Here is a 57,671-nt window from a genome sequence, read left to right as displayed (position 1 = left end):
TGATGGGAGCCATCTATAATAAAAGGTCAGTAATCCCTGATTTCTCTATAAATATCCGAACACATTTTCTGGTGCAATCTTCGGCCGAGTCATGCGGACTCAGATGACGTTATTTGCTATTTTTTAGCCTTTGGAGCAGAGTTTCGGACCCCAGCGCCGCTATTCAAGTAGAAAGTGGTCATATTGAGTGGTGTTGACGCTAACAACGGCAATGGGGTCCGATAGCACTCTAAAAGTGGGAAAAAGCCGCTTTTAAGGTCAGCTGTGTCCGTTATCGAATTGGCTAAGTACAAATTACCAAGATGCTTTATCCATCTTTGCTTGGGTAGCGAGTATCAGCAACAAGAAAATTGAAAGTTATCGTTCCTTTCGGTACAATCCATTCCAACATCGTATGATTCCATCAAAAAGGGTGATCACTTGCGTAAAGATACCAAAACCATCGGCGAGGTGGCTAAGCTGCTGGGCACAACTATTAAAACCGTTCGTTATTATGACGATATCGATCTATTGAAACCATCCAGCCACAGCGAAGGCGGACACCGTTTATATACTCCTGAAGATATTTCCCGCCTGCGGCTGATCACAACGTTACGTTATTTGGACTTCGGCATTGACGAGATTCGCCAAGTTATCGCTGGAGAAATCCAGCTCACTACAGCACTCAACTGGCAGATTGAAGCATTGGAGACCCAGGTCAGTACGCTGACCAATATGATTTCGATTCTGCGTCAAGCCCAAGAGCATGTCTCAACAGGTGATTCCATGGATTACATGAATGAGCTGGTGGACTCTTTGTCCATGAATGCTGATAAGCGAACCCAGTTCATCTCCAGTAAAATAGAAGAAATACAGCCGCTCGGTCAATTGCCGTCCGAATGGCGGGATACCTTTTTATATTTGTTCAATAAATATATTATGAATGAAGTCAAAGTGACAGCCGCGCAAACCGTAGCTTGGAACGAACTACAAGCACTTATGAACGATACACAGTACATGGAAGAGCTTGTCCGATTTGAGTTGCCTTTTTTCAATATGGTTAGACATCCCCGCGTTCCCGCTGCGGTTTGGATTCGAACGCTGGAGAATATCCGAATTCGGGTGGAAGCAGCCTTGCAACAAAAACTATCAGCAGACAGTGCTGTTGTACAGGCAATTGTTGAAGATTTTGTGATGATGTATGCAGGTCCAGAGCAGTTCCGCGATAAAGCTGCCTTTTTCCGCCAATATGCTCATTTGATGCAAACTGCTGTTACCGAACGGATAGAACGCTTTAATAAACTATGCTTGCTCCTCAATCCCAAATGGGATGTTATTGTTAGAGGCAACGCCTTGCTGATGGAAGGGCTAGAATGGAAGCTTGTGCAGGAGAATTCTCATTCCGCACCTTGTTGAAGTGTAGACTTCGGATGGTCTCCTAGGTTGTTATTCAAATATTGCAAGGGCTGTCCTTTTAAATAATGGTCAAAAAAATCCAGCGTATACTCATTAATCAGCTCATGTGTTCCGCGCACATCCACATGTTCCATCCATTCAAACAAGGGGGTAAGCAGATATAGATCTGAGAAGCTCATGTGCTTGCTTTGTTTGAAAGTCAGCCAATAGTTCCCGCCTGCAGTTACTGGCTCATACCGGGCGAATAGCTCATTATAGTAGGCTGTAATCTCTTTCCTATCCGTCCGTAGTGCGGCGATTTCAGCATCGCTGGTTTGGTCTACTCCTTTTAAGGTGTCATCGGCACTCATGAGCAGAAAAGGTTTCTTCAAGCCGTCTGCAGGAATCCGCTTTTCACCGTAAAGCACCCCATCCATATCAATGCCTGCTTGAATTCTTTGATCCTCTATCAGCATCTGCACCGTTGTGGCTCCCCCAAAGGAATGACCGAACATTCCCATATGTTCAAGATCAATCCGGCCTGTAAACAGACCACTAGGATCGTCCGCAGATAAGGCCTCCATTTGATCCAGCACAAACTTAGCATCTTCTACCCAGACTTCATTACGCCGATCCATAAAAGAATACTTCATTTGCTCATAGCCTGTTTTTCCTTCTGAATCAAACGTTACCACAGACTTGTCTGGAAATACCGAAGCTACGCTGCTATAAGCATGTTCAATCCCTACGACAATATAGCCGTGGCTTACCAATTGCTCGACTTGATAGGTGTTCTGATTTTTGTAGCCCATAAATCCATGCGAGAAAAGAAGCACCGGATATTTAGTTTCCGTATCTGCCAAACCGGCATTCGCAATAGCGTGGGTGTTGGCCAGTTTTAATCCTGAGAATAAAAACTCCGGCAATTGTAAAAATTCATGTAGTCCTTCTACATACGGAGTCGGATCAGATAAATATGGCGCTGGGCTCCCTGTAGCCTCCGAACTTGCTGGATACCAGATTTGCACCATTAATTCACGGGAGTCACCGGATGTTTCCGTAAACTTTTCTTCCCGTGCAGAATCGGTCCAATGGTAGGTGACGGTTCCTATCTTGTAAGGACCTGTGGGCTCCGCAAAAGAAAATACAGGGAACAGGAGGGGCAAAGCAATGGAAATGGCAGCATAAACCGCCCCAACTCCAGTCAGCACTAGTGTTTTCCAACGCCGTTGCGGTTTTCTTGCTGCCTTTGCTGCGGATCGGAAGAAAAGTCTTGTTCCGCCCACGATTGCCCACAGTGTGATCAGATACACTGGAATCATTGGCCACCGCAACCCTTCCACGAATGCATGGATAAGCAGTAAAGCAGCAGAAATCCCGCCGCCGATCAGCCACCCGCGCTGTGTTTGGGGCCGTCCTAAGGTTAGCCATCCCAACAACAATACATTAAATAAGACAAGTGTGATTTCAAGTAATCTCATAATCTATAATCCTCCTTGGTTTTCTTCTCTGGCTGCCGACCTGAATCCAAGTATAAAACCTCCTGTTAGGGGAGAATCAATGCTCGCTGGGACTTCACTATATTTAGAGGATTATTTAAGGCTTATAACAGCAAAAAAAGAGACCGGGTTCGGTCTCTTTTAGTTATTTCTCGATAGGAGGTGTGAATTAATTCGCAAAAAAGTTCGGCAGGAACTCTTTATTAGCTTCCAGCATTTCGTCCAGAATCCGAATCGCTACGTCCACGGACGGAACAAGCGGGTGATGTGCGAGCGCCTGAAGGGCAAGGGCGCGGTCTCCGGTTACAGCGGCGTCAATCGCCAGCTGTTCATAGGTTTTGACAGCATGAATGAGTCCTTTAGCCATGGTTGGAATTTTGGTCAGTGGCAGAGGTAGCGGGCCGTTTTTGGTGACCACGCAGTTCACTTCAATGCTGGCGTCATCTGGCAGGAAGTCCAATATGCCGCGGTTGGCGACATTTAGGGTCTGAATGTCGTTTGATCCGTTATGGAGCGATCTCATGAGGTTAACAGCTGCTTCTGAGTAAAAAGCACCGCCGCGCTGTTCCAACTGCTTCGGCTTCTCGCTTAGCTCTAGATTGCCATAAAGCTCGAAGAGCTCTTCTTCTACACGTTTGACGACTTCAGCACGGTTAATGCCTTGTTTATGGGATTCCATCTGCTCTTCGAGCATGGCATCGGTCATATAGAAATATTTTAAATAGTATGAGGGCAGTGCATGAAGGGATTGCAGGAATTCCGGGTTCCATTCTCTTGCCGGTACGTTCTTAGCGCTGTAGCTGGTTGTATCTGCAAGCATATCATCCAGCTTGTCTTCACCTTCAACATCGATACGAGTAATCCAGTGCAAGTGGTTAAGGCCCACAAATTCGGCATATACGCGGTCTGCTGCTACATTATATTTGGCAGAGACTTGCTTGATCAGGCCGATAGGTGCGTTGCACAGGCCAATACTTTTTACCTTAGAATATTTCAGAACGGCTTCGGTGACCATCCCAGCAGGATTAGTGAAATTGAGCAGCCATGCGGTGGGAGCCAATTCCTCGATATCACGGCATACATCCAGAATAACAGGGATGGTGCGCAGTGCTTTCATCATTCCCCCAGGACCTGTTGTTTCTTGGCCAATAACGCCATATTTGAGTGGAATCGACTCATCACGAGCACGGGCATCAAGCATGCCGACACGCATTTGGGTGCTGACGAAGTCGGCGCCTTCGATCGCTTTACGGCGGTCTGTTGTCAGATGAACCTCAATCGGAAGGCCGGATTTTTCCACCATACGTTTTGCCAAGTTACCTACAATATTCAGCTTGCGAAGACCAGGCTCAATATCTACAAGCCATAATTCGCGCACGGGAAGTTCTTTATAGTGAAGAATGAATCCCTCTACTAATTCTGGGGTATACGAAGAACCTCCACCGATAACTGCAATCTTTAATCCTTGGTTAGCTGCCAAGATTAATCACTCCTGTCTTGTAGTTTGTTTGATCGATTCATAATCCTGAAAATTCCGCATTTTCTCATATACTTCACTACTAAGGGTCAACCCATCTTGATCCATAGCTGACCATACTGCACCGACTACAGGCTCTGTGGCAAGGGTAACCACGGTTGCCTGAGGGGCTGCAGCGTGTACAGCTTTCTCGATAGGCTGGCGAATCCAACCGCGATCCCCTCGGGTTAGCAGACTTCCTGCCAGCACCACATCGAAGGTCTCCTGCTCCATGCCTAGCTTGTGAATGATAGCTGCCGCAGACTTACCTAGTTCAACCCCTTGCCGATGTAAAATCTCCAACGCTACGGCATCTCCTTCAGCTGCTGCTTCAAAGAGCAGGCGAGCAACATTAACGGGGACTTTTTTCCAATGATCGAGGAAATCGTGAAACATATGCCCAACTTCCTCATAACCTAGCATTTTTAGCAGTAAGCCTGTTAATAAGGTGGGCTGTTCCCGGCCGTCCCAAGCTCGGATAACGGAACGAAATACCTCTATATTGAGTGCGCCACCCCCGCCGAAATCACCATACATATAGTCGAAGCCGCCGCATTGATAATGCTCTCCCTGCAGGTTTCTGCCTGCTGAATTGGTGCCGGTGCCGCAGATGAGCGCGACACCATATGGGCGATTCGTTCCTGCGCGTAGACCGATCATAGTGTCACAGTTAATGGTGTATTTGGTGAATCCTATCTGGCGTATCATCGGATGGAGAATAGCATAGTCGGCTTCGCGATCAGCACCGGCAAGTCCGAGATAGGTATGCTGGATGTCTTCCAACCGGAGTCCGGCTTCAGCCAGCGCCCCGAATGTGGCCTCTTGAATACTGTTGGCGGCCTCAAGGGCGCCTGTCTGGTGGTTGCCGTTACCGCTCTTGCCTTTGCCAAGAACATTGCCATGTTCATCGCTTAGCAGAGCATAGGTTTTCGTGCCTCCCCCATCGATCCCCAAGTAGTAAGTCAATGGTCGTCACTCCTAGTGTATAAAATTTAATCTACTCAGCTCCGGTAGATTCACGTACGATAAGTTCAGGATCAATCCGCATCCCGGCTCCACGTTTCATCTTTCCGGAGATGCGTTTGAGCAGCATATCCGCGGCTGCCAGCCCGATTTTGTCCGCTGGCTGACGTATTGTTGTCAGATGTGGATGAAGCTGTGAAGCAATATAATGATCGTCATAGCCGACCACTGCCACTTCTTCGGGTACCTGAATGCCCGCTTCCATCAGGGCATTGATAACTCCAAGCGCGATATTGTCATCCCCGGCGAAGACGGCGGTGGGCAGCTTTCCTTCCTTCAGCCAACGTTTGCAGGTATCGTATCCCATCCCAATATCGAAATCACCAGGCACGATCTCAAAGGGGTCCAGCCCTTGTTCCTGAAGCGCCTGTAGGAATCCACTGCGCCGCTCCCGCGTACTCCGGAACATTTCCTGACCGCAGAGATGAGCGATTGAAGTATGTCCCAGCTCCAGCAGATGACGCGTAGCTGCGTATCCCCCTTTGAAGTTGTCGATCGTGATGGAGTAGGTATCATTTTCGGGCTTCTGATTATCTATCAGCACATAAGGGATACCCCGCCGTTTTAACTCCACAATATAATTGTCCTCTTCCATCGGAGAGAGCAGAATTAAGCCGTCTACACGATCCTCCTGAATTAAATAATGGCTGTCATCCGATTCGATGCCTGTTGAGATAGATATGGCTAAAAAATAACCATGCATCGCTAATATTTCATTCAGCTCTTTGACCACTGCGTCAAAAAAGGAATCTTGCAGGGTAGTGACAATAATGCCGATAATTCCCGTCTTACCGCTTGCCAGACTGCGTGCCGCAGCATTAGGGCGGTAATCCAGCTCTTTAATTGCCTCCAGCACCTTTTGGCGATTATTCTCGCGCACCGATTCGGCCCCATTTAACACACGGGATACGGTTACAACGGATAATCCGGATTTTTTGGCTACATCAAAAATACTCACTTTCATCTTTAATTCTCCTCACGGCAGATTTTCCGATCCTGTTTTCTACTTTCAGTATACAGGGTTGGCAGACTGTCCGCTAAACGTATGATTTCACGCAGGTATACCGTCCCTAAAGGGGGCGGTATACCTGCCAAACAGTTATCGCTGAATGATCTCTGTAACCTTCTTCTGAATCGTCGCCATCACCTCTTCAACCGTCTTATGTCCAGTTTCTACTGGCTGCAATTCATTAATGAACATGTCATTAATTTGCGAGTAGTTGGTGATTAAGTGGTTATAGGATTCGAAGCCGTAGTTAACAGCACCCTCGTAGACATTTTTGATATCCTGTGGATCGATACCGTCAAAATGTTTATAGTAAGCTTCTGCAGCTTCGGTGTTGACTGGTGGGTTACCACCACTAAGCTCAATGGATTTCTCTTGCACTTCGCTTGTAATCAGGTATTTGATCCATTCAAAAGCTTCCTTCGGATGTTTGGAGTCCTTCAAGATCAGCAGCGGATCGACATAAAGGGTGCTGCGTACCTTATCGTTGCCTCCCCATGGCACAGCGGCAACGCCGATTTTGAAGGGGAAGTCATTTGCGCCTGCAAGGTTCCATGAGCCTCCGATAGACATGCCGATTTTACCAGCAACAAAGGGATCGCCGTTCTGTCCAGCTACGCTTTTGCTCCATTCGGAAGAAGGAGAGACTTTATCCTTAAAGACAAGATCAAAAAGCTTGTTGTAGACAGCGATCACCTCGGGGGAGTCAAAATAAGTCTCGGAAGGCACGCCGCCATTAGTCCATGTATCTTCTGAGTAAGGCTCCGCTCCAAAATATAATGGCCGCATATCGCGTTCGGACCAAGTGAAGTCTACGCCATATTGAGTTTTGGCAATATCATCGGATACAAGCGTCATTTGTTTAGCTTCGTCGACCATTTTTTCAAACGTCCAGCTCTTATCTTCATAATCGCTTGTTGGATAAGTCAGTTTGGCGGCATCAAACATGTCTTTGTTATAGAGCATTAAGGTGACATACATATTGACCGGGATGCCGTAAGTGTGATCTTTAACCTTGTAGATGCCCATCAGATTCTCTGGGATGCTGTAATCCTCTGCCTTGAAACCATCCTCTTTCATAAGGTCGGTCATATCGAGCAACATACCCTTATTGTAGTATTCTGCGAAACCTCCATACCCCCAGTGACTTGTCACGTCGGGCGATTTGCCGCCGGCAATTAGCGTTTGCAGCTTGCTGTCGAACTGCTCATATGGCGCTTTTTCCACTTTCACTTTAATATTCGGATGCTGCTTCTCGAAATCAGGGATTAACTTTTCGACAAATGTGCGGTCTTCTGAATCTATTGTGTAATGGGTAATCGTTACCGTTTCTGCTTTGCCTCCAGAATTAGTAGAGCTACCGTCTCCTTCAGATAGGGCGTTACCCGCCGATTTGCCCCCGCTACAGCCTGATAAGGCTAGAACAACGAGCATGGTTGCTGCAAGTAAAAGTGCAATACTTTTCCTGTTCTTGTTCATTAGCTAAACCCTCCATGATTTCAAGTATATTTGGCCGCCTTATGGCGGATTATTACTTAATCCCTGTAAGTACAATCCCTTCGACGAACTGTTTCTGGGCTACAGCAAACAGCGTAACGATTGGGACCATAGCTAGAACCGAAGCAACCATTAGCAGATGCCAAGGTGGAATGCGGAACCTCGATGAGGTAAGAGAAGCCATCCCGACGGGTAGCGTGAACTTATCTGATGAGCTTAAGTAAAGCACTGGCGTAAGCAGATCATTCCAGTTGTAGATAAAAGCAAAGATAGCTACGGTTGCAAGTGCAGGTTTGGAGAGTGGGATTGCTATGGTAGCCCACATCCGTATTTCGCCACAGCCATCAATGCGTCCCGCATCAAACAGCTCTTCAGGCAATGTGGAGAAGAATTGGCGCAGCAGAAAAATATTATAGGCTGAGCCGAAGAAAGCAGGCACGATCAAGGGTAAAAAGGTATCGATCCAATTCATTTGCGAAAAGAGTACAAATTGCGGAATCATAATGGCTGGATAAGGTAACATCATGGTGCTAAGCAGCAGGATGAACCACACCTGATTACCTGTACCTCTGAATCTGGCGAATCCATAGGCGACTAGCGCCGAAGAAATCAAGGTTCCCACAACACTAAAGCCGGCGATAATCAGACTGTTTTTATAAAGTGTACCGAACTGCAGAGTATCAAATATTTCTGTGTAATTGCTCCACTGCCAGCTCTCCGGAAGAAAGGTGGGTGGGAACTTCAGCATCTCACGTTTGGACTTAAGTGAAGTGGAGACCATGAAGAACAAAGGAAGCAGCATCAGAAATGTTGTAACTACTAAAGTGATAAAGCTGAAAATCTTAACAGGCTCGGCTTTCCGGCGGCGTTTTGTTCCTTTAGTCCGGGGGCTTAGCGCTCTGACTGTACTCATTTGCGTCCGCCTCCTTCATAGTGAACATAACGGTTAGACAATTTCATAATTAGTGCGGTGCACAGCATAACTACGATAAGGAGCACCCATGCCAAGGCTGAGGAATAACCGGCACGATATTCTTTGAAAGCGCTGGTGTAGAGATTATAGACATAGAACCAGGTAGAGTAATTCGGCCCCCCTTGAGTCATGACAAAAGCTTGGGTAAAGACTTGAAAGGAATCGATCAGTCCCATAATTAGTTGAAAGAGCAACACGGGGGAGATCATCGGTAAGGTAATGTTCAGGAAGATTCTGAAGCGCCCTGCACCGTCAAGGTTAGCGGCTTCGATCAAGCTTGCCGGTACGCCTTGCAGACCTGCGAGGAATAAAATCATTCCTGAACCTGCTGTCCAGAAGGTCATGATGATCAAGGCATATAGCGCAGTGTCTGGGTTCATCAGCCAAGCCGGTCCATGAATACCGAACCAGGAAAGGATGTAATTGAAGAGCCCGATCTGCGGGTTGAAGATCCAGTACCACAGCAGGGACATGGCCACGCCGGATACCATGCTTGGAAAATACATTGCTGTTCTGAAAAAGCCGCGTAGAGGAATGGTCTGGTGGAGCAATAGCGCAAAGCCAAGACCGAGCGCAAGCTGGATAGGTACACCGATGAAGGTATATCTCAACGTGACAACCACCGATTTCCAGAACAGGTCATTGTGAAACATCTCTGTGTAGTTAGCGAGCCCGATAAATTTAGGTGGGTGTATGATGTCATAATCAGTAAAGCTGAAGTAAAGCGATGATAAGATAGGATACAGGGCGAATACTAGGAAGCCGATAATCCAAGGAGAAATGAACAGATACATGTAGAACGTCTGCCGCCTGTTCTCGCGATTGATCATGACACACCAACCTCTCGTTTTAAAAGTATAAGCGCTTTAACTTTTGATCATACTAACACTATTAATTAGCAATAATAGTAGGTGAAAAGTTATTAAAGTTTAACCGCTTTAACTTTTTGATTCGCTTTAATAAGCTTATCATAGAGGATGATCACTAAATAATCAACACTTATTTTAACTATAAAAGCGCTATCAGTCATTAAACGTAACATATATTCTGCGATTTTTGTGAAAAACGGACCTAAAACAAGATTGGAGGGATGAATGTGTTAACTATTATAACGTAATATTATTATTTTTTATTAATATTTCTCATGCTATGATTAGGTTTGGTCATATTTTGTTAGAAATGAGGAAACTGAATGACGACTAGACCTTACTTAAAAATGATCCAGCATTCTGTTACAGCCTCAGGGATTGGCTTTGAGGAAATTACACCGAATTTCGTATATAGAGCGACAGATGGAGTGAAATCATTTGTGATGGTAGACGCTGAAATCGGACTAAATAACAGTGCTTCTACGATCATTGCCATGAGTAAATCTCTAACTTATGATGTTTTGCATAAGGCGAATATCCCAGCCGTAGAACATATTTATTTGCCGCATCCAGGCTCCAAATTTAGCAATTTGAATCCATATCCATTGGCTGAGCGTTATTTCCAAGCGTGCAATGGGGAGGTAGTTATGAAGCAGGATAACGGGGCGCAGGGAAATCATGTGTACAAAATCAATGAGATAGCCGATCTGCATGAAAAGCTGGATTTATTATTTTCTTTACAGCTTAATGGGGCAATAGGTCCTTATTATGAAGCGGAGATTGAGTATAGAATTGTAACTTTTAATTATCAGGCTCGTGTATTCCTTGGCAAAAAAAGAGTTCGTTCGTGGAAGCATAATTTGATTAACGGGGCTGTTACGATTGAGGTGAAAGATCAGGCCAAACAAGAGGCACTAGCGAAGCTGGCCTCCCGGACCTCTAAAGCGCTGGGCCTTGATTTCTGCTCAGTAGATATCTTAGAGACAAATCAAGGCTTGATGGTGATCGAAGTCAACCATAAGGTAATGTTAGATGAATATTGCAAGCAAAATCCAAGTGAAGTACCTGGCCTCTCAGACCTTTACAGGGAAGTTATTCTTCAGCGTATGAATCAGTTATAAGCCGATATTCAGCAGCGATTGTCCGAATAATCTTTTGGTATTTCCGATTAGAGTTTGCGTACCCACGATTACAATAATCTCCGAAGGTGATTGTTCTTTAACATACGTAAGAGCATCCTCTAAACAAGGGAATTCAGAACTTTTTTCGAGAAAACTTTTAGCGGCAAGCAGAGCATCTGTAGGGAAAATTAGGTGGCTTATATCGGGTTTGGTTACGATTAGTTGATCCGAGACTGTGCTCATGACTTCGATGACCCCTGTGTAATCTTTATCCTTAGGGACACCGATGATGGATGTGACGGTACGGCTGCGCTCAAGATTCACTAATTGAATAAGTTCAGCCAGGTAGCTTGCAGAATCTCTATGAATAGCTCCGTCAATAATCGTCAGCGGGTCATGACAGATAACTTCACAACGGCCCGGCCATTGTAATTGTTTAAAACAGTGGTGTACGATCTCCTGATCCAAGGGTCCCCCTGTAATCTCTTCACAAAGTGACACTGCACTGGCAGCATTGACCGCTTGAAACTGTCCCAATAGCGGGAGGGTCAAGGCTGGATAAAAGGCTTGCTTCGTCCGGACATCAAAAGTAGTTCCGATAGAAGTGGTTGTGATAGATTCAGCTAGAAACTGTTCTTCATAATATTGTACAGGGTTGGAGGAAAGGTTGTCCTTCATGATCGCAAGAACGTCGGATTTCTGTTTGCTAACATAGACGTTTGTTGTGTTGTTTTTGATAATCCCCAGCTTGTGTAATGTAATGCTGTTCAGATCAGGTCCCAAATGGGCTACATGCTCTTCCATAATCGGGGTAATGACAGCCCAGTCATTGCTCAGGACATTGGTGTCATCAAACCTTCCTCCTCTACCGCATTCAATCACATTGATATCTGTACCCTTCTCTTTAAAGTACAAAGCTGCAATAGCCAAAGCAACCCCAACCGGACCTTGATATTCGTCAGCAGCAAGCTGCTCCTCAAGCTGGTGGAAGCCCCTGTGAATTACATTACCTAATCGTACAAAATCTTCAGTGGCTATTGCCTGCCCATTGATCCGGATTCTTTCGTTGAAATCTACCAGGTGAGGGGAGGTGAATAATCCCACTTTATATCCCAAGTGACTTAGCAGAGAGGAAATAAATCTAGAGGTGGAGCCTTTACCTTTACTGCCGGTGACCAGTATGTATTTTTGATTACGATCCGGACTTCCAACTGCATCCAGTAATGCTCTGGTGAACTCCGGTTTTCTAACTTCTTCATCCAAAGTCTCTGTAATGTTGTTAATGGCCCTTAGGTAAGAGCTGTAGATCATATCTTCTACTTGGGATTGTGAAGTGAATTCCACGGAAATCCCTCCATTTAATTAATTTTGGCGCGTTCCTCAGATAGTGTTGTGTAGATGATAATCGGAAGTAACACAAGAGAAATGATGACGGTCAGAGCGATGCTCCAGTTCAAATCTTTATATAGCTGTACTATGGTGAACAACAAAGCGATAACAGGTAAGACCAGTTTGTTTAAGTGCTTTAGGAATAAGGAGTACATACTTCTTTTTACGGTAACTGATGTGCCGATGCTTGGGATTTCTAACTCGTTACGCGATAAGGCGGTGATCCCGATAAATAAGTGGCTGTCGATAAATTTAAGTTGCTCATTATCCGCATGTAGCTTGACCGACTGGGCAATATGCTCCGTATCGATGTCTAAGATGGGGATGGTGATTTGTTTTGAATTATAGGTGATCACGATCTGATCTGTTTCTTCCATGCCTAGCAGTTTTCTAACATTCGGATGAATTCTGCATAAATTCTGGTGCTCATCAAAAGGGTAAGGATGGCCCACTCTGAGGGTGAGCTCTCTTTTGCCAATAAAAAAGTTCCCTAATGCACTTAAGGACCGTTGGATCAGTTGATTTATAAGTTTATGTATGCCTGGCTTGGGTTGAGAACGCGTCCTAGCGCGAGTAATGATTAATGGGTCATGCCCCTCGGAATGGGTTTCCAGCAATAACATGATGTATCTGTTGAAGTAAAGGGTATTCGGTTTGGCTGTGCTATCTTCTCGTAAAGTTAGGTTTACCCGGAAGCCATTTTTGGGATTGATAAGTTCTACTTGATTCGTATATTTACGGACGAGTGCTGGACAGGCTTTTACATAGGGTTTAGCAATCTCGTCCACTTTAGGAATTCCCCGAAGAACTGTGTCGTATTCTGGCTTCGTTATAGTTAATCCTGCAGTGAGGCAGTCCCCAAGCTTGTCCTTTGCCCGCTTGGATAATTGGATTGAACCTCTTGGCACCTCATCTGCCGATAAAATTAAACAGCTGACTTTCACACCATTCTCTGCTGTAAGATCAACGAAGATATGCTGGACTAAACCTAATTCCTTTAACTCTTCAGAGTTCATTGTGATTTCTTCACGAGGCTGAAGGCTTTGTTTGTCTAGAATAGTAAAGGTTTGCTCGATAATAATGTCAGACACCGCCCAATAGTTTAATGATTTGTTCAAGGGAATGAATGGTTTTTTGGAATAAATCAAACGCATTCGGGTTACGATAATTTCGATTAATTTCAATTTGAATACTTTGAACTAACAATTCTTTAGCGCAATATGAAGTAATCGTTCCAGGATGGGATGCGGAAAATGTATGATTTTGTCGAACTTTGGTAATACCATTATTGTTAAAGATGCCTACGACGTCATTTAAATTATTTTCTCGTATAGAGGTTCCGTACAGAGTCCCTAGATCAATATCAAACTCTCGAAGTTTGGAAGCCCCGTGCAGATCGATCACAAACTGAATGCGATGTTCTTTGACAAGCGCTCGTAGCGCAGCCTTATATTCTCCGCCTAAGATGTAATTTGGGTCTTCTTTGGAGAAGCTATTTGAATAAATACAGTAGCAATTAGTGAGCTTTTGTAACAAGAGGGCAAGGGAGCCTGTATACATGTCAGCTGGTTTTACAGCATGTTCTCGAAAATGGTTAATGGCATGTGGAGCTGAGACAAGTACAGGAAGGGAGCCTTCTACAATTGAGTAGGAGGGATCTACCCCGATATCGCCAAAATAATTATTATTGGAGAATTGTAGCTCATACTGTTCGATCAGAGATAAAATATGCAATCACCTATTCATAGTTATTTAATGGGTCTTAACCATTAGTATGTCCTAAGCATTCACCATTCATGAATAAGGATGATCCTATTATAACGCTTGCAAGGTTTGCCGTGGGCAGTTTTTCCATAAAATGATTCTAAAAGATTGGCTATTGAAAAGTTCAAAATGGTGTGCTAATATTTCAATTGAAAACGTTACCGATAAGGATACCGATAAGGATACCAAAAAGTGGGCTGGGGATTACTTAAGCAAATGAAAACGCTGACATAATTTTCACTAACAGCATCGGAACGTCTTCATGCGAGGTAATCTAATAAAAAGTACGAGGGGGAAGAAGAATGAAGAATATCAAAAAATATTTAGGGCTCATGTTAGTAATGTCTATGGTTGTTGTCTTAGCGGCAGGATGTGGGAATAAAGAAAATAATTCTGCATCCAATGATGGAAACGCTACATCTGGTAAAAAAGGGTCAGTTTATTTCTTGAACTTCAAACCTGAGATTGCAGAAATATATGAAAAGATCGCTAAGGATTACGAAGCAGAAACAGGAGTTAAGGTAAAAGTTGTAACAGCTGCTGCGGGTACTTACGAAACTAAATTGAAATCCGAAATCTCCAAGTCTGAAGCGCCAACTATTTTCCAAATTAACGGACCTGTTGGTTTTCAATCCTGGAAAGACTACACCTTGGATTTGAAAGATACTAAGCTTTACAGCTATCTGTCCGACAAAAGCTTGGCTGTAACTGAAGGTGAAGGTGTGTATGGTATCCCTTACGTAGTTGAAGGATACGGCATCATCTACAACGACGCAATTATGAAGAAATACTTCGCTTTGGCTGATAAAGCGGTATCGATCTCCTCCACAACTGAGATCAATAACTTCGACACTTTGAAAGCAGTAGTAGAAGATATGACGGCTAAAAAAGACCAACTGGGCATTAAAGGTGTATTCGCCTCCACTTCCCTCGCTGCTGGTGAGCAATGGAGATGGCAGACTCACCTTGCAAACTTGCCGCTGTATTATGAATTCAAAGACAATACTGAGTTTGATAACACCGTTCTTGCGGGTCTAGCTTCTAAAGAAGTTGAATTCAAATACAACGATAAATTTAAAAACATCTTCGATCTGTATATCAAGAACTCTGTAACTAAAGAATCCTTGCTGGGTAGTAAATCCGTAGCTGACTCCATGGCTGAATTTGCACTTGGTAACGCAGCTATGGTTCAAAATGGTAACTGGGCTTGGTCACAAATCAACGATGTTGACGGTAACGTAGTTAAAGCTGAAGAAATCAAATTCTTGCCTATTTATACAGGTATGGAAGGCGAAGAAAAACAAGGTCTGGCTGTAGGTACAGAAAACTATTTCGCAATCAACAGCAAAGTATCTGCTGAGAACCAACAAGCTTCTATCGCTTTCTTGGAATGGTTGTTCTCCAGTGAAAAAGGTAAAGCTTATGTAACTAACGATCTGGGTTTCATCGCTCCATTCAATACCTTTAAAGACAGTGAAAAACCAGCAGACCCACTTGCTAAAGAAGTATCTGCTTGGATGGAAAAAGATCTTACTTCTGTAGCTTGGACATTCGCAGCATTCCCAAGTGAAGAATTCAAAAACGTTTTTGGTGATGCCCTCTTGCAATACGCTCAAGGAAACAAAACTTGGGATGAAGTCGTAACCATCTTCAAGGACACTTGGAAGGCTGAAAAAGCAAAATAATAAATGCATGGAAAGATGCTTGAATAACACTCAGTTGTCATACAGATAAAAGCTTAGTGCCACTGGGCTCCCTCGGGATTCAGTGGCACTAAGCAACAATTGGAGTGGATCTTGCTACATCTGTTTCATCATTTTCCATACTGAGATAGGAGAAGACTCCATGGAAAAATCGATAAAAAAATATTTTGCTCTTTTTGCATTACCGACCATAATAGCCTTTGGAATTGCCTTTGTGATCCCTTTTCTGTTGGGTATATATTTGTCTTTTACAGAGTTTACTACAGTCAATGATGCAACATGGATAGGGTTTGGCAATTACGCTAAAGCTTTTTCGAATCAAGAGTTTCTAAATGCATTAGGTTTCACTGTTAAATTCACAGTTTTATCTGTTCTTACTATTAATGTGTTCGCCTTCATCTTGGCGATGTTGTTAACTAGAAAGCTAAAAGGTACCAACGTATTTAGAACGATCTTCTTTATGCCTAACTTGATAGGCGGTATCGTATTAGGATACATCTGGCAGTTGATTTTTAATGGGATTTTGTACAAATTCGGTGTCACTTTGACCTCTGATGCAACGTATGGATTTTGGGGACTAATCGTTCTTATGAATTGGCAATTGATAGGGTACATGATGATTATCTATGTTGCAGGTATTCAGAATGTTCCTAAAGATATAGTAGAAGCCGCAAGAATTGATGGAGCTTCACGTTCTAAGATTTTGCGTAATGTGACTATTCCACTCGTAATGCCGTCCATTACTATTTGTTTATTCTTAACCTTATCCAATTCATTTAAATTGTTTGACCAGAACTTAGCGTTAACCGCTGGTGCTCCTTCTAAGCAGACCTCCATGTTAGCACTGGACATCTACAATACATTCTACGGAAAATCAGGATGGGAAGGTGTCGGTCAAGCGAAAGCCGTCGTATTCTTTGCTTTAGTAGCCTTAATCGCCTTAATACAACTTGTCATTACTAGAAGAAAGGAGGTTGAGAACTAATGCAAAAGACTAGAGCAAAAGATTACTCCATATTCACCATTTTGTTGGTCTTGGCCATTGCGTTCTTATCTCCTATTTTTATTGTTCTGATGAACTCCTTCAAGGGTAAGTTCTACATTAGTGATACGCCGTTCTTATTCCCTAATGAGACTACATTTGTTGGTTTAAAGAACTATACTAGTGGTGCAGCAAAGATTGATTTCTTCAGTGCCTTCGGAATGTCCTTGTTTATCACGGTATGCTCGGTGGCTGTGATCGTGTTATTTACTTCCATGACTGCATGGTACATTACCCGGGTGAAGTCCAAATTCACAGGTATGATGTATTATGCGTTTGTATTCTCGATGATCGTGCCTTTCCAAATGGTTATGTTCACAATGACTAAGACTGCAAACGTGCTGCATCTCGACAATCCGATTGGGATTATCTTAATCTATTTAGGGTTTGGATCAGGGCTGTCTGTGTTTATGTTTAGTGGATTTGTGAAGTCTATCCCGCTTGAAGTTGAAGAAGCGGTAATGATTGATGGCTGTAATCCACCTCAGGCCTTCTTTAAAGTGGTATTGCCCATCCTGAAACCTATTGCTGTAACTGTAGCTATCCTTAATGTAATGTGGGTATGGAACGACTTCCTATTGCCAGACCTGCTGATTGGTACAGAGTATAAAACGATTCCTATTGCGATCCAGTACTTAAAAGGTGGATACGGATCGATTGACATGGGAGCTATGATGGCGATGCTGGTCTTAGCTATTGTGCCAATCATCATTTTCTACCTGACTTGTCAAAAGTACATCATCGAAGGTGTCGTTGCAGGTGCGGTTAAGGGTTAAGCTTGATCTACCTCGTTAAATAAATTAATATTCATGTAAGAAGCGAGTAGGGTGTTTTTCTTGATGGGTGACCATCAGGAATCCCCTGCTTTCTTATTTTGACTATGAAGTTGAATAAGGATTAAGGAGTTTGATAGATACTAACAAGTAAAGGATAGATAGAAATGGAGAGACTGACTATTATAGACATCGCCAAATTATGCGGTGTTGGCGTGACTACTGTATCAAGGGCTATTAACAATCATCCGGATATTAACGAAGAAACAAAAGCTATGGTTATGAGGGTTATCAAGGAAAATCATTATGTCCCGAACAACAGTGCAAGAAATTTAAAACGTTCTGATTCGAAAACGATTGCAGTATTGATTAAAGGGATATCCAATCCATTTTTTAGCCCGATGATCAAAGTGTTCGAAAAAGAGATCCAACGCAAGAAATACTCCTTCATCCTACAACGAGTTGATGAGAATCAAGATGAGATCGAAGTGGCAATTGAGTTGGAGAAAGAAAAACGGTTGAAGGGAATTGTCTTTTTAGGAGGGCTATTCTCACACTCTCAAGAGAAATTACAGCAATTAACGGTTCCATTTGTCCTTAGTACGATTGGGATGACGGAAGAGTTTGATTTGAGCGACTATTCTTCTGTATCTGTCGATGACTTTAATGAGAGTTATAAAATTGTCGACTATTTATGTAATCAGGGGCATGAGAAAATTGCGGTCATTACTGCACCAGAAGAAGATGTAAGTATCGGTAAGTTAAGATATGAAGGTTATAAAAAGGCTTTAGCTGATCATGGAATCACTTATAATGAACGGTTAGTGCGGCGGATGAAAGAAGATATCGACAGTTACAGCATGGAGAATGGGTATGCGGTTACAAAAGAATTGCTAGAGTTAGGAGAAGAGTTCACCGCTATTTTCACCTTATCAGATAGTATGGCTATCGGCGCCTGTAAGGCGATATTTGAAGCGGGCAAGCGAGTCCCGGAAGATTACTCTGTGGCTGGTTATGACGGACTGGATATTTCTTTCTATTATAATCCTTCTATTACTACCATCAAGCAGCCGGTAGTGGAGATTGCGGAAGCAACGATTAAGATTCTTTTTGATCTCATCAATAAGAAGGTTAATCATGCGCATCAGATTTTTCCGGCAGAATTAATTGTTAGAGAATCTACGAGGTCTTTATTGTAGTTTCAACAAGTGAGTATGTTTAAGTTTATTTACGAATCGGGGTGGGGAGATAGAACCGCAAGAGATTAAACCTAACGATATCAACAGCATCACACGGTTTCTCACCGCATTTGGTGATCCTACTCGGATTCGGATTGTTACGTTATTAGGGAATAAAGGTCGGCTGAATGTTGGGGAAATTGCAGGTGAATTCGAAATAAGCAGGCCAGCGATTTCACATCATCTCAAAATCCTACGGGATGCCCGCATTGTTGACCATAAAAAGAGAGGCCAGGAAGTCTATTACTGGCTGGCGCGTGAACGGCTAGCAACAAACTTTAGGGCGCTTGCTGATTTGGCAACGTCGTTTAATCATGGGGACTAAGCCATCTCAAGGGAATGGTTCAGTCCCATTTTAGGATAACCAGGCATTTACCAGCTCGGAGACGGGTTTATAGATAAATATCATCCATCCCAGTGGGTTAGAGAACGAAATATGTAACGCATTAATAAGACTGAAGAAAGTTCCCAGCAACAGAAGAAATGAGAAAATCCACATCTCCTTGATTAATTTTTTCCTCCACATAAGGGGAACTTCAATGGCTGCTATAATGGCTACAACTATGAGAATCACTACTATACCCAATATTCACAACCTCCCAAACCATTTAGTTTCGAGATATTAAGTCTTTACTCAGTGCTCTTCTGAACATTACTGCGCTTAACAAAACCAAGTGTAGTAATAGGTTAACACTCGATACTCAAAGATTCCACTTACAGATATGCGCCTTGCGATGTTATACATGGTTTTGTTCACTCCAATTCATCACTTCGTCTCTTCTAGGAAAGAGTTAGTCACTTTCCCTAACAGGCGAATCTTAATATCCATCTTTACGCTTATTGGAAGGTTAACAAAGGTCTCATCCCAATTGTTTCGCAGTTTCTTCCACGCCTGCGGGTTAGAACGATGGATGATTTCGCCGAATCCGAAAATATCGCTTTTGTATTCATTCTGTACCTTTTTAATAGTAGTTTTAAATAAATTTTGGACTTTTTTATTGGCGATTTGTTCTAATTCGGTGATAGTTTTTGTGTCTGTCAGTTCTAGATTTCTACACTGAACCTCTCCTATATCTGATTCTATATGTTGCTCAATACTGACTTCTGGTTTGTCACTATGGATGCTGCCTTTCATTTTGGAACGGGCTTCAAATACATCAAGCGAAACCTTTTTACCTTCGGGACATTGGATATAGAAAACAGTGCTCTCAACTTTATTGGTTAAATAGTTATACACTTTTGATTCCTCAGGATTTAGCCAACCAATCAATTTGTCCTCCTTGAATACGGCCAATCCGGAGTATTTCAATTCTGTTGGAGAGTCTACCGTTTCAACATTATTCGGAGTTTCTCCTACATCTACACTCCCCTCGATGACAACACCTGTTAAGACTGGATTCTTACCCCTACTCACAAGTTCTGTAATTAGTGTTCCTAATGTCACAGTAGATGTAGGTGCCCAATTTTTCTCCGAGCTTTCCAGACTGAAAAACAATCGCACGGCAGGAATCTTTTCAAGACTGGTTAATATTTTCAACGCATCTTCTGCCTTTGCATCCTTTGCTACCACTATAAAATAATCATTTCGTGTATCGGTATCTCTTGACATGAAATCAAGAACATCACTAATTCCCTCTTTCGCCAAATCCTCGCCAAGGACTAGGATTCGTAAATGAGAGATATAAATTTTACGTGGACTAACGGTTGTGATTTTCCTAAGGGCTTCATATACGGTATGCCCCGTCGCTTTGTAAAGGTTGACTGGTGCCTGAGGAGAGCCTCCCTTTGAGCCAGCGATTTGACTGGGTAAGACCACTTGTGCAGAAACTTGATATTGATCTCCAATTTTATCGATACCTATTCCTACAGCAATCGCAAGATCATTTAATTCTCGGCGGCTCCAGCAACCTGTTACAAATAGTTGCATGAGAATAAGAACACAAATCAGAAGCGATCTTCGTTTCATGGTTTAATCCTCCGTTAGATCTTTCGGTATTCATGACTCCCAGCCCATCTTTAGCTTCTAGATTTTAAGCCTTTGCTCAGTGCCCTTCGAAACATCCCCACACCTAACAACACCAAAGGTAGAAATAACCCGAAGGTTATAACATAGTACACCCAATAATTATCGAATACTTTGTTGTAATAGGTGTAATTTGGCGCAATAATAGGTGCTAGTGTAACCAAAATTAATCCTGTGGGTAGAGTTAGGACTCGGTACTCTTTTAGTTTGAATAATTGAGACAACCCCAGAACGAAAGCGTAGAAGTATAAGGTAACTTCTATAAACAAGGTTAACATCCAAAGTAGTGCTATCATGGCTTCCACACGCTCGAAGAAACCACCAACGGATATGCGCCTTGCAATGTTATAACTGGGATAGATATCCCTGGTTGTCAGATCCGGACCCAGCACTAATATGGAAATAGTGATTGTCAGGAAGATAATAATACCGCCTAAGAAACAGCCCTGTAATAAGCCTTTGGTTATCTTTTGTTGTTGGTGTACATAAGGGAGAAACATTAGAAAAACAACCGGTTCTAAAAAGGTGTAAGCCGTAATGGAAATAGACCCTCTCACCACTGGTTTTATGCCATCCTCCAATATGGGCAGTAATCGGACAATCTCCATCTGAGGAATAATTGCGACCGTCAGAATCAGAAATAGGATAATAATCATAGGTGTAAAGATCTCTCCAGCTCGTCCTATGACTTCAATACCTAGTCGTGTAGCCATAATCACGATCATCATGAATAAGATTAAAACAGCCGGAATAGGGGTTCTCGGTAATATTTCGGATGTAACGAACTCACTGAGTTCTCGCATGCTTCCAACGGTGACGATAAGAAAATACATTAAGGTCAAAAGCGATAGAATAGTCCCAATCCATTTTCCAAAAGCCTTTTGAATCGCCTCAATAAGCGTTAGTTTGGGGTACAACTTTGCGAACTTGCTGTACATATAGATGGCTAGTAAACCTACGATCATGCCAATTAATGCGGAAATCCAGGCATTTTGTCTGGCGTAGTGTGTAGTGGAAGGGGGGATTACGAGAATGGAGTCCCCGATCGTAAGGAACATAACCAGTATGGTAAGCTGGCGAGTACTTATTTTACCTTTTTCGAGCATGGCTTTGTTCACTCCAATTTATCACTTCATAGGTCAAGGTTTCAGGGGCTATTCCTCTGTGAGATCTCCCGGTTTTTCCGGTGGTGTGCTCTTTTCCCGAACGATATTTTTTTTATTGATTAGCCTAGGGCGGGTAAACATAGCCCAATGCGGCATTCGAAAAAAGGTGTCCTTTTGATCGGCGAGATTATAGGGAGCAAACGGGCTCAAATAAGGAACGCCAAAGGAACGTAAGCTGCACATATGAAGAACTATCGCAATAACCCCGATGATGATTCCGAACAAACCAAAAGATGCAGCAAGGAACATCATCGGGAAACGGAGCATTCTGATGGTCAGGGCAAGATCGAAGGATGGCAGCACAAAGCTGGAGATAGCAGTAATAGCGACGACAATAAGCATGGCAGCAGAAACAATGCCGGCATCAACTGCCGCAGTCCCAATCACCAGGGTGCCTACAATGGATACAGATTGGGCTATGGTTTGAGGCATTCGTACACTCGCTTCCCTTATAATCTCGAAGGCAAGCTCCATTAAGAGTGCTTCAATAAAGGCTGGAAGCGGTACGCCCTCCCGTTGTGCGGCTAGACTGATCAGCAGGGTTGTGGGCAGCATCTCCTGATGAAAGGTAGTAATAGCTACATACAAAGATGGGGCTAGTAGTGAAATGAAAATACTGAAGTATCTAAGCATCCGTACTAAGGTGCTGACATCGGCACGTTGATAATAATCTTCCGCTGTCTGCATGAAGGAAACGAATAAGGTAGGCACCGTCATTACTATAGGAGTCCCATCTACTAATATGGCTACTTTTCCTTCCATAAGAGCAGCAGCTATAACGTCAGGACGTTCCGTATGATGGATGGTTGGAAATGGGGTATAGGTTTCATCCTCAATTAATTCTTCGATATAGCCACTTTCCAGGATACCGTCAATGTCGATCCGATCTAAACGTGAGTGTACTTCTTGCAGAATCTCATCACTAACAATGCCATTGATGTACATGAGGGCTACGTCTGTCTGTGTTACACGTCCAATTTGCTGTGTTTCTAACCAAAGATTGGGGTCTTTTATTTTCCTCCGGATTAATGCGGTATTCGTGCGTAAGCTTTCTGTGAAGGCTTCCTTTGGTCCACGAATCACCGTTTCAGTGGCACTTTCCGTTACGCCACGGTCTTTCCAGTCACGCATGCCTATGGTGAACCCTTTGGTATATCCATTGAGTAAGAGGATCACATCTCCGGATAATAGAGAGGTGAATAAAGAATTGAACTCCGTCGCATCTTTAATATCCCCTACAGTGAGCATGTGATCTTTTAATAATTGATAGTTGGCTGTTTGTGTATCAAGATTTGGATCTGGAAGTTCTAAGATTAGGGATTCCAGAATGAAATCCTGAATAGCTTTACTATCCGCCAATCCATCTGTATAGAAAATAGCTGCTTTAATCTGGTGTTTGGAACCAATAAAGAATTCTCTAATCACAAGATCTGTACTATTGCCGAGTGTTGTTTTTATATATTGAATATTATCTTGAAGTTTTTCTTTAATAGGTTCCTTAGGTAATTCTTTAGTGGGGTTGGGGTGCCCTAATGAAGGGTTCTTAAAAACTTTTGTTATTGTTCTGTTCAGAAATCCCATTGTTGTTATCCCTCTTCCGCTGGTGCTGTAAATATAGCTATTACCATAATGAGGGGGGATTATTCTAAACCATGGATGGGTTCATACACACCAAAAAAGCCGCAGAGAGATTCTCTGCGGCTAGCTAGAAGCGCTTAATTAAGACTTTAAGACGTCCAATCGTTATATAGATGCTTCTCCGTTAGGATAGACAACAACTGAATACCAACCTCATTATGGCCACCTTCAGGGATGATCAGGTCAGCGTATTTTTTGGATGGCTCGATAAACGCTTCATGCATGGGTTTAACTGTACTCAAATATTGATGATGGATCGACTGGATGCTCCGTCCACGTTCTTCAATATCTCTAAGGACCCGGCGGAGAATACGTACATCAGGATCGGCATCTACGAATACCTTGATGTCGAGCATTTCACGGAGATTCTCGTCAGAAAGGACGTGGAGTCCCTCAATGATTACAATATTGTTTGGCTTCAGCTCTACCGTCTCTGTAGTGGAGCGGGCATGGACTGTAAAGTCATACACGGGAGCGAATGCGGTCTGTTCTTCGCGCAGAGATTTAAGGTGCTCAATGAGCAGCTCGTTATCGAAAGCGAAAGGATGATCGTAATTAATGGATTCACGCTCAGCAAAGCTGAGATGTGAGTGATCCTTATAGTAGTTATCTTGAGATATGAAAGTTACCTTTCCCGTTCCAAGACGGTCAATGACGGAGCGGGCTACGGTTGTTTTTCCCGAGCCGGTGCCGCCGGCGATACCAATAATGAGCATGTGATTCAATAACCCTCCCTAAGATTGCCGTTGCAATTCCAATATTGTAGCACAGCGCTCATGTTTTTTCACCTTAGATCGGGTAAAATTAAGATGGGATTTTTGGAAATTCGTCTATATTAGGGACAAGGCAAATCCGGAAGGGGTTGTTCAACGAATGAACGGAAAAAAAACCGTACAAGAGGCTTTTAATGAAACGGCCTATCGAATCGCAGGGAATGGGAATAGAGATGTGCAAGTGTTGAAGGAAGCCTTGGCAGCCGTAGAGAACAGTACGGCATCTGATATCTATGGAACGGGCGAAGTGATTGAAGATTTCCAGACGAAAATGGCGAATATCCTGGGCAAAGAAACCGCAGTTTTCTTTCCGAGCGGAACGATGGCGCAGCAAATCGCTTTAAGAATCTGGTGCGATGAAAAAGAGGTGAAAAAAGTAGCCTATCATCCCTTATGCCACTTGGAGATTCATGAGCAGGATGGCATGAAGGAATTACATCATATTGAGCCTATCTTGCTTGCGGATAAGGACCGATTAATCACTTTGGAGGATGTGGCGAATCTAAAGGAGGATATCGCTTGTCTGTTGCTGGAATTACCCCAGCGCGAGATTGGTGGTCAGCTGCCAGAGTACACGGAGCTTGAAGCCATTTCTGCTCATTGCCGTGCACGGGGCATTAAATTGCATTTGGATGGGGCGAGATTATTTGAGATTCTTCCGTATTACGGGAAGTCAGCAGCTGAAATCTCTGCACTCTTTGATAGTGTGTATATATCCTTTTATAAAGGAATTGGAGGAATCGCCGGGGCAATTCTTGCAGGCAGCGAAGACTTTACGAAGCAATCAAAGATATGGAAACGGCGGCATGGTGGAGACTTAATCAGCTTATATCCGTACATCATTTCTTCTGATTATTATTTCCGGCAAAGAGAGGGTAAAATGCAGCAGTATTATGAAGGCGCGAAGGAGCTTGCTGCTTGGGTTAATCAATGTCACGACGTAACCACTCTGCCCGCTCAGCCTGTCTCCAATATGTTTCACATGCATTTTCAAATGTCTAAGGAACAAATTGAACCGATTCTGTCAGCGGTGTATGAGGCGACAGGAATCGGTTTAAGCGCGGGAATAAGAGCTACCGGGGAACATACTTCTTATTGTGAGATCAGCATTGGAGACAAGTATGCCGACATCCCAAAAGAAAAGCTTAGAGAGTTATTTCTGCTGCTCGATAAGCTAATGAGCGAATCATCTGCCGAGTAGCGTACGGAGTAAGGAGATTCGTAATAATTGTTTTTTAATAAGCTTCATGCGAAACTCATTTTTTAATTGATTGTAGATCAGCGGGCAATGGTTAAGCGCCCAATGGTACATGAATTTAAAGTCTGTAGCATCTTTTGCAGAATTTAATAAATAGTATGAGATCGTATCGTAAGCATTATGGTTGAACCATTCCGTCATTTCCTGTGCGTTATATCCATATTTCTGCACGGCCATATTCTTAATGAGTTTCTTTTCTTCCAGATTCTCAATTAAGAATCCTTGGCTCAGATTAAAGGTGATATTGTTCCCGTGTATTCTGTACACGCCGGCAATCACATCAATGAAGCCCGCATCACCTACCAGCAGGGAACGCAAATAGATGGAAGCATCGTTGACCATATTCATATCTAGGATATCCATAGCCATTAAGGCCTCTCTTTTAAAGACAGTAGTTAAAGTAGAGGCGGGTTTTGGGTATCCTTTTTTCTCGAAATTCATGAAATAATCGCGTTTCTTAATAATGCTGCTAAGCTGCAGATTGGAGATTTTTAGTTGTTTGGCTTTGGAATACTCCAGGAACACATTCGCAGCTACAAATGAAATTTCGGGATGAAGGAGATGGAAGCGGACCGCTTTACTGAAATAATTCATGTCGATCAGATAATCATCATCATCGAGAAAAAGAACATATTCCCCATCACCATGTGCAGCGAAAGCTTTTCGGCGATTATTTCCAGGTCCGCTATTGGTAGCATTGCGCATGTAAATGACCCGTGGCTCCGCCCCAAAGTGTTGCTGCATTAACTCTTCCGTGCCATCTGTAGAACAATCATCAATCACTGTAATCTCTTTATTGGGGTAGTCCTGCATTAAGATACTTTGGATCGCTTGATATAGGAATGCTTTTCTATTGTAGGTAGTGATAATGACACTGATCTTGGGGGAGTCGGCTAAGGACTGGACCGTTGGATAGGAAATTTCCGTATCCGAAATGCGGCTTTCCATTTTAACCAACCCCTGAATTAAACCTGCGATATCACTGGCAACAATGTTGAATTGTTCAGATAAATAGAATTTCAAGGTATCCTCTGAAGCCCTCCCCGTGAGATAAGCATGAATAACCTCAGATAAGGTTTCCAGATAAGGTTTGATTTGTACATTTTGTTCTTGATCTATGATCTGGCGGCATCTTTGCAATAGTTCTGTATCATCTATTTGGATGGTGGGTGAATGGTTTATTTCATCATTTAGGTCATTTAAAAAGACGTAACAGGCTTGCTGCAAAACCTCGCTATGATCCATTTCCAGTCCTCCTGTTGTGTTATTTGGATAAACCACTTACCTCAGGCTGAGCGTTAATTTTATTTTTGAGTTTGTATCGATACTTTTTGAGATGTTCCCATGTATAGAGGAAGACTTCCCGTTCCATTAAAGAGCCGATTACAAAATATACAGGCAAGATCACTAGTCCTAGAAGTACACCCCAGATCATAAGCCCCAGATAGGAATGGATCGGGATGTCGATGGCAGTCGTGATGAGAATAATACCTACAAAAACTACTGCATTCGTAAGCCATCTTCTAAAAGTGACCCATGGACTGCGTTCCAGCAAATGTTTGCTGGCATAGATCACAATATCTATGGAGCGGTATAGGAGGGCAACTATCGTTCCCATCAGTACACCGTAAATTCCCATGAAGATAACGAAGACAACAGAAGCCACCAGATTAATGGCGGATTCCAGAATGGAACGGTTTTGTGTTTTTTTGAAATGTCCAGCGATGGTAATCACATTATTGGAAGACGTTCTGGCATTGGTTAATAATTTGATGATTACGAACAAGACCGGCAGCCACATATCAATGTAATTCACGTCGTTTACCCCAGCGGTATACAATTTCATAAAGGGTAAAATCAAAATGTAAGCCACCGTTAGAATTGAGAAGATAAGCCCCATAAAATACACTTCGTACGCATCATAAAATTTAATAAATGCTTCTTTGCTCTCATGGTAGCTTTGCCCGAGGGCAGCCTTCACACTTCCGTTTATGGTCTGGACGATATTATCCACGATCGTAAAAATCATATTGTACATAACATAGATACTGACGATTTTTAGATTCGTAAAGATGGTTAATATAAGTACGTCCGTATTTCTAAACACCAAGTACGAGATTTCATGGACTAATACGGAATTCTTTTGACCAATGGCTTCATAGTCTGGTTTGAGATTCAGGTTGATCCACTTGTAATTCTTATTCATATAAATATAGAAAGCGATGATTTGAAGTAAAGTTAAGATAAAATAGGAAGCTTGAACCGCAATAATGTCCACACCTTGCAGTAATAACAGAATCCGGATCAGGCTGTTCATAATATTAGCTACAGTAACAATAGAAGTCTCTACATAGCTTTTTCCCTCCGCAGCGAGCAGGACCTTGAATTTCCCCTGAAAATAATAATTGATTGCTCCGCCCATCCCCGTAAGCAAAATAATGACCATAATCGATAATTTATCGATCTCAGATGAGATCACTAGCGGGTACACGATGGCGAGTAGCAGTACGGCGAAGAAATAGTAAATGCCTGTTTTTTTATAATAGCTGGAGGTGGCAGCCAGAATAGAGTTGATATTGTTTTTATTATCCGAAGCTACCGGCTTATAAAGCGCTTGGATCGAGGCCGCCCCAACTCCTGCTTCCAGCAGCGCAAGATAACTAATAATCTGCACAATCGAAGCGATCAAACCATTGGCCTCAGACCCATAGTTGACCATTATCAGTCTGGGTATAAAAAAACCGAGGATGATCGTGATGAGTTGACTTCCCAGTCCAAAGGATAAGTTAAGAATGCTCCGCTTGGCTTTCATAACGAATCCCCCTTTCGTAAAGCGGTAAATACGTATCTAGATGCTCGAAATGTCTTTCGGCTTGTTTTGCTTGCAGTGTGACATCCATAGAGCAGGTAAGCATACTTTCAAAAATCTGTGCAGGCTGGACCTGTTCCAGCGTGTTGAAATCGGCATACAGACCTGTGAACCCAACATCTTCCATTACATTGATCATTTTTTTGCTGTAGGCTACGGGGAATACCGGTTTATTAAATACCCAGCCCAGAATCATTGCATGGAATCTTGAAGCCACAATAGAACTGGCATTAGCTAACACGGACAATACTTCTTCCATGTTCGTTTTATATAAATGCACTTGAATAGCATCCTTGTAGGAGGGACCGATAAGACGCTGAATCTCTTCAATCGCCAGTTGATCGCCTTCGTGTTCGCAAAAGGACATGAAATGAACCGCGTAACCTTTTTCAATGAAATAAATTGCGAGTTCTTTCATTTTTTCATAATAGAGGTTGTCAAAACCGTTCAGACCTTTCGCAGAAGGTTTAATAACGGATAAGACGATGTAATCCTCCGGTTCGTCTGGAATATCTGGTGGGTCTAACTGAAAAATAATATCTGGGGCTAAGCGGACATTATCCAGATCCTTAAATAAATCATAAGAGTACTGTTCTCTGAAACATACATCTGTATAATCCTTGAAAATCCGCTTGTGCTCATCATAATATTCTTGATTTGTAAAAGGGCCAAAATTAGATCCTAACAGGTAGTAAGGCTTATTTTGATTACGAATGACTTCTGCATTCTTGAAATGCTCTGCCCAGTGGTCTGCTTCCATGAAAATCGAGCCGCCGATATGAACGACGCCATCTGAGTGATCTGCCAGATATTTGTGAGCCACATTATGTATCTTTAGCTTCCTGCAAATATAGCCAATGCCTCTTAGAAGAAGGGAATCGGAAGGATACACTTTGAGGTTAGGGAGCTCTTTGAAACATTGTTTATAGAGGCGTGGTGCGCAAATTCTGAATTTGGTATCCGGATATCTTTCGCACAGCACCTTAATGAATAGATCATCGCCCAGATTAAATTCGGTATAGGCGTATATCAGCATCTTTTTCATATTCTAGATTCCTTTCGGGTTCCGTTCCCTTTAAGTAGGTTTCGCTTGAACCTGGATAAGCCTCTCTCCACAGAGATGAATCTGTGATATAGAAGCGGGGAGATTAAAAATGTTCTGATATAAAGGGTTAATCTGCGATTATCTCCTCTATAACGTCTTATGAGTTCATCCATTTCTTGATTGAGCTTGGGATAGGTATGATTGATGTCACGAAGTAATTCCTGAATGCTTACCCCTTCCGTACCATTTAGACAGGTTTTGAGGTTGAAAAAGTAGTTCTCGATCAACTCCCGGTTCATTAACAAAGGGGAGATCGTATCTAGTTCAGCAAAGGGATAGGTTTTGAAATATTCATCCACCCTTTTGAAAGCATCCACTACATCGAATTTATTCACGTTATAGCTGTTGGAAATGGAGGAGTTTCTCTGTAAATAAAATGATAGTATATCCGGGATTGAGATGACTCTGGCTGCTCTGGACAAGGCTTTGTAGATGAACTCTTGATCCTCTCCATTCACACAGCGTTCTGTATAACCTAGTCCGTGGAGAAGTAAGAATTCTCGCTTATAAGCGATACTCCCTGTCCATATTCGCAAGCTTTTGTTCACGAAAATCCGCGCCAGTGCTTCACTTCCCGTCATGTCGCTGAAATCAGAGGTACAGCTCAATAGAGTTTCTCTGCCTTCGGAGACATGATTATAACCCCAGCAAATAATCTCGGGTTGTTCATCTTGAGTATATGACTGAAGGGTTGAGACCAAGTCTGCGGAGACATAATCATCTCCGTCTACAAAAAGAACATAATTACCTGTGGCTTCAGCTAAACCCCTATTTCTAGCCGCGCTTACTCCATGATTCTCCGTTCGAATGACTTTACAGAAAAGGGCGGGATTACGCGAAAGAATCTTTTCTATAACGTTGTAAGTGTTATCCGTAGAACCATCATCTACGATGATGACTTCGAAATGCGGATCGCTTTGGTCAAGGAGTGAATTAAACATAGGGGTTATATACTGCTCTATATTGTATACCGGGATCACAAGGCTTAGATTCATGGGCTCGCTCCTTTCCTGTGTAAAACTGGATGATAAGCTATCTTAAGCTTACCCCTCGTATGAAAAGATTGTATATACTACTTTAGTTTACTTATTGCTGGCTCTACTCGTTGTAGCATCATGTGAATAATAATTATTACAATATGTAAAATGAAAATATTATGGTTTGGTTTAACATAGATAGAAAGCCAACAAAACGTTCGAAGCGGAGGGATCTGGGATGCAGCTGCAAAAAATATTCGTGAACGGTGAGAGACTGAAGAATACAATCGAGGCATTTGCCGATTATGGGCGTACAGATAAAAATGGCGTGACCCGATTATCGCTGACGGAAGAGGATCTTAAAGTTCGGGATGATTTTCGTGCCTGTTGTGAAGAGCTCGGAATGTCTGTGAAGATGGATGATATGGGGACGATGTATGCCACACTGGCAGGCGAAACTTCCGGGCCTCCGATTGTGATTGGCTCGCATATGGATACTGTGAAAAAAGGGGGCAGATTCGATGGCGTCCTAGGGGTTATCGCGGGTCTAGAGGTGGTGCGGACGCTTGTAGATTACGGGATTAAGCCGAAGTTTCCGGTGACGATTATGAATTTTACGAATGAAGAGGGGGCACGTTTTGAGCCATCGATGATGGCCTCTGGTGTGTTGTCCGGAAAGTTTGATAAAAGTGTCATGTTGAACAAAAAAGATCCAGCAGGCATCACCTTTGGTGAAGCGCTGGAGAAGAGTGGATATAAGGGAGAAATGAGCAATCGTATCACCGAAGCCACCGCTTATTTGGAGCTTCATATTGAGCAAGGGCCTGTTCTTGAAAAAGAGGAGTTGACGATTGGGCTGGTTGACTGTGTAGTTGGTATGGCCTGTTACGAGATTGAGGTGACGGGAGAATCCGATCATGCGGGCACAACCCCAATGGCGATGCGCAAAGATGCTTTGTTTGCTGCCACAGATCTGATTATTGAGCTGCGGAGCAAGCTAGGGGCGCTCGATTCCGAGCTTGTTTATACCATGGGCAGAATGAATGTGCTTCCTAATATCCATACCGTCATTCCCAATAAAGTGATTTTCACCATTGAAGCCAGACATAAAGATATGGAGATTGTGCGTGAAGTGGAAGCCATTATTAACGGTTTGCCAGAGCAACTGCTGGATTGTGAAGTAAGCAAAACTAAGCTATGGGGCCGAGATACGGTGTGGTTTGATCAGAATGTGTGTGATTTGGTGGAGCAAGCGGCTCAAACCTTGGGTTATTCCAGTCGAAAAATCGCAAGTGGTGCAGGGCATGATGCACAATTCGTAGCCAGCTTTCTGCCGTCCGCAATGGTGTTCGTGCCTAGCGTGAAGGGTAAAAGCCATTGTGAAGAGGAACTAACCTCTTATGAAGACTGCGAAAAAGGGGTAAATGTAGTGTTAGAAACAGTGATGTTGATATTATCAAGATAGTACATGTCACTTAATATAACATTTTCCGATATGGTAGTCGCTTTAATTTCATACAAAATCGTCAAAAAGGCACTCTATAGAGTGTCTTTTTTTATGAGATAATAAAGATGGTTGTGTTGAGTACCAAAGTGGTTAAAGATTAATGGGCAGTTAAGTCAGATCCTTTGTGTAAAAACACAATCATGGTAGATAATATTTTAATTTTTTAACAAAATGGGAATGCTAATCATATGTTATCATTCTTTACATAAGGGATCTACATTAGATGGGAGAGATGAATGATGATTATCGGAGTACCTAAAGAAATTAAAAACAATGAAAATCGTGTTGCCATAACCCCTGCGGGTGTAGTTAGTTTAATTACTGAAGGTCATCAAGTGCTTGTAGAAGCTGGAGCCGGTGTGGGCAGTGGATTTCCAAACGAAGAGTATGTCTCTGCCGGAGCACAACTGATTGAGGATGCAGCAAAAGTCTGGAGCTCCGCTGAAATGGTGATGAAGGTAAAAGAACCATTGGCAACCGAGTACCCCTATTTCCGTCCAGGCCTTATTCTATTTACGTATCTTCATCTTGCACCAGAGCCTGCCTTGGCTGCTGCGCTTAAAGACAAAGGCGTCTTTGCGATCGGATATGAGACGGTTGTTCATGGACGCACCTTGCCGCTGTTAACACCGATGAGCGAAGTAGCTGGCCGGATGTCTGTCCAATTGGGAGCACAGTTCCTGCAAAAGAACTACGGCGGACAAGGTATTCTTCTTTCCGGTGTTCCTGGCGTTAGCCGAGGTAAAGTGAGTATTATTGGCGGCGGTGTAGTAGGTACTAATGCAGCTAAGATGGCTATTGGTTTAGGCGCAGATGTTACGATAGTTGACCTCAATGCGGAGAGACTACGTCAATTAGACGATATTTTTGGAGCACAGATCAATACGTTGATCTCTAACCCTTATAATATTGCCAAAGCAGTGGCTGAAGCGGATCTGCTGGTAGGTGCCGTGTTAATTCCGGGTGCCAAAGCACCGAAGCTGGTTACTGAAGAAATGGTTAAGACTATGAAGCCGGGATCTGTGATCGTTGACGTGGCCATTGACCAAGGTGGCATTGTAGAAACCATCGACAGAGTGACGACACATGATAATCCCGTGTTTGTGAAACACGGCGTGCTGCATTATTCCGTGGCTAATATGCCGGGCGCTGTTCCTAAGACCTCAACTATTGCCTTAACAAATGTTACAGTTCCATATGCCCTGCAAATTGCCAATAAAGGTGTGATCAAGGCGATTCAGGATAATGACGGCCTAAGAAGCGGCGTGAATGTAGCCAATGGCAGAATCACCTGCCAAGCTGTTGCCGAAGCGTTGGGTGAGACACCTTATTCGGTTGAGCAAGCCATGGAACAGACATTCACATTGATCTAAAATAGACACGTTCCATAATGGAATGAGCCAAACAGCAAGCTCTCTGCGGGGAGCTTGCTGTTTGGCGTTTCTTGCGATGGAGATCGGGTGGAAGTTGGTCAGTACGGTGTTAAAGTAAATAGATTGCGTTTCAGTGTGATTAGATACATTAGATGTTTGCTCGTGCGGTGTGATGGTGGATAGATTACGTAGTGAAGTTGGTTGGAATCCGAACAGAACTGGCTAGTTCCGGCTGTATCCGGTTAGATTTGTTTAGATCAAGCTAATTTTGATTAGCTTTTTGCTTCTGCGACGGTGCAAGCTTTGATGGAGAGATGTTTTAGGGAAATTCTCCCTAAAAAAACGCGAAAATAGCTTTAAAATGCTGTTATTAGGGAATTCCTCCCTAAAAAACGAGGAATATGCCTGTTTATACGCAAAACGGAAGAAAATCAGGGAGGATTTCCCCAATTATGATCGTGTGATGCTTAAAGTGCAGAATATTAGGGAGGATTTCCCTAATTATGACCGTGTGATGATTAAAACACAGAATTTCCGGGGGTTATTCCCTAAAAACCATTTATAACATTCGGTAAACACCAACAACTATTAAACCTCCCCAAACACCCCGACAAAACTCCCCACAAAACTTCCCACACCACCCCCAACAAAACCCCCACCAAACATCCCCGTCCCAAACACCTTCCTCACCTAGCCGATCTCGTCCCTCACCTAAACCAGCTATTTATCTTATAGTCAGCTAGGGGGATGCATACTATAATGAAATCACTCTAGAGTACAGGATTTGGTTATTCTTCAGGTGGGAGTGAAGCTAGTGACAGATAAAGATCCATTATTTGATCGTTTTTTCGACAGTATGGAATCATTGGCGGATACGATAAGTGAATCGCTACAGTCTCAAGTTACCATCGAGGACAGCAATCATCATGTGATTGGCTACAGCTCGCATGAATTTGAGAGTGACTCCGCGCGGATTTCAACGATTATCGGGAAGCGTGTACCTAACACTGTGATTATTGGCTTGCGCAAAAAAGGGATTATGCAGCAGCTGGAGAGCGCGGCACATCCCATTCGAATTCCTGCAGTGCTGGAGGTGGGACTTGGTCCCCGGCTGGCCATTTGTATCAAACATCAGAAGGAAATTCTCGGGTACATATGGGTAGTAGATACAGGCAACCTGGTAGAAGGGCATGCCGAAAATATCGTTGAGAAGGCGGCAGGTATCGTAGGCCGTTATTTACTTAAGCAGCGAGGCTGGAAAACGAAGCAGGACAAAACGCATGAGGACTTTTTCTGGAAGCTGATTACCTCTCACTACGACAACGAAGCAAATATTAAAAAGGATGCGGAATTTTGGTCCATTCTTTTGCCGGAAAAATATTATATTAGCGTGTTTGAAAGTGACAAGGTAATCGATGATCATTTAATACTCCGGTTTCGGCAGGTTATGGCATCTTATTCCGGACTGCAATTACTATTTCTGACGGCTGAGCATAATCGGCTGATTATTCTGTTTTCCTTCAGCTTTGTGATCGAGGGGGCGGGTGGACTATCTTCATTCCTGCATAAAACAATGGAGGATATGTATAAGAGTGAAGGCTGCACACTGGCTGCTGGCTGTAGTCTCGATTACACTGAATATATGTCCGCGGCTATTGCCTATTGGGAAGCGGTGTCCATTGTGGAGATCAAAAAGCTGCTGCCTTTTCATGGGCGGGAGTTGCTATTGTACGAGGAGATTGGATTTTGGGCATATATACCGGCTATTATGGAGCAAAAGCGCAGTCGAATTCGTAAAAGCCCGTTGCTATATCCGCTAAAAGAACATGATCGCGAGCATAAAAGTGATTTTCTCAAAACCATCGCTGTCTATTTATCATTAAGCGGCAATTTAAAGGAATCCGCGGCTTTTTTACATATACACACTAATACATTGCTTTATAGATTAAACCGAATTGCAGAGATTACGGGCAAAAGCTTGAAGGATACGGGTTATCGCACTTCTATTTTCCTCGATATTTTGACGGAAGAGACACGGCAGCTTAACCAGTGGTTCGTGGATGCCAGCGAATCATGAGAATTAAGCACCAACCCGGTGACGAACACGTACAATAACCTATATTTAGAACCTATAACATTGGAGGGACTAAGCATGGTGAAGGAAGTTCGTTCACCCGATGCCCTTGACTTTGAGCGCAAAATGAGAGAAAGCATCGTGGAATCGGCTGAAGCTTTAAATGAAAGTGGAGTGGATTTTGCAACATTTGATGATTCCCGCTGCAATCCGCAGTTTTGGACACGTACAGAGATTGGTGGACTTCAGCTGAACACTGGCGTAGAGCCCACAGTGGGAATTAAAGATATTTTTCGGAATGGTCATTTATATGCCTTTGAATGCGCGACAGCCATGGTCATTGTTATGTATCGGGCGACGATTGAAGCTATAGGTGAGGAAGCGTTTAATCAGTATTTCAAGGATTTGTTCTTATGGGACTGGAATTACGATGAGAATCTACGCTTAATTACAAACTACAACAAGGAACTAACGCAGCGGGGAGACGTTGTATATTTCAAGAATCCCGATCATGCTCCGAGCAAGCCAGAATGGCAGGGCGAGAATGCAATTAAACTCGAAAATGATCTGTTCTACGGCCATGGCATAGGGATTACTACTGGAGAGATCATCATAGACTCTCTGAATCAGGAAAGAGTATATGGGAGTGATATCTCGGCCTATTTAACGGATGAATCGGTGCATCCAGACTTTAATTACTTACAGCGGTTATCTGCAGGAACGGTTTTACCGGCAGCCAACAATAGAAGCTTCCGATACACTGTATGTTCAAGAATAGGCTCTAGAAACTATATTTATAAGATCTAGCGTCTGCCTATTTTATACTTACTGAGCAATGCAAAGAGGGGGCTCTTTTGTATTGTTCATTTTTTTATTCACAAAAGAAAGGGATAGAGCTTCAGATAACTCTGAAAACTCTATCCCTCTTTTTTAATTAAGGATTACCACGTCGTTTCTAATTTGTTATAGCTCAATAAAATCGTTGCGGAATTTCTCAAAATCAGATTTTCTGCATTCCAGCTCAAGGCGTGTGCCTGTTTCTTCATAGCTAGTAGATTGAACATGGGCATGTTCGTTGAAATATGAGACTACATTACCCCGATCAAATGGAACCAGAATCTCACACTGGACATAGTCCGTAAAAACATGGCTGCGGATCAGAGCGGTAAGTTCAGCCATTCCACTATTTTGCTTGGCGGAAAGGTAGACATTGTCACCTTCAATTTGCGGGTAAGGCAAATCAGTCAGATCAGCTTTATTATAGGCATAGACCGTTGGAATCTGGTCAGCGCCGAGTGCTTTGAGCGTCTCATCCGTAACCGCCATATGCTGTTGATGCTGCGGATCGGAAATATCGACTACGTGAATCAATAAGTCCGCTTCGGTAACTTCTTCAAGAGTGGAGCGGAACGCTTTTACCAGATGATGGGGAAGCTGGCTGACGAATCCGACAGTATCTGTTAATAAAAAGGTTTTGTGATCAGGCAGCTCAATGCTGCGAACCGATGTCTCTAGTGTAGCGAACAGCATATCCTTGGCGAATACTTGTTTATTGGAACCTGGATGGTAAGTCTCTACCATGACATTCATTAAGCTGGATTTTCCGGTGTTCGTATAGCCTACAAGGCAGACGACGGGAACTTCATTTTTATGCCGTTGTTTCCGCTGGATTTGGCGTCTTGCTACTTGTTGTTGCAGTTCAACCTGTAAAGCAGTGATCCGCTCTTCAATTCTTCTGCGGTCCAGCTCTAGCTTGGTCTCACCAGCACCTCTGTTTTTAAGTCCAGCTCCGCCACCTTGTCTGCCCAGCGACTCACGAAGACCTGTCAGGCGCGGCAGCATATACTGCAGCTTGGCTACCTCAACTTGCAGCTGTGCTTCCTTGGTCTTCGCTCTTTCCGCAAAAATATTTAAGATCAGAATGGTCCGGTCAATGACTTGACGGTCCAGAGCGGACTCCAAATTGCGGATCTGTGAAGGTGACAGTTCGTCGTTAAAAATAACAATAGGAGCATCGTGTGCTTCTAAAAGTGCCGATAATTCCTCGATTTTACCTGTCCCGATATAATGGGAGGGGTTAATTCGACTTGCCTTTTGACTAAGCTCTCCTACGACTTCAAGATCACAGGCAGCTGCCAGATTGCTCAGCTCTTCCATCGAATAGGCGAAATTCGTTTCGTTCTGAAGCTGGATACCGACTATAATTGCTTTTTCTCGTATTTGTTCCATATATTTATTCATCCTCCAATAGTAAATAATAAACGCAAAAAAACACAGGCAATCTGCCTGTGCTTACGGTTCGTTAGAGGACGTCAGAGTTAGGGCCTTCCATAGGTAGAATGAATTAAACAACAGTCCAGTCGCAGGGAAGAGGCACTTTGATCCCTAGCGAGCAGCAGTTGGCTAATCGGCTTCTATGGATGTTCAATTCTTAAAGGAATGGAGGTGAAGAGAATCCTCCCTACACGCTGTTGTTAAATTATCGGGTTACCTTTAAAAATGGGTAGACCAATCCTGAGTCCTCTGCACATGGGCAGAGCTTTAGCGCTATTCAATTAGCCGCGCAAAGTTCTAACTCGGATAAAGTCTATCACACGTAACCCTCCGTTCATAAAAAGTTAAGTCGAGTTTACCACATTCGTTATTTAGTGGCAAATCTCTATTTATGCTCTGGAACATCTCTTGTATTTTAATTACACCCAATAATTCTAAACAATGTTTACATATCATATATGAATTGATATATAGGAGGTGTGATGACATTGCCTGTTCTGTCCACAAACACCATTATTAATTTACCAGTCGACGGTACTCGGCCAATAGATCAAGTAGTGATCAAAGTTGTCAACAATGGATCGGCTGGCGCGTTTTGTTATATTACGGGCTTATCCAATAGTGTAAGCCCCCAGGCCATTTTTATTGAAGAGTTATTTGAGCTGCAATATCAGGAGACCTTAAGCAAGACCTATGTCATGGTAGAGGATTTATTCCAATTTAATTTTGTTTATTCACAGGAGCAGATGAAGATTCAGGTTTTTCTTGTTGATACGGACGGTGTATGGACGGCAGTTGATCTTGAAGTGTTTCAAGTGAGCCGGATAACCTCAGAAATACGTGATAACGTGACCGTTACATCGACTGACTTCGCAGCGATCAGCTTTATGAGACGTCCTGGCTTTGCTATTCCACAAGGTCTTGCGGCTGAGATTCGACCGGCAGCTTTAGATGTTATGTCCAAAAGACCTGTGCGTTATATGGTTGTTGCAGGCGGGACACTTGATGGGACCTTCGAGAATTATCCTACACCGACTACGAATATTCCTGTCACGGACACGGCACTGCTGGTGAACTACACCTGCACTACAGTCACGGGTGGAAAAGTTATTATGCAAGGTACAGGATCGGGGATTTCTGGTGCGTACGCGAATCTGGCGGTCAATTTGCTTAATGAGCGACTCTCATATGAGTTCTATGATGAACCGGTCACATTGGTGGTAAACTCCCTCTCAGGCGGGGACGATCTCGCAGTCACCTTTAAAATGTCCGAGCAATGGTAATTATTCTTGTGAAAAAGGAACATTCGCATTTACGCGAATGTTCCTTTTTGCTAGTCATTTAAGTCTCTACGCAAGGTGAAGAGATCTTTCAGAGCCTCAGTGGACAGCTCGGTAATCCAGCCTTCCGAGCTGGAGATCACATTATCGCTGAGCTGCTGCTTATTCTCCAGCATCTCATCAATTCGTTCTTCGAGTGTGCCCAGGGCGATGAATTTATGCACCTGCACATCACGAGTCTGGCCCATGCGGTAAGCACGGTCAGTTGCTTGGTTCTCGACCGCTGGATTCCACCAGCGGTCGAAGTGGAATACGTGATTGGCTGCAGTTAAGTTCAGGCCAACTCCCCCAGCTTTGAGTGAAAGGATGAATACATTCGGCTGATCAGACGGCGATGCGTCTGGGCGTGTAGAACCATCTTCCGCAGAAGGGGCTGGTGTCTGAAACCGCTCGATCATGCGGTCGCGCGCCTGTTTGGAGGTGCTTCCGTTCAAATAAAGGACGGGTTCGCCCAGCTCCTGCTGGAGAACCGCCTGAAGCATTTTCCCCATCCCCACATATTGAGTAAAAATCAGGCAGCGCTCGTCTTCCGCGCGCAGCTCCTTAACCATGTCCAGCAGTCTTTCGAGTTTGGAGGAACGGTTAATAAGAAAGCTGGTATCCAGCTTGTTGTCCGTGTCCAGTTCAGGGATAGCTTCTTTTGTCACAAGCATCGGGTGATCGCATAGCTGCTTAAGCCCGGTCAGAGCCCCGAGAATTGCCCCTTTGCGCTCAATGCCTTCCAGCTTCTTCATCCGTTCTAACAGTCCGTTTACGGTCTGATCGTAAAGCGCGGCTTGTTCGGCTGTCAGATGAACATAGGTTTTCATTTCGTTTTTATCAGGTAGATCGAGCTGTATATTTGGGTCTTTTTTCTTACGGCGCAGCATGAAAGGTTTTACTAGGTTTTGTAGATCCGCTGTACGTTTCGCGTCGCGTTCCTTCTCAATAGCATTCGTGAATCGGTCATTAAAAGACTTGGCGCTGCCCAGATAACCTGGGGTTATAAAATCATAAATGGACCACAGCTCGGATAATCTGTTCTCTATCGGCGTCCCTGTTAAGGCGACCCGGTGTAAAGCTGGAAAACTACGTACAGCTGCGGATTGTTTGGTTTGGGCATTTTTGATATTTTGAGCTTCATCCAGGCAGATCGTCGCCCAAGTAAATTCCTTCAGCAGCTCTTGGTCAAGCGCAGCAGTCGCATAAGAGGTCAGTACCACATCGGCTTGCGAAGCTGCGCCATAGAAGAATCCCGCGTCCAGACGGCGGCTTCCGTAATGAAGCATAACATTCAACGAAGGCGCGAAGCGTTCCAGCTCCTTCTGCCAATTGCCTAACACAGAGGTCGGGCAGATGATCAATGAAGGCCAGCCTGGTGGGTCGGTCTTCCGCCGGGCTGAGCTTGCATCCGTGTTCTCTTGGATGTGTAGCAGATAGGCGATGAGCTGTACTGTTTTGCCTAGTCCCATATCATCGGCTAGACAGGCCCCCAGCCCAAAGCGGCGCAGAAAGGTCAGCCAGGCGAATCCTTCATGCTGATAGGTGCGCAGCTCCGCCTTAAGGCCTGCGGGTACGGGCGGCTTTGGCCATTCTGAGCGCTGGCCCAGCTGACCGATAAGGCTGATCAAATGCTCGTTCAGCTCTACCTCCAGACGCAGACGCGCGGCATCCTCTTGCAGCTGCTCTTCCGTAGCTTCAGCGTCTGCCTCTTCACCAGCTCCTAGCAAGTGGAGCTGAAGCACGTCTTGGAAGGACAAGCCTTGCGACTTGTCCATTCCCGCCATGGCTCTTTGGATTTGCGCCAGCAGAGCCGGATCGAGTGAGACCCATTTGCCCTTGAAGCGGACGAGCCGTTCCCCTCTTGCGACCAGCTCGGCAAATTCGGCTTCAGTGAGATCCGCGTCGCCGATGGAGATGCGCCAATCGAAATCGATGATCGAATCGAGACCGAACAGTGACTCGCCGCCGCTGCGTTTGTCTTCGCCGGAGCTGATCTTTGCGCGCAGGCGCGGCTTTTTCCGGCTGGCGGCTTCCCACCACGCCGGCAGCAGCACTTGCCAGCCTGCTTCCAGCAGCCGCTGGCTCTCGGCCGTCAAGAACCGCCAAGCGATGGCATCGCTGAGCGGTTCGGCCAGCACATCGCCGCCCGCCGCGAAGCGCTCGGGCGGCAGACTGCCGCGGAGGCGCTCCAGCCATCCCGCGGCCCGTTCATGCACATGAGCCGACCACGCGGCCGGCCACAAGCCGTACGGCTCGCCGTTATCGGCGAGCCTGATGGGAACAAGCGCGGATTCATCGCGCTTGTCCTGAAGGATCAGCTGCAGCCGCCAATAGGATTCATCCTCATCGGGCTCCAGCAGCTGTAGAGCGGGCCGGAAAGGCGCGGTGTCCGCCTTCCAGCCAATGGCGATAAGCCACGCGGCGGTATCCATGCCCGCTGCAAGTGCTCCGCTTCTATCGAAGAGAAGCGGGAATTCGCTGCGGAGGTCACCGGCCTCGGCCTCCGTGCTGTAATAGCGCTGCGATACGGCGGCAGAGAACGCCGCACGTAATCCACGGCTAAATTCGCTGCCGCCATTTAGCGCCTCAAGGGCTCCCTTAGCAGTGTCACTGTCCACTGCCACCTGCGCAAGAGCCCCTTCGTCCCAAGTCCATTGCAGCCTCCCGGCGCGGTAGGCGGAGATGTCGGGAATATACTGTTTGTGCTCCAGACATACAGCCAGAAGTGGCGCCAATTCTGTGAGCTGGGCGGCATCGCCCTCCCAGCTCCATTCGATATGCGCCAAAAGCTTCTGCTCGGCAAAGAAGGGGATGACCTGCTCAGCAGGAAGAATCACTAGCTCCACGCCTTCGCCGGCTGGCTGTACGGTTAACTCCGTACCATAAAAAGACGCCTCATGCCAGGCGAAAAGCCGCTGCTTAAGCTGCAAGCCCGGCACGAGATCTTCGCGCTCATTCATTCCAAATATCAAAGCATCGCCATACTGGCTTAATGCAAGCCGGATGGTCAGCGTGCGTAAATGCATGTTCATGGTATTAGCTTTCCTTTCCGAAGCTCCTCTTGCAGCGCTCGGAGCCTGCTATGCCTAATGGCGAAGGCAGTGAGGAACTCTTCCCAGCGTTCTTCTTGTTTCAGCTTTTTATACAGCTTGGATAATCGTTTCAATAATTTCACAGCCGCTTTGTAGCTATGTCTGTTCTTATCCAGCACGAATCTTTCGGCGGCCTGATGGTAAAAGGGCAGCAGAACCTCAGGCGCATTCTTTTCCACCGGTTGGAGGTCTTTGACACGAAATTCGGAGGGCTGTTTACCGATGGACAGCTGATAATCCATCCAGGTCTGCCATTTCTCATAGGTAATTAGCATCTCTTCATAGACTTCGCCAGAGAGAGGTAACATGGTGGCTAGTGTATCCCACATTTGCGGCTCAGCTTCAGGCAGGTGGCGAACAGCTTCTTCCCAACTGGTTGAATAGCTATTGAGATTATAGAGTCTGCTGCTCAGCAGTGGACCGATCTGAACAAGCCAACCTACCAACCGGGACCAATCCCCTGCATCCAGCAGCGGAGAGGTGAAGCTCATGAGCTCATCGGGATGGAGACCCGGGCGCTCGGCAGCCTTATTCAGTAAGTCCCAAGCCTTCTGGTCATCCATCAGATAGTAATACATGCGGCTCTGAGCTAACAGCCACGCATGTTGTGACAGGGAAGCGCCTAATTCACCTTCTGCTTGCTGCAGCTGTTCGATTTCATTCAGGTAAAGCTTAGTTCCACCTGTATTCGGATAAATCCAATTTCTCCACAGCAGATCATAGCTAAGAGAAAAAGAGGGTTGATCCCGTGAGCGATCCCGCGACTCCGTCAACATCTCGCGCCGCAGATAAGATAAAGTATCGATGACGTATGGCCATAGATCCTGCTCTTGCTCGGGGGACAGCGGAAGTGTCTTTTTTAAAAGACCTGTAATTACTTCCTGTAGCTCTGAGACTGCTACCTGTGTGTAATAACCAAGAGAAGGGGCGTAAGCGGCCTGACCGACGGATAGCGTGGAAGGCTTAGCGAGCTTTTCCAACAGATAAAGATGAGCATGCAGAGTGAACAGCTTCTCCGTTTCCGGAAGCATTTTTGGTTTGAATTTATTAATTGCAGACAAGGCCCGACTCACATATTCAGGGTTTCGGGTGGTATGGGCTAGAGGGGAGACACAGAATTCAAAATACTCCCGCCACTCCGTTATTTTTCCGCTAGCGATGCGGTTGGCCATCTCTTTCATTTGCTGCTGACGAGTTGCATCGGCTCCAATAGAAGTACTTGTTGCTGTACTTGATATTTTGGGCAAAAAGGATGCAGCTTTAGCGTTAGCCAAAACCTGTACAGATCTATTTTGTTGTTCGGCATAATTCAGCAGCACGGCAGCCATATGCTTGCAATGACCTGATACTGGACAATTACAATGACAATTGGTGAAGCCGTCGAGATCAATGGTGACGCGGTAATCCTCTCTACCTTCAACTAGAGCGTTAATCTTACGAGGCTCCGTCATGGTAAAAGGCTGCACTCGATTTTGTTTATAATATTGGAACCCCCGCTTGAGGGTAAGATCATCGAAATAATAGGCGACATTTTGGATGAGCTTACTCCACTGCGTATCGTCCATAGCATAGGTTGGTTGCATACAATTGGTCTCCTGTAACGAAAATGGTCTTTAGTTGTCTTTCATTATATCACTTCTGCTGGCTTCATCTTTAAATCGTTAAATTTTGATAGACCGTAAGGAAACTCCGTTTAAAAGCGGGCGTGGAGATGATTAGAAGCTAATGGCTTGTATTGAACGGAAGGTCTGAACATATAATAATCGTACTGCAGGTTGGGTCATGATTATATAGGTGTCATTTACGAAAGATCAAATAAAGGTCAAAATTGGTCAAATAAATAAAAAGAACTAATTTTCTCGTGTAAAATCAGTTAATTCGCCTGAATTTGAGCGATAATCAGCTTAAATCGGTTTTGTTATTCCTCAGGTAGGGGACTATAATAAGGTCATAGGTCAAATAAAGTCAAAGTCAATGAGAGGAGAATGGATAATGTTTGATATGGTTCCTTTTGGTAAACGTAGAGATGATGCTTTTGGTATGCTGGCTAAGTCCTTGAATGATGTTTTTAATGATGATTTTTTTGCACCGATTAAGAGCTCCACGATGTCCTTCAGAACAGATATTCGTGAGAGTGAGCAGGCTTACCTGATTGAAGCTGAACTTCCTGGTTTGAAAAAAGAAGAAATCGACATTGATTATGCCAGTCCTTATTTGACGATTAAAGCGGTACGTAAGGAAGAAAATGCCGAGGAGAACAAGGAACATCAGATTGTACGCAGAGAACGCCGATATGGTGAATATGTGCGCAGATTCTATGTTCAAGATATTGCAGAGGAAGAAATTCGCGCGTCTTTGAAAGATGGAGTGCTGAAGCTGGAAGTTCCCAAACGGCAAAAAATGCAAGGTAAACGCATCGAGATTCAAGACGGAGATTCTAATTCTACGGGTTCGCAGTCTGAATAAGCATAAATTAAGCGGGATGGACTTCCGCTCAGTCTTTTAGAGATGGCAGCGGGCTTTTAATATAGTGTTATGAATAGAAGGCGCATTGTAGTGGAGGATTCCGGCTATGGTGCGTCTTTTCTCGGAGTGCAATGGTGGTCAATATGAGAATAGGGATGGAAAGGAGGAAGCGCGAGTGGCTAGTAAAAGCTATTATGATGCTTTGGGCGTGGGCAAAAAAGCTACTAAACAGGAAATTAAAAAGGCTTATCAGAAGCTTGCCAAAAAGTGGCATCCCGATGTTAACAAAGCCCCTGAGGCAGAGGCGAAATTCAAAGAAGCAGCTGAAGCCTATGAAGTGCTTGGTAATGAGGATAAGCGAAAGCTCTATGATGAAGAGCTGCTTTATGGAGCTCAACGTGGCAGAGCTAGTGGAGGGGCGGCGAGTGGAACCTCCTCTTGGGGTTCAAACTTTGCTGGAAGTGGCAGTGGAAGTGGAAGCTGGAGCAGTGGGACTTATTCAACAGGAGGTTCTGGTATTTCGGAGGAAGATTTATTCGGGATGTTTTTTGGGAATCGGGGCTCGGCTGACCGGGCTGGCTTTGATTTTTTCTCGGGAAGTGGAACGGGGCGTGCGAATGGCAATCCGTGGGGCGAGGCCCGCAGTACCATGCAGGCGCAGCTGGATATTACCTTGGAGCAGGCTTATAAGGGTGCCACTGTAAGAGTACAGGTCAGCGACAAAACGGTGGATGTGAACATTCCGCCTAGATCCCACGAGGATACAATTATTAAAATTGCGGGAAACACTCCGGGTGGCGACGTGCTGCTGGCACTTCATATTCTTCCTCATGATATTTATGAGATTCGCGATGGCGACTTATATGGCATGGTTGAAATCGCTCCTTGGCAAGCGGTATTGGGCGGAGAAGTGAAGGTTCCATTACCGGGGGGCGGCGCCGTGAAATTGAAGATTCCAGCTGGAATTCAGAGCGGCAAAACGCTACGTATTCCCGGCAAGGGCTTAAAACGTGAGAATGGTGCGAATGGCGATATTTTATTTGGAATTGAGATTGTTATCCCTGAACCTATCAGCGAAGCGGAGAAAAATCTCTACCGAAAGCTGGCAGACTCCAGCCCTTTCGAAGCCAGAGCTAAACGTCAAAGCACTGGCACCCAGCGGCAGAAGGCAAAAGTGGGTAATTAATAGATAGGTAAAGAGGTAGAAGAGGTAGAGGTGAGGTGATTTCACTCGTTTGTGATCAACTCAGATTGGTGAATAAGGTGATTTGAATGCTAGTTGCAGAACAGTAACTTATTTAGCCACTAACTATAAATGAACGTTTCGCTCAAACGGTGAAAGTCGGAACTATGGTGGGAAAAGAGAGCCAAAAGTGCCTTCGAAAGTGCCTTCGAAAGTGCCAAACTGGGATCGATGGTCGAAAAGAAAGGCAAAAGTGCCTTAGAAAGCGCTGAATTAGGCTCGTTGGTCGAAAAGAGAAGCAAAAGTGCCTTAGAAAGCGCCGAATGGAGCTCGATGGTCGAAAAGAGAAGCAAAAGTGCCTTAGAAAGCGCTGAATGAGGCTCGATGGTCGAAAAGAAAGGCAAAAGTGCCTTAGAAAGTACTGGAGAGGGCTCGATGGTTGAAAAGAAAGGCAAAAGTGCCTTAGAAAGTGCCGAATTAGGCTCGTTGTGCCAAAAGAAAGGCAAAAGTGCCTTAGAAAGCGCTGAATTAGGCTCGTTGGTCGAAAAGAGAAGCAAAAGTGCCTTAGAATGCGCTGAATTAGGCTTTATGTGCGAAAAAAGAAGCAGAAGTGCCTTAGAAAATGCCGAATTGGGCACGATGTGCGAAAAGAGAAGCAAAAGTGCCTTAGAAAGCGCCGAATTGGGCTAGTTGTTCGAAAAGAACGGTAAAAATCCCACAGAATGAGAGCAAACCAGCTAGTTACTCGAAAAGAGCGGTAAAAATCCCGCAGAATGAGAGCAAACCAACTAGTTACTCGAAAAGAACGGTAAAAATCCCAAAGAATGAGAGCAAACCAGCTAGTTACTCGAAAAGAGCGGTAAAAATCCCGCAGAATGAGTGCAAACCAACTAGTTACTCGAAAAGAACGGTAAAAATCCCACAGAATGAGAGCAAACCAGCTAGTTACTCGAAATAAACGGTATAAATCCCGTAGAATGAGCGCAAACCAGTTAGTTACTCGAAAAGAACGGTAAAAATCCCGTAGAATGAGCGCAAACCAACTAGTTACTCGAAAAGAACGGTAAAAATCCCGTAGAATGAGCGCAAACCAGTTAGTTACTCGAAATCAGCGGGATAAATCCCGCTAAATTAACCTATCCCGGCCCCAATGGCCGACTTAATATAATCACTCTTAAATAGAAAGGTGAGAGAGCTATGGATTTCAATAAATTAACTCAAAAGCTGCAGGAAGCAGTAGCTGCGGCGCAGTCGCTGGCATCAGACAGCGGTCATCAGGAGATCGATAATCTCCATCTGTTAAAAGCGTTGCTTCAGCAGCAAGAAGGATTGCTGCCAAGATTGCTGCAAAAGATGAATATCCCTGTGGCTGAGCTGATGCGCAGCACAGATGAACTGCTTCAACGCAAGCCGAGCATTAGCGGGTCAGGAGCAAGCACGGTACGGCGTTACGCCTCGCAATCGCTGATTCATCTGCTGGAGCAGGCGGAGAAGGAAGCGGCGAAGATGCAGGATGAGTTTGTTTCTGTGGAACATGCTGTGCTGGCCATGGTGTCGGATTCGAACGGGGAGAATCGTGAGCTAAGGGATCTTTTTGTCCGCCGTGGACTGACCCGTGAAAAGCTGATGTCGGTGCTTGCTGAGATTCGTGGACATCAGCGGGTAACCAGCCGGGAGCCAGAAGCTACTTATGAGGTGCTGGAGAAATACGGACGTGATCTTGTAGCAGAGGTTCGCGCGGGCAAGATTGATCCAGTCATTGGTCGTGATGGTGAGATCCGCCGAGTCATCCGGATTTTGTCCCGTAAAACGAAAAATAACCCTGTGCTGATTGGTGAACCAGGTGTAGGGAAAACAGCCATTGTGGAAGGCTTGGCACACCGGATTGTACGCAAAGACGTACCGGAGGGTCTGAAGGATAAGACGATTTTTTCACTCGATATGAGTTCACTTGTGGCAGGCGCGAAGTTCCGTGGTGAATTCGAAGAACGCCTGCAGGCGGTATTGAGGGAGGTTCGCGAAAGTAACGGCCGCATTATTCTTTTTATTGATGAGCTGCATACGATTGTGGGCGCAGGTAAAACCGAAGGCTCGATGGATGCGGGCAATATGCTGAAGCCGATGTTGGCCCGGGGTGAGCTGCACTGTATCGGTGCCACAACGCTAGATGAATATCGCAAATATATAGAGAAGGACCCTGCGCTGGAGCGCCGTTTCCAACAGGTGCTCGTGAGCGAACCCGATGTAGAGGATACGATCTCCATTTTGCGTGGTCTGAAGGAGCGGTTTGAAGTCCACCACGGGGTCAAAATCCATGACAGCGCCCTAGTAGCCGCAGGGGTATTGTCCAATCGTTACATTACGGATCGATTTTTACCGGATAAGGCGATTGACCTAGTGGACGAGGCTTGCGCTATGATCCGCACTGAGATAGACTCCATGCCGGGTGAGATGGATGAAGTGACCCGCCGCCTGATGCAGATGGAGATTGAAGAAGCGGCGCTTAAAAAAGAAACCGATGACGCCAGCAAACGCCGTCTCGAAATATTGCAGCGCGAGCTCGCTGACCTGAAGGAGAAGCAGCTAGGAATGACGGCGCGCTGGGAGAAAGAGAAGTCTGCTATCCAAGGGATTCGCGACCTCAAAAAACGGCTGGAGCAAGCGCGCAAGGATCTGGTCGATGCACAGGAGGAGTATGATCTTAATAAGTCAGCCGAACTGAGCTACGGCATTATTCCTGATCTGGAGCGTCAGTTGAAAGCAGCGGAAGAAGCGGCACAGCAAGACCAGGATACAAGATTGCTACGTGAGGCTGTTACTGAAGAGGAAATCGCAGATATTGTCTCCCACTGGACCGGCGTTCCGGTTAGCCGACTGGTAGAAGGCGAGCGGGATAAGCTCCTGCGTCTGGAGGATACGTTGCATGAACGGGTAGTGGGCCAAGATGAAGCTGTCAGCTTGGTGGCCGATGCAGTGCTTCGGGCAAGAGCAGGAATCAAAGATCCGAATCGCCCGATTGGTTCATTCCTGTTCCTTGGTCCGACGGGTGTAGGGAAGACTGAGCTCGCTAAGTCGCTTGCGGTCTCTCTTTTTGACCGCGAAGATGGCATGATCCGTATAGATATGTCGGAGTATATGGAAAAGCATAGTGTCTCCCGTCTCGTCGGCGCACCTCCAGGATATGTTGGATATGAGGAAGGCGGGCAGCTCACGGAAGCTGTGCGGCGTCAGCCTTATACTGTAGTGCTGCTCGATGAAGTGGAGAAGGCGCATCCCGATGTGTTTAACATTCTGCTGCAGCTGCTTGATGATGGACGGCTGACTGATTCACAAGGCCGAATGGTTGACTTCAAGAATACAATCATCATTATGACTTCTAATATCGGTTCACCCCATCTGATTCAAGGCACCGATGAAAACGGTCAGCTCACGGAAGCTGCCAAGGATAGAGTGATGAAGGAACTGAGTGGTCATTTCCGTCCAGAGTTCCTGAACCGGGTGGATGACATTGTAATGTTCAAGCCGCTGACACTGGGTGAGATCGAGAAAATTGTGGACAAACTGGTGGATGGATTGCGTCTACGTCTGGCAGAACGGGAGATCGGGCTGGCTCTAACTGAATCGGCGGTGCGTTTTATCGCTAAGGAAGGTTTTGATCCTGTGTATGGGGCAAGACCGTTGAAAAGATTCATCCAGCGCAGCTTGGAGACACGTGTGGCACGTGCGATTATTGCTGGTGAAGCCGCAGAGGGATCAGTTATTCAGGTGGATGAATCCGGCAACGGGCTGACGGTAACCATTCTGAAGCCAGAAGTCGATGGACCACAGAGTTCTGAATTGAGTTCTGAATAAAAAAAGGCGTCCACAAAACCCTAATGGTTTTGTGAACGCCCTTTTTATTGTAAGCCTCACTCCACCCAAGGGATTAGATGAGGCTGTTCATCCAAGATCGACATATACTGCTCTTTCCAGCCGTATTTGCCGTCGGGGTCGAGGAGCATATAACGCAGATATTTTTCCAGCCGGAACTCGGCTTTGGACCAACCGAGATGCTTGAGCCGCAGGTTGCTTAGCTGATGAGACAGCTCAAAGATATTTTCCGGGAACCGCCCGCAGTGCTGTGGGGATTCATTCCATACATAGTTGAAGTCCTCTTTATAGCGAAGCAAAAAAGGGCGGTAGTTCAGATGAGAGCGCCAGTAGGTATCCTCCCTGTAATGGTTCGCGTTCCATAAATCGTAAAGGCGGAAGCAGAACAGATCGACCCCATCTGCATCCAGCAAGGTATCTATATTTTCCGCAAAGCTGGTTTCAAAGATCTCATCCGCGTCCAGACTCAGAATCCACTCGGGATTTGTCTTTAGGACTTCCTCCCACTGCTGTTTTCGCAGCTCAATTTCATTGCTGAACTTGGATTCGGTATTATGCACGAGATGAACGGGAATGCCGTCAAGTGCTTCCAGACAGACAGCTGCTGTATTGTCGGTGCTGCCGTCATCAATAATGACAGCCTCATCGATATATTTGCGGTGTTCCTTCAGAACCTGTCGCAGGAAGCGCCCGCTTTCATTTTTTACAACCATGGTAAGGGTTAGCTTGGGACGCTTTTTGGTTATAGGAGCAGCTGCAGCCTCATTGGAATTTTCCTCGATGGGTGTGGGTGCCGATTCAGCTTTTACCCCTGTTGTTTCTCTGATGAAATCTTCAACCTTGTTCAAATCACTATCTCTGTACAAATGAAGGGCAGGATAATGGGTGTCAACAAATAGCGGAATGCCAAGGGCCGCGGCACGAATGCAGAAATGGCGATCCTCGCCCCAGTATGAAATGTTCCGGATCTGATTGTAGCTCACCCCGGCTTTTATCGCATGCTGGCTAATCAATGTACAAGCGCCTAGACCTCCCACTTCATAGATTCCAGGATTGCGGAGTTTGGCTATGAATTCATGAAATCTGCGGTTGATCTCCTCGGGTTGCAGTTTTTCGCCGGGAAGTATCTCCCACTGATTGTATTCGTCATGCATCCAGACCTGCGGCTGAAACATGGTATCTGGCTGCCACTGTGTCCAAAATACCTCTGAAATAATATCTTTGTTCGTCCCTATTAGATGTCTTAGCGTATCTGGGTGGAGGATGAGGTCAGAGTCGATCAGGAACAGGTAGTCATAGTTCAGGGTTTGCGCTCGGTTAATCATGAGGTTTTTGAAGTTGGCGACTTTCCAGACTAAATCAGAATTCCAATAGTGAGTCGTATCATTGCGAATGTACGCATCGTTAAAGCCGGAGCTTTGAATAAAAATATGCTCGCCCTTGCTTTTAAATTCCTGGAGCAGCCGGCTGGATTCCTCATCATCATTGTCATCAATCAGATGGAAATCCAGTTCGATTTGCTCGATATTCAAGCGCAGCAGGGAATTCAGAAATTCCCGCAATACATTGGGCTTTTGATGGATCGGGCTGCCGATTAATACGCGTGTCTTATTCATTGCGGCCTCCTTGGGGGACTCTCCCTTTCTTCCGAGAGGTATAGGTATGTTCTCAATATATTTACAGTGAGATAGTAATAATCCTTATTTCGCAAAGTTCTTATAGTAAATGAGAAATGAGAGTTGGATAAATTGAACTTTTTAGATATATTAATTTTTATGGATCTGCTGTACAATTACCGGATAATTAGATAAGAATGCCAGCCAGATGAGCACAGGAATGAGACTATGGATAAATCACCACTAAAAGTTCAATAGTTAATCAATCTGTTACTGGCCATGAATCCTCGTGCGGATGTGTTCTGGGATGATGGAAAGGGTGTATACCGACCTCGCGAAGACTGAAGCTCATATTGGTGGCTGAACAGAGTTTAGGGGAGTAATCACGATGAAGCTGGTCAAGCAAGGTTTTTTATAACGGTCTGACTTTCCCGATACCTTTGATTATTGCGACCCTTGGCATACTGTATTCGGAAGAGTCATTTCAGGTATGGACCATGTGGATACTTTAAGGCGTGGGGATGTCATGAAAAAGGTCGAAGTTATCAGTTCCCTCAATATTACATTAATGTGAAATGCTATCCATTGTAATTCCTAGTATCCCGATATACAATATAAAAAACAAACAAAGACAATATAGACACGGGGGAGAAACTTATGCGTAGAGGATTATCTGGAGTTATTACTTTGGTTTTGTTAACATTTTTGATTAGCGCGTGCTCCGGGGGAAATAACGCCGCTTCCACAAATACAAATCAGACGCCTACGGCTACTGAAGGATCGACAGCAAGCACTGAACCAAAAGATGGTGGCAACTTAATTATTGGGGTCGCTGCAGATCCTGTCATTCTAAATCCGAACTATGCTGGTGATCGTGTCAGTCTGACGATTGACCAAGCGCTCTACGCGCCATTGTTCCAAGTGAATAACGGAGAGAAGACCTTCTACTTGGCAGACAGCCTGACACTTTCCGAAGATAACCTGACTTATACATTGAAACTGAAAAGTGGACTAACTTGGCATGACGGAGAAAAGCTTACAGCTGACGATGTCGTGTTCACGATTGATAGCATCCTCGATGAGAAGCAAAACAGCATGTTGAGAGCGAACTTATTCATCGGTGATAAACCCGTTAAGGCAGTTAAGGTGGATGATCTGACTGTAGAGTTCAAGCTTCCGCAGGTCAGCCCAGCTTTTGAAGCTACACTAGTGCAAGTATTTCCGATTCCAAAGCATATTTTTGAGAATGAGACGGATCTAGAGAAAAGCACCAAGAATGCTGCTCCGGTTGGATCTGGCCCATTTAAATTTAAAGAATACAAAGCAGGCGAATATGTTACACTCGAGAGATTTGATAACTACTTTGGCGGCAAACCACATCTTGATTCTATAACGTACCGGATTGCTAAAGATACGAATGCTGCGAATCTCGCACTTCAGAATGGTGAGATCAACATTAAGTATCTAGATCCACAGGATGTTGGAACGATTGAGGCTTCGAACAATTTCGAAATCCTTCCTTATAGTGAAGGCCGATTGTCGTACTTGTTGTTCAATGCAAACAGTGATAGAGGTGCTCTTGCTAAAAAAGAAGTTCGTCAAGCCTTGTCTCTAGCCCTAAATCGTGATGAAATCATTCAGGCTGCTTATACTTCTAACGAGTATGCAGACCCGGCGAAGTCCTTTTTGACTCCGGATGCATTGTTCTATACTAATGACGTACCTTCTTTTGATAATGATGTAGAAAAAGCCAAAGAGCTTCTGCAATCGGCAGGGGTTAGCGATCTGAAATTGAGATTGATTGTATCGAGCGGTAATAAAGCTCAGGAAGCCATTTCACTATACGTGCAGCAAAAGCTAAAGGTCATTGGCGCTGAAGTTGAACTGCAAAATATGGATGCCTCGGCATATGGCCAGAAATTCAGTGATATGAATTCAACAGATTTTGAACTTGCGATTGCAGGTTATATTATGGGTTACGATCCTGATGCTTACAGAATTTTGTATACTTCTACTGCAGACTCTAACTACTCGCATTATAATAATGCTGAAGTCGATAAGTTGTTCAATGATGGTGCAGGGGAAGCAGATGTAACTAAACGTGGTGAGATCTATAAGAAGATCCAAGAGATCATTGCTGATGATGCACCGATTTATCCAATTGCTAATACTAAGACTATTGTAGCTGTCTCCAAGAACTACGGCGGTCTAGAAGAAGCAGTCTTGAAGCCTGTCGTTATTTTTGAAGATTTATCGAAAATCTACCTTAAATAAGAACGGGAAAAAATAAGCTGGTCAATCCAGCTTATTTTTTTACCGATATAGAACTGGGAGAATATACGTATGAGACAACTTATCGTCCGAAGATTACTGCAAACCCTGCCGATGCTATTTTTTGTCTCGGTTGTGTGCTTTGCGATGATTAAGCTGGCTCCGGGGGATCCGGTACTATCCTTCGTTACGCCGAATATGCACGCGGATGATATTGAGCGCATCCGGCATAACCTTGGGCTGGATAAGCCAGCCTACATTCAATATTTTATATGGATCAAAGAAGTACTGCAGGGCAATTTCGGTTATTCCCTTGTGAATCATCAGCCTGTATTGGAGCAAATTCTAGAACGTTTACCTGCAACAGCAGGTTTGATGGGCAGTGCAATCGGCTTAGCCGTTCTGTTGGCGATCCCGATGGGTCTGCTTGCTGGAGCTAACCGGAACCGCTGGGTGGATAAACTAATTAATTTTTTATCCTATATCGGAATTTCAGTGCCTTTATTTTGGCTGGCCATCTTGCTTATGTACTTATTCGCAATTAAGCTGCACCTGCTGCCTATTATGGGGATGCGAACCATTGGTGTGGAATCAGCGGTTGATGTATTGAAGCATGGTATTTTGCCTTGCGCCGTATTGGCTTTTGGATTTCTGGCCGGTTACGTACGATACATCCGCTCTAGTACGATTGGACAGCTAAAAGAAGAATATGTGCAGATTCAATATGCTTTTGGATCCAACAAGACAACGATTCTGTTCCGTCACGTGCTTAAGCATGTACTGTTGCCAGTAATTACATTGCTCGGGATGTCGATGGGTGATCTGGTGGCGGGTGCAATTGTAACGGAGACGGTATTTTCATGGCCGGGTATTGGCTCTTTAGGGATGACTGCGGTTAAAGGGATGGATTATCCCGTAATTATGGGAATAACTTTGTTCTCTTCTTTAATGCTGATCATCGGCAATCTGGTCGCGGATATTCTATATAGCTTCGTAGACCCACGAATTAAATTAACGAGGTGACCTCATGAATCGCAGTAAATGGAAAAGTGTTGGAGATGAGCTATTTACGAATAAATTGGGTGTCGCAGCCCTCATTACTTTAATCGTCTTCACACTAGGCTCTATATTCGCTTTTTTATCCGGACATGATCCGAATGCAATGGATGTTTTGGCACGTTTGAAAGCACCCGGGGCGGATCATTGGTTTGGTACGGATGATTACGGCCGGGATTATTTTGCCCGAGCTTTGTATGGTGGCCGGGTATCTTTGCTAGTTGGTTTTGCTTCAATGATCATTGCCACGGGTATAGGTGTGACGGTGGGCGTGATCAGTGGATATTTTGGCGGATGGATTGATAATCTATTGATGCGGATGCTTGATATAGTGATGTCCATTCCATCTTTCCTCGTGCTGCTGCTGCTCAGCGTATTTCTGAAGCCGAGTGTAGGAAACATCATTTTAATCATTGCTCTATTAATGTGGATGAACATTGCCCGTGTGATCCGTGCGGAGACGATGACGATTAAGGAACGGGAATATGTACTATATGCAAAAGCTTCCGGCCAGAGCAACTTCGGAATTATCTGGCGTCATATTCTTCCGGGGCTAGTACCTGTTGTGATTGTAGGTGCGACGAATAATATTGCTTCCGCGATTATGATGGAGTCGTCCCTAAGCTTCCTTGGGTTCGGGGTACAACCTCCGAATGCCACTTGGGGCAGTATGCTTAACAATGCGCAGGGATATATCGCTCAGGCACCTTATTTGGCATTGTTCCCGGGGTTATTGATACTATTAACGGTTCTGAGCTTTAATGTTCTGGGCGATATTTTGCGGGTTGGCTTTGAACCGAAGCTGATCCGAAGATAGGAGTGTGAAGACATCATGACGGAACGGCTATTGTCTGTTGAGAATTTGAAGGTTTCCTTCCAAACTCGAGATGGAGAGAATCAGGCAGTTCGTGGCGTTAGCTTTCATATAGATGCTGGAGAAACGGTAGGGATTGTTGGTGAATCCGGAAGCGGGAAAAGTGTAACTGCGAAGGCGATTATGTCGTTGATTGCACCTCCGGGTAAAATTATCGCTGGAAATATTAATTTTCGTGGTGACAACTTATCTAACCTTTCGGAAAAAGAGTGGAGAAAACTGCGCGGTAACCGCATAGCGATGGTGTTTCAGGACCCCATGACTTCTCTTAATCCTGTGAAAAAAATTGGCCAGCAGCTTACGGAGGTCATCCGGCGGCATCGCGGCTTAAATAAGGAAGAAGCGTTTAAAGAGGCAGCAAGTATCCTGCGGCAGGTGGGCATTAATAATCCTGAGCAGCGGCTGCAGCAGTATCCGCATGAATTCAGCGGCGGGATGCGGCAGCGGGTCATGATCGCCATGGCTCTTTCTTGCCAGCCAGAGCTATTGATTGCGGATGAGCCGACAACTGCGCTTGATGTAACAATACAGGCCCAAATTCTTGATCTTTTTAAAGAGTTAAAAAATAATACCAGTACAGCTATAGCACTGATCACCCATGATTTGGGTGTAGTGGCTCAGGTATGTACACGGGTTATCGTAATGTATGGTGGACTAGTGATGGAGGAAGGTACGGTGGAGGATATTTTTTATCGCCCACAGCATCCTTACACGAAAGGTCTGCTTCGCTCCATTCCGAAACGTGACGGCAAATCACGTGAACGTCTAATTCCAATCGAAGGCACACCTCCAGATTTGTTGAATCCTCCTTCTGGCTGTCCGTTTATGGAACGTTGCCCTAATGCTTTTGCCCGTTGCAGCGAACGTCCTCCGGTAATCGAATTATCGCCCGGTCACCGTTCGATGTGCTGGTTAGCAGATGGTGTGCAGGAGACTCCAGCCGTAGCTGGCGTTGAAGGGAGTGGTTCGGTTGAGTGACAATAAGATTCTAGTGGACGTAAATAATCTCAAAAAACATTTCTCCAAAGGCAAGGATATGTGGGGACGCGATACATCGGTGCTTAAGGCAGTAGATGGCGTAAGCTTTCAGATACGACAGGGAGAGACCTTTGGGCTGGTTGGAGAGTCGGGAAGCGGCAAGTCCACGGTTGGACGCTGCTTGCTGCGCTTATATGACTACACAGACGGTGAAGTGTCTTTTGACGGGCAGCCGCTGAGCAAGCTTGGAGAGAAGCAGCTAAAACCTTTTCGCAGACGCATTCAGTCGATCTTCCAAGATCCCTATTCATCACTTAATCCAAGCTTAAGTGTGCTTGATCTGATCAGTGAGCCTATGAAAATCCACGGCATCCACGAAGGTGAAGAACGCAAAGAAGCTGTTGCGGCATTGCTGGAAAAGGTAGGTTTAAAAAGAGAACATCTCTACCGCTTTCCGCATGAATTCAGCGGTGGCCAACGCCAGCGGATTTCGATTGCCAGAGCATTGTCCGTAAGACCTGAGTTTGTCGTGTGTGATGAACCGATCTCAGCGCTGGACGTGTCTGTCCAGGCTCAGGTAGTGAACATGCTGGAGGATTTGCAGTCCGAATTCGGCTTGACCTATCTCTTTGTCGCACATGATCTGTCGATGGTACGGCATATTTCTGACCGGATCGGCGTGATGTATGGCGGTCGTCTAGTAGAGGTAGCCGAAAGTGATGAGCTGTACGAGAATCCTATTCATCCTTATACAAAGGCGCTGCTGTCTTCCATCTTGGAGACGGATCCCCGGCGGGCTAATCAGAGAATTATTTTAGACGGATATTCGCAAGAGTACGGCAGAGCTGAGACTTCCACACTACAGGAAGTAAGTCCGGGCCATTATGTTGCTTATGATTTTACGGTATGATTAGACTCTATATATAGATTGGGAGGGATCAGAATGTCAGAGAACTTAAACCGGGTAAAGTTATCCCAGTGGGATGCGTTATTGGTGGAATCACTCCGCTCCTTGGGGTGGTCTGATGAGGATATTCTTCGTAAAGTGGCAGAGGGCGATTTGCCCGTTGACGAGAGCGAATACCAATTTGATTATAAGCAGCTGACTACGTTGCAGTC

At 44.7% G+C, this 57,671-nt stretch carries 47 protein-coding genes and 1 pseudogene (1 of these 48 cut by a window edge); 25 read left to right on the top strand and 23 right to left on the bottom strand.

Translation table 11 applies throughout. The features are described from left to right. Positions 1-420: 420 nt before the first annotated feature. Positions 421-1,395, top strand: a complete 975-nt coding sequence (locus tag MHH60_RS12500) for a MerR family transcriptional regulator (RefSeq protein ID WP_256715119.1) — start codon at positions 421-423, stop codon at positions 1,393-1,395. On the opposite strand, the gene MHH60_RS12495 is transcribed toward MHH60_RS12500, so the two are convergent. From MHH60_RS12495 to MHH60_RS12465, 7 genes are all read right to left on the bottom strand, one after another. Beyond that, on the bottom strand, positions 1,377-2,855 hold the full coding sequence (locus MHH60_RS12495; protein ID WP_076135394.1) for an alpha/beta hydrolase: 1,479 nt from the start codon (positions 2,853-2,855) through the stop codon (positions 1,377-1,379). The two genes, MHH60_RS12500 and MHH60_RS12495, sit on opposite strands and share 19 nt — an antisense overlap. Before the next feature lie 187 nt (positions 2,856-3,042). Further along, entirely contained in the window at positions 3,043-4,353 is a 1,311-nt protein-coding gene (locus MHH60_RS12490; RefSeq protein WP_076135396.1) for a 6-phospho-beta-glucosidase, read from the bottom strand. A gap of 6 nt (positions 4,354-4,359) precedes the next feature. Then, entirely contained in the window at positions 4,360-5,355 is a 996-nt protein-coding gene (locus MHH60_RS12485; RefSeq protein ID WP_076135398.1) for an N-acetylglucosamine kinase, read from the bottom strand. Positions 5,356-5,386: 31 nt separating this feature from the next. Continuing rightward, positions 5,387-6,376: a LacI family DNA-binding transcriptional regulator gene (locus tag MHH60_RS12480; RefSeq protein WP_076135400.1), complete on the bottom strand. Its 990-nt coding sequence runs from the start codon at positions 6,374-6,376 to the stop codon at positions 5,387-5,389. Positions 6,377-6,511: 135 nt separating this feature from the next. Beyond that, positions 6,512-7,897, bottom strand: a complete 1,386-nt coding sequence (locus MHH60_RS12475; protein WP_076135402.1) for an ABC transporter substrate-binding protein — start codon at positions 7,895-7,897, stop codon at positions 6,512-6,514. Positions 7,898-7,949: 52 nt separating this feature from the next. Next, a complete protein-coding gene (locus MHH60_RS12470) occupies positions 7,950-8,828 on the bottom strand; it encodes a carbohydrate ABC transporter permease (protein WP_038568194.1) in 879 nt (292 codons plus the stop codon). Next, positions 8,825-9,718 carry a carbohydrate ABC transporter permease gene (locus tag MHH60_RS12465; RefSeq protein ID WP_036687229.1) on the bottom strand — a complete coding sequence of 298 codons (894 nt, stop codon included), beginning with the start codon at positions 9,716-9,718 and terminating at the stop codon, positions 8,825-8,827. Before MHH60_RS12465 ends, MHH60_RS12470 begins: the two co-directional genes overlap by 4 nt. A gap of 362 nt (positions 9,719-10,080) precedes the next feature. Between MHH60_RS12465 and MHH60_RS12460 the strand changes: the two genes are divergently transcribed. Continuing rightward, positions 10,081-10,878 (top strand): ATP-grasp domain-containing protein, encoded by a 798-nt coding sequence (locus tag MHH60_RS12460; protein ID WP_076135404.1) that lies wholly within the window; start codon positions 10,081-10,083, stop codon positions 10,876-10,878. On the opposite strand, the gene MHH60_RS12455 is transcribed toward MHH60_RS12460, so the two are convergent. The 3 genes from MHH60_RS12455 to MHH60_RS12445 are packed head-to-tail and all read right to left on the bottom strand — an operon-like array spanning position 10,873 to position 14,001. After that, entirely contained in the window at positions 10,873-12,222 is a 1,350-nt protein-coding gene (locus MHH60_RS12455; protein WP_076135406.1) for a bifunctional folylpolyglutamate synthase/dihydrofolate synthase, read from the bottom strand. The two genes, MHH60_RS12460 and MHH60_RS12455, sit on opposite strands and share 6 nt — an antisense overlap. A gap of 14 nt (positions 12,223-12,236) precedes the next feature. Continuing rightward, positions 12,237-13,385: a hypothetical protein gene (locus MHH60_RS12450; RefSeq protein WP_143766701.1), complete on the bottom strand. Its 1,149-nt coding sequence runs from the start codon at positions 13,383-13,385 to the stop codon at positions 12,237-12,239. After that, the gene (locus MHH60_RS12445) at positions 13,351-14,001 is read right to left on the bottom strand and encodes an N-formylglutamate amidohydrolase (RefSeq protein ID WP_076135409.1); all 651 of its coding nucleotides are present in this window, start codon (positions 13,999-14,001) and stop codon (positions 13,351-13,353) included. Before MHH60_RS12445 ends, MHH60_RS12450 begins: the two co-directional genes overlap by 35 nt. Positions 14,002-14,333: 332 nt before the next feature. On the opposite strand from MHH60_RS12445, the gene MHH60_RS12440 reads away from it, so the two are divergent. The 5 genes from MHH60_RS12440 (at position 14,334) to MHH60_RS33260 (ending at position 19,112) form a co-directional block, all read left to right on the top strand. Next, positions 14,334-15,716, top strand: a complete 1,383-nt coding sequence (locus MHH60_RS12440) for an ABC transporter substrate-binding protein (RefSeq protein WP_076107314.1) — start codon at positions 14,334-14,336, stop codon at positions 15,714-15,716. A 160-nt stretch (positions 15,717-15,876) separates the two neighbouring features. Further along, positions 15,877-16,719, top strand: coding sequence for a carbohydrate ABC transporter permease (locus MHH60_RS12435; protein ID WP_036687240.1), 843 nt, complete (start codon positions 15,877-15,879; stop codon positions 16,717-16,719). Further along, positions 16,719-17,552, top strand: a complete 834-nt coding sequence (locus MHH60_RS12430; RefSeq protein WP_076126965.1) for a carbohydrate ABC transporter permease — start codon at positions 16,719-16,721, stop codon at positions 17,550-17,552. Before MHH60_RS12435 ends, MHH60_RS12430 begins: the two co-directional genes overlap by 1 nt. 164 nt (positions 17,553-17,716) lie before the next feature. Next, positions 17,717-18,748 (top strand): LacI family DNA-binding transcriptional regulator, encoded by a 1,032-nt coding sequence (locus MHH60_RS12425; RefSeq protein WP_076135411.1) that lies wholly within the window; start codon positions 17,717-17,719, stop codon positions 18,746-18,748. A gap of 49 nt (positions 18,749-18,797) precedes the next feature. Continuing rightward, a complete protein-coding gene (locus MHH60_RS33260) occupies positions 18,798-19,112 on the top strand; it encodes an ArsR/SmtB family transcription factor (protein ID WP_080742665.1) in 315 nt (104 codons plus the stop codon). A gap of 30 nt (positions 19,113-19,142) precedes the next feature. Here the strand turns inward: MHH60_RS33260 and MHH60_RS12420 are convergent, their stop codons facing one another. The 5 genes from MHH60_RS12420 to udk all read right to left on the bottom strand — a co-directional run bounded on the left by MHH60_RS12420 (position 19,143) and on the right by udk (position 24,330). After that, complete coding sequence (locus tag MHH60_RS12420) at positions 19,143-19,373, bottom strand: hypothetical protein (protein ID WP_256715120.1); 231 nt, start codon at positions 19,371-19,373, stop codon at positions 19,143-19,145. A gap of 180 nt (positions 19,374-19,553) precedes the next feature. Beyond that, on the bottom strand, positions 19,554-20,753 hold the full coding sequence (locus tag MHH60_RS12415; protein ID WP_076135415.1) for a Ger(x)C family spore germination protein: 1,200 nt from the start codon (positions 20,751-20,753) through the stop codon (positions 19,554-19,556). A 50-nt stretch (positions 20,754-20,803) separates the two neighbouring features. Beyond that, positions 20,804-21,928 (bottom strand): GerAB/ArcD/ProY family transporter, encoded by a 1,125-nt coding sequence (locus tag MHH60_RS12410; RefSeq protein ID WP_179088903.1) that lies wholly within the window; start codon positions 21,926-21,928, stop codon positions 20,804-20,806. Positions 21,929-21,964: 36 nt separating this feature from the next. After that, a complete protein-coding gene (locus tag MHH60_RS12405) occupies positions 21,965-23,557 on the bottom strand; it encodes a spore germination protein (RefSeq protein ID WP_076135418.1) in 1,593 nt (530 codons plus the stop codon). A 146-nt stretch (positions 23,558-23,703) separates the two neighbouring features. Then, the gene (gene udk / locus MHH60_RS12400; RefSeq protein WP_036687251.1) at positions 23,704-24,330 is read right to left on the bottom strand and encodes a uridine kinase; all 627 of its coding nucleotides are present in this window, start codon (positions 24,328-24,330) and stop codon (positions 23,704-23,706) included. 157 nt (positions 24,331-24,487) lie between these two features. Between udk and MHH60_RS12395 the strand changes: the two genes are divergently transcribed. After that, the gene (locus MHH60_RS12395) at positions 24,488-25,588 is read left to right on the top strand and encodes a threonine aldolase family protein (protein WP_076135420.1); all 1,101 of its coding nucleotides are present in this window, start codon (positions 24,488-24,490) and stop codon (positions 25,586-25,588) included. On the opposite strand, the gene MHH60_RS12390 is transcribed toward MHH60_RS12395, so the two are convergent. The 4 genes from MHH60_RS12390 to MHH60_RS12375 are packed head-to-tail and all read right to left on the bottom strand — an operon-like array spanning position 25,574 to position 30,614. Further along, on the bottom strand, positions 25,574-26,890 hold the full coding sequence (locus MHH60_RS12390) for a glycosyltransferase family 2 protein (RefSeq protein ID WP_076135422.1): 1,317 nt from the start codon (positions 26,888-26,890) through the stop codon (positions 25,574-25,576). The two genes, MHH60_RS12395 and MHH60_RS12390, sit on opposite strands and share 15 nt — an antisense overlap. Positions 26,891-26,909: 19 nt before the next feature. Then, complete coding sequence (locus MHH60_RS12385) at positions 26,910-28,457, bottom strand: sugar isomerase (RefSeq protein WP_076135424.1); 1,548 nt, start codon at positions 28,455-28,457, stop codon at positions 26,910-26,912. Continuing rightward, positions 28,432-29,559 carry a polysaccharide pyruvyl transferase family protein gene (locus MHH60_RS12380; RefSeq protein ID WP_076135426.1) on the bottom strand — a complete coding sequence of 376 codons (1,128 nt, stop codon included), beginning with the start codon at positions 29,557-29,559 and terminating at the stop codon, positions 28,432-28,434. Before MHH60_RS12380 ends, MHH60_RS12385 begins: the two co-directional genes overlap by 26 nt. After that, complete coding sequence (locus MHH60_RS12375; RefSeq protein WP_076135428.1) at positions 29,556-30,614, bottom strand: glycosyltransferase family 2 protein; 1,059 nt, start codon at positions 30,612-30,614, stop codon at positions 29,556-29,558. The genes MHH60_RS12380 and MHH60_RS12375 overlap by 4 nt, the downstream gene beginning before the upstream one ends. A gap of 220 nt (positions 30,615-30,834) precedes the next feature. Here MHH60_RS12375 and MHH60_RS12370 point away from each other — a divergent pair, with 220 nt between their 5' ends. The 4 genes from MHH60_RS12370 to MHH60_RS12355 all read left to right on the top strand — a co-directional run bounded on the left by MHH60_RS12370 (position 30,835) and on the right by MHH60_RS12355 (position 36,357). Next, complete coding sequence (locus MHH60_RS12370) at positions 30,835-32,061, top strand: Zn-dependent hydrolase (RefSeq protein ID WP_076135430.1); 1,227 nt, start codon at positions 30,835-30,837, stop codon at positions 32,059-32,061. Between the two features lie 281 nt (positions 32,062-32,342). Then, positions 32,343-33,476 (top strand): alanine dehydrogenase, encoded by a 1,134-nt coding sequence (gene ald / locus MHH60_RS12365; protein WP_076135432.1) that lies wholly within the window; start codon positions 32,343-32,345, stop codon positions 33,474-33,476. 814 nt (positions 33,477-34,290) lie between these two features. Beyond that, entirely contained in the window at positions 34,291-35,553 is a 1,263-nt protein-coding gene (locus tag MHH60_RS12360; protein ID WP_076139026.1) for a PucR family transcriptional regulator, read from the top strand. A 75-nt stretch (positions 35,554-35,628) separates the two neighbouring features. Beyond that, positions 35,629-36,357 carry a hypothetical protein gene (locus tag MHH60_RS12355; RefSeq protein ID WP_076139027.1) on the top strand — a complete coding sequence of 243 codons (729 nt, stop codon included), beginning with the start codon at positions 35,629-35,631 and terminating at the stop codon, positions 36,355-36,357. A gap of 156 nt (positions 36,358-36,513) precedes the next feature. On the opposite strand, the gene hflX is transcribed toward MHH60_RS12355, so the two are convergent. Further along, positions 36,514-37,779 (bottom strand): GTPase HflX, encoded by a 1,266-nt coding sequence (gene hflX / locus MHH60_RS12350; protein ID WP_076139028.1) that lies wholly within the window; start codon positions 37,777-37,779, stop codon positions 36,514-36,516. Between the two features lie 527 nt (positions 37,780-38,306). On the opposite strand from hflX, the gene MHH60_RS12345 reads away from it, so the two are divergent. Beyond that, positions 38,307-39,107, top strand: a complete 801-nt coding sequence (locus tag MHH60_RS12345; protein WP_111502276.1) for a hypothetical protein — start codon at positions 38,307-38,309, stop codon at positions 39,105-39,107. Between the two features lie 50 nt (positions 39,108-39,157). Here the strand turns inward: MHH60_RS12345 and MHH60_RS12340 are convergent, their stop codons facing one another. Together MHH60_RS12340 and MHH60_RS12335 are read right to left on the bottom strand one after the other, a co-directional pair. Continuing rightward, positions 39,158-42,178 carry a DEAD/DEAH box helicase gene (locus MHH60_RS12340; RefSeq protein WP_076139030.1) on the bottom strand — a complete coding sequence of 1,007 codons (3,021 nt, stop codon included), beginning with the start codon at positions 42,176-42,178 and terminating at the stop codon, positions 39,158-39,160. After that, complete coding sequence (locus MHH60_RS12335; RefSeq protein ID WP_076139031.1) at positions 42,175-43,821, bottom strand: SWIM zinc finger family protein; 1,647 nt, start codon at positions 43,819-43,821, stop codon at positions 42,175-42,177. The genes MHH60_RS12340 and MHH60_RS12335 overlap by 4 nt, the downstream gene beginning before the upstream one ends. A 409-nt stretch (positions 43,822-44,230) precedes the next feature. Here MHH60_RS12335 and MHH60_RS12330 point away from each other — a divergent pair, with 409 nt between their 5' ends. The 5 genes from MHH60_RS12330 (at position 44,231) to clpB (ending at position 49,739) form a co-directional block, all read left to right on the top strand. Further along, on the top strand, positions 44,231-44,704 hold the full coding sequence (locus MHH60_RS12330; protein ID WP_076126998.1) for an Hsp20/alpha crystallin family protein: 474 nt from the start codon (positions 44,231-44,233) through the stop codon (positions 44,702-44,704). 175 nt (positions 44,705-44,879) lie between these two features. Then, on the top strand, positions 44,880-45,890 hold the full coding sequence (locus MHH60_RS12325) for a DnaJ C-terminal domain-containing protein (protein ID WP_179088987.1): 1,011 nt from the start codon (positions 44,880-44,882) through the stop codon (positions 45,888-45,890). Positions 45,891-46,118: 228 nt separating this feature from the next. After that, complete coding sequence (locus tag MHH60_RS12320; protein WP_341161135.1) at positions 46,119-46,265, top strand: hypothetical protein; 147 nt, start codon at positions 46,119-46,121, stop codon at positions 46,263-46,265. Positions 46,266-46,322: 57 nt separating this feature from the next. Beyond that, entirely contained in the window at positions 46,323-46,577 is a 255-nt protein-coding gene (locus MHH60_RS12315) for a hypothetical protein (protein WP_341161134.1), read from the top strand. 507 nt (positions 46,578-47,084) lie between these two features. Continuing rightward, on the top strand, positions 47,085-49,739 hold the full coding sequence (gene clpB, locus MHH60_RS12310; RefSeq protein WP_076134765.1) for an ATP-dependent chaperone ClpB: 2,655 nt from the start codon (positions 47,085-47,087) through the stop codon (positions 49,737-49,739). 56 nt (positions 49,740-49,795) lie between these two features. On the opposite strand, the gene MHH60_RS12305 is transcribed toward clpB, so the two are convergent. Beyond that, positions 49,796-51,373 (bottom strand): glycosyltransferase family 2 protein, encoded by a 1,578-nt coding sequence (locus MHH60_RS12305; protein ID WP_076134766.1) that lies wholly within the window; start codon positions 51,371-51,373, stop codon positions 49,796-49,798. A 463-nt stretch (positions 51,374-51,836) separates the two neighbouring features. Between MHH60_RS12305 and MHH60_RS12300 the strand changes: the two are divergent. The 7 genes and pseudogenes from MHH60_RS12300 to MHH60_RS12270 all read left to right on the top strand — a co-directional run. After that, positions 51,837-51,947, top strand: a pseudogene (locus tag MHH60_RS12300) (peptidylprolyl isomerase); the annotation flags it as partial. 83 nt (positions 51,948-52,030) lie between these two features. After that, positions 52,031-53,647: an ABC transporter substrate-binding protein gene (locus tag MHH60_RS12295; RefSeq protein ID WP_076134767.1), complete on the top strand. Its 1,617-nt coding sequence runs from the start codon at positions 52,031-52,033 to the stop codon at positions 53,645-53,647. A 69-nt stretch (positions 53,648-53,716) separates the two neighbouring features. Further along, on the top strand, positions 53,717-54,667 hold the full coding sequence (locus MHH60_RS12290) for an ABC transporter permease (RefSeq protein WP_076134768.1): 951 nt from the start codon (positions 53,717-53,719) through the stop codon (positions 54,665-54,667). A 4-nt stretch (positions 54,668-54,671) separates the two neighbouring features. Further along, on the top strand, positions 54,672-55,517 hold the full coding sequence (locus MHH60_RS12285; protein WP_076134769.1) for an ABC transporter permease: 846 nt from the start codon (positions 54,672-54,674) through the stop codon (positions 55,515-55,517). A 15-nt stretch (positions 55,518-55,532) separates the two neighbouring features. Beyond that, positions 55,533-56,552 carry an ABC transporter ATP-binding protein gene (locus tag MHH60_RS12280; RefSeq protein WP_076134770.1) on the top strand — a complete coding sequence of 340 codons (1,020 nt, stop codon included), beginning with the start codon at positions 55,533-55,535 and terminating at the stop codon, positions 56,550-56,552. After that, entirely contained in the window at positions 56,545-57,462 is a 918-nt protein-coding gene (locus MHH60_RS12275) for an ABC transporter ATP-binding protein (RefSeq protein ID WP_280753353.1), read from the top strand. The genes MHH60_RS12280 and MHH60_RS12275 overlap by 8 nt, the downstream gene beginning before the upstream one ends. Before the next feature lie 33 nt (positions 57,463-57,495). Then, on the top strand, positions 57,496-57,671 hold the beginning of the coding sequence (locus tag MHH60_RS12270) for a hypothetical protein (RefSeq protein ID WP_076134772.1). Its footprint extends 274 nt past the window's final position; 176 of the gene's 450 nt are visible here — the first part of the coding sequence; the start codon lies at positions 57,496-57,498; its stop codon lies off the right edge, out of view.

The sequence above is a fragment of the Paenibacillus sp. FSL H7-0716 genome (genome assembly GCF_038002705.1).
GTDB classification, from domain to species: domain Bacteria; phylum Bacillota; class Bacilli; order Paenibacillales; family Paenibacillaceae; genus Paenibacillus_AQ; species Paenibacillus_AQ odorifer.
This window is presented reverse-complemented; position numbering and strand designations above follow the sequence as displayed.

Excerpts from the sequence above, each read along its gene's own strand:
- MHH60_RS12495 (WP_076135394.1), bottom strand. The coding sequence starts at position 2,855 with ATGAGATTACTTGAAATCACACTTGTCTTATTTAATGTATTGTTGTTG.
- MHH60_RS12480 (WP_076135400.1), bottom strand. The coding sequence starts at position 6,376 with ATGAAAGTGAGTATTTTTGATGTAGCCAAAAAATCCGGATTATCCGTT.
- MHH60_RS12475 (WP_076135402.1), bottom strand. The coding sequence starts at position 7,897 with ATGAACAAGAACAGGAAAAGTATTGCACTTTTACTTGCAGCAACCATG.
- MHH60_RS12470 (WP_038568194.1), bottom strand. The coding sequence starts at position 8,828 with ATGAGTACAGTCAGAGCGCTAAGCCCCCGGACTAAAGGAACAAAACGC.
- MHH60_RS12465 (WP_036687229.1), bottom strand. The coding sequence starts at position 9,718 with ATGATCAATCGCGAGAACAGGCGGCAGACGTTCTACATGTATCTGTTC.
- MHH60_RS12460 (WP_076135404.1), top strand. The coding sequence starts at position 10,081 with ATGACGACTAGACCTTACTTAAAAATGATCCAGCATTCTGTTACAGCC.
- MHH60_RS12440 (WP_076107314.1), top strand. The coding sequence starts at position 14,334 with ATGAAGAATATCAAAAAATATTTAGGGCTCATGTTAGTAATGTCTATG.
- MHH60_RS12435 (WP_036687240.1), top strand. The coding sequence starts at position 15,877 with ATGGAAAAATCGATAAAAAAATATTTTGCTCTTTTTGCATTACCGACC.
- MHH60_RS12430 (WP_076126965.1), top strand. The coding sequence starts at position 16,719 with ATGCAAAAGACTAGAGCAAAAGATTACTCCATATTCACCATTTTGTTG.
- MHH60_RS12425 (WP_076135411.1), top strand. The coding sequence starts at position 17,717 with ATGGAGAGACTGACTATTATAGACATCGCCAAATTATGCGGTGTTGGC.
- MHH60_RS12415 (WP_076135415.1), bottom strand. The coding sequence starts at position 20,753 with ATGAAACGAAGATCGCTTCTGATTTGTGTTCTTATTCTCATGCAACTA.
- MHH60_RS12405 (WP_076135418.1), bottom strand. The coding sequence starts at position 23,557 with ATGGGATTTCTGAACAGAACAATAACAAAAGTTTTTAAGAACCCTTCA.
- udk (WP_036687251.1), bottom strand. The coding sequence starts at position 24,330 with ATGCTCATTATTGGTATCGCCGGCGGCACCGGCTCGGGAAAAACAACC.
- MHH60_RS12395 (WP_076135420.1), top strand. The coding sequence starts at position 24,488 with ATGAACGGAAAAAAAACCGTACAAGAGGCTTTTAATGAAACGGCCTAT.
- MHH60_RS12390 (WP_076135422.1), bottom strand. The coding sequence starts at position 26,890 with ATGGATCATAGCGAGGTTTTGCAGCAAGCCTGTTACGTCTTTTTAAAT.
- MHH60_RS12385 (WP_076135424.1), bottom strand. The coding sequence starts at position 28,457 with ATGAAAGCCAAGCGGAGCATTCTTAACTTATCCTTTGGACTGGGAAGT.
- MHH60_RS12380 (WP_076135426.1), bottom strand. The coding sequence starts at position 29,559 with ATGAAAAAGATGCTGATATACGCCTATACCGAATTTAATCTGGGCGAT.
- MHH60_RS12375 (WP_076135428.1), bottom strand. The coding sequence starts at position 30,614 with ATGAATCTAAGCCTTGTGATCCCGGTATACAATATAGAGCAGTATATA.
- MHH60_RS12370 (WP_076135430.1), top strand. The coding sequence starts at position 30,835 with ATGCAGCTGCAAAAAATATTCGTGAACGGTGAGAGACTGAAGAATACA.
- ald (WP_076135432.1), top strand. The coding sequence starts at position 32,343 with ATGATTATCGGAGTACCTAAAGAAATTAAAAACAATGAAAATCGTGTT.
- MHH60_RS12355 (WP_076139027.1), top strand. The coding sequence starts at position 35,629 with ATGGTGAAGGAAGTTCGTTCACCCGATGCCCTTGACTTTGAGCGCAAA.
- hflX (WP_076139028.1), bottom strand. The coding sequence starts at position 37,779 with ATGGAACAAATACGAGAAAAAGCAATTATAGTCGGTATCCAGCTTCAG.
- MHH60_RS12345 (WP_111502276.1), top strand. The coding sequence starts at position 38,307 with ATGACATTGCCTGTTCTGTCCACAAACACCATTATTAATTTACCAGTC.
- MHH60_RS12340 (WP_076139030.1), bottom strand. The coding sequence starts at position 42,178 with ATGAACATGCATTTACGCACGCTGACCATCCGGCTTGCATTAAGCCAG.
- MHH60_RS12335 (WP_076139031.1), bottom strand. The coding sequence starts at position 43,821 with ATGCAACCAACCTATGCTATGGACGATACGCAGTGGAGTAAGCTCATC.
- MHH60_RS12330 (WP_076126998.1), top strand. The coding sequence starts at position 44,231 with ATGTTTGATATGGTTCCTTTTGGTAAACGTAGAGATGATGCTTTTGGT.
- MHH60_RS12320 (WP_341161135.1), top strand. The coding sequence starts at position 46,119 with ATGGTCGAAAAGAAAGGCAAAAGTGCCTTAGAAAGCGCTGAATTAGGC.
- MHH60_RS12315 (WP_341161134.1), top strand. The coding sequence starts at position 46,323 with ATGGTTGAAAAGAAAGGCAAAAGTGCCTTAGAAAGTGCCGAATTAGGC.
- clpB (WP_076134765.1), top strand. The coding sequence starts at position 47,085 with ATGGATTTCAATAAATTAACTCAAAAGCTGCAGGAAGCAGTAGCTGCG.
- MHH60_RS12305 (WP_076134766.1), bottom strand. The coding sequence starts at position 51,373 with ATGAATAAGACACGCGTATTAATCGGCAGCCCGATCCATCAAAAGCCC.
- MHH60_RS12295 (WP_076134767.1), top strand. The coding sequence starts at position 52,031 with ATGCGTAGAGGATTATCTGGAGTTATTACTTTGGTTTTGTTAACATTT.
- MHH60_RS12290 (WP_076134768.1), top strand. The coding sequence starts at position 53,717 with ATGAGACAACTTATCGTCCGAAGATTACTGCAAACCCTGCCGATGCTA.
- MHH60_RS12285 (WP_076134769.1), top strand. The coding sequence starts at position 54,672 with ATGAATCGCAGTAAATGGAAAAGTGTTGGAGATGAGCTATTTACGAAT.
- MHH60_RS12280 (WP_076134770.1), top strand. The coding sequence starts at position 55,533 with ATGACGGAACGGCTATTGTCTGTTGAGAATTTGAAGGTTTCCTTCCAA.